We start from the raw sequence: 57,671 nt of genomic DNA, 5'->3' as shown, positions 1-57,671 counted from the left end.
GCCTCATCATACGAGCAATGTAACCCTTTTCACATTTTGTACATAATGAAAGAAACATTATTTGAACTTTCTAAAAAGATGTTGACTTTTCTTAATTTCCAACGAGAAATAGTAGACACCATAGTACTTCGCGACGTAAGATGGATATATAGTGAAACCTCCATCTATGGTGGTCTCACCCAGTCTAACCTCTTATTTCTGCATATTAAAAACGGAAATACAGATAGAAACAAAAAAATTATTATAAGAGGTGAAATTATGAACAAACAACATTTAATCGCATTAGACTTAGACGGCACTTTATTAACAGACAACAAAATAATTTCCACTCGAACGAAACATACAATTGCAAAAGCAAAGGAACAAGGACACGTTGTCGTTATTTCAACAGGACGTCCATTCCGCGCTAGTTATGATTACTATAAAGAACTAGGTCTGAATACACCTATCGTAAACTTTAACGGTGCGTACGTGCACCATCCTCTTGATTCAAACTGGGGTATACATCACTCTCCTCTTGAGCTAGCAACAGCGCAAGAAATTGTACGAGCTTGTTTTGATTTCGGCGTAAAAAATATATACGCTGAAGTTATGGATGATGTGTATGTTCGTGAAATTGATGAAGATAAAAAACACATTTTCGAATTCGGTTCTCCTAAGATTTTTACAGGAGACTTATTAAATATTTTAAATGACCATCCAACTTGCTTATTAATTGACGCACATGACGAGCATTCTACTGCAATTCGTCAACATTTAACTGATATGCATGCGGAAGTAATCGACCATAGAAAATGGGGTGCACCTTGGCCGATTATTGAAATTGTAAAAAGCGGATTAAATAAAGCGGTCGGATTACAAAAAATTTCTAGTCATTACAACATTCCACAAGAGCGAATTATCGCTTTCGGTGACGAAGATAATGATTTTGAAATGATTGAATTTGCTGGTCACGGCATCGCAATGGGTAATGCCATCCCTGAATTAAAATCACTCGCAAACCATACTACGTTAACGAACGAAGAAGATGGTATTGCTTTATATTTAGAAGAGGTTCTTGGGTTGTAATCTAAAAATTCCCTACTTATAGTTTCCTGCCAAATGCCCATACTATAAGTAGGCGCATAAGACATCGCGTCGATTGTTTTCAGCTAAATAAAGGGGGTTTTTCGAATGGGTAAAAAGAACAAATCAAAACGTTTTATCCAACAAGGAGCCGATGCTGTTATGAAGCATGATGCAAGATTCCCGTACAGAGGTACATTAGCTGAGGCAGAAAAGGCAAGAAGTAACTCTTCTTTTGGAGGGGTTTAAATGGGGAACTTACTATTCCAACAAGCTAGAGATGCTGTTGAAAATGCCGTATCTTGTTCAAGCGGTACTGAGCAACAAGATCTCGTATATAGAGCAAAAAATGCTTTGCAATCCGCTTACGCAAACTCTTCAACTGCTGAAAAAGTTCAGCTCCGTGAAATGCAAGAGCAATTGCAAAACATTACGAATGTACATTAAAAAAGAGGACCAACTTTGGTCCTCTTTAATCTTTCCGAAACAATCCGAACACCCCAACTGTTTGCAGTATATTTGTAAATGCACCTGGGTCCACTTGTTTAATAATCCTCTCCAATTCGTATAACTCGTAACGGGTAATAACCATCATTAACATTTCTTTATTTTCATTCGTATAAGCACCTGTTGCTGGTATCGTTGTAATTCCTCTTACTAATCGCGAGTGAATCGCCTTTCTTACGTCCGCCCCATTCTTCGTAACAATTAATGCTGTAATCTTTACATGACGAGTATGAATTGCATCAATAATTCTCGTTGATACATATAAAGTCACTAACGTATATAACGCTTTTTCCCATCCATATACATAGCCAGCAGCGATAATGATAATTGCATTAAAAAAGAAAAAGTATGTACCGACAGGCTTATCTTTTATTTTTGATAAAATCATGGCGATAATATCTAATCCACCTGTAGAAGCACCCCACTTTAAAGCAATCCCTACTCCAATTGCCGAAATAATCCCGCCAAAAATCGCATTTAATATAATATCATTCGAAACCGCTCTAACAGGGATGATTTCTAGAAACAGAGTCATAAATATAACACAAAGAAAACTAAAAAAGGTGAAGGCCTTTCCAACCTTTTTCCACGCTAAAATAACGACAGGAATATTAAATAAGCTAAACAATACTCCCGTAGATATGTGAATCGATAAAAAATCACCTAATATTTGTGATAATAATTGAGACAATCCAGCAAAGCCGCTCGCATACACTTTTGCTGGTGTTAAAAATAAATTCATCCCAATCGCGTTTAATAAACCTGCGATGATTACAACGATTAACTTCTTTATAAGTTCAGTATAATTCAACTTCAAATCCATTTCGAATCCACCTTTACCCTTCATAAATGCACCGCTATACATAGTCTTTACGAAAAAGGAAATGATAAACGTACAACGTTTAGGAATGGAGTTGATACATATGCCACATACGAGTGATAACGACAAAAAAGCACGCGATAATAACGCAAAACGCACACAAAAAAATGAGCAAGAGCAAAAAAATATTCAGCAAGGTAAACGTGCATACTCTAAAAAGACCGATCACCTTTGATTCCATCGTACATCAACAATTATGTTGATGTACTTTTTTACATTTTAAAGGAAAAAAACATTAAAAATTCACTTCATGTTCACTTCTATATTCTACAATAGCGATAACATATTCGGATGAGGTGTTGGCATGAGAGGGAAACATATTTTCATTATTACTGCACTAATAAGTATATTGATGCTATCTGCTTGCGAACAAAAAAATGGCTCAGCTACAGTCGCTACAGCAACAGACTCGACCATTACAAAGGATAACTTCGAAAAACAATTGAAAGATCGTTACGGAAAAGACATGCTATACGAAATGATGGCACAAGACGTCATCACAAAAAAATATAAAGTATCTGATGAAGAGGTAAATAAAGAAGTAGAAAAAGTAAAAAAACAATATGGAGATCAATTCAAAAAAGTATTAGAAAATAATGGTTTAAAAGATGAAGAGGATTTCAAAAATCAAATTAAGTTCAAACTTGCTATGAATGAAGCGATTAAGAAAAGCATTACAGAGAAAGACGTAAAAGACCACTATAAGCCAGAAATTAAAGCGAGTCACATTTTAGTAAGTGACGAAAATGAAGCGAAAGAAATAAAGAGTAAACTAGATGCTGGTGCTTCATTTGAAGAATTAGCAAAACAAGAATCACAAGATCTACTATCAAAAGATAAAGGCGGAGACCTTGGATACTTCAATTCAGGTACAATGGCTCCTGAATTTGAAACGGCTGCCTACAAACTAAATGTTGGACAAATTAGCAACCCCGTAAAATCATCAAACGGTTATCACGTTATTAAATTAACTGATAAAAAAGATTTAAAACCTTACGATGAAGTAAAAAAATCTATTCGCAAAAACTTAGAAGAAGAACGTATCGCTGACCCTATATTCAGCAAAAAATTGTTACAAGAGGAATTAAAAAAGGCAAATATTAAAATAAACGATAGTGATTTGAAAGATACATTTACTCTTGTTTCTCCACAAGGAAATTAAAAAAGCACAACCTTATTTTTTTAAAAATAAGGTTGTGCTTTTTAATCTTCTATCTTATTTCTTAAAGTAAGTCCAACCTTCTTCTTGGTAAACTTTTTCTTCTTTCATCAACTTACCAAGTGCGCGCTTAAATGCAGCTTTACTCATGTTAAAGCGTTCTTTAATATCTTCTGGATGGCTCTTATCCCAAAACGGCATTGCTCCTCCTCGTTCTTCCATATATGCATAAATTACTGCCGCATCGTCTTCCATTCCTTCTTCTTTACGAGGAAGAAGTGAAATGTTAATTGTACCATCATCTTTCACGTCAATAATACGGCCCGTTACACGCTCCCCGATGCGGACTTGTTCTTTTCTTTCTGTATGGTGTAAGAAAGCACGGAAATGCTCATCAGTTAGTACGAATGAACCAACTTGAAGAGAACGATATACACGTCCATTTACGTTTTTATTACGCATAGATGGCGTTGCATCTACGATAATTTCTTGCATATCACTGTCTCTTGCCGGAAGAGCAATTAAACGATCACGATTCGTTAATTTTAACGTACAATATAATTCGTCGCCTACTTCTGGCCATACCGGCATATAAATCGGGAACTCATCAGCTGGAATTAGTATATCTTTTGATACACCAATATCAACAAACACACCTAAACTAGGAATGACTTCTACAACCTTTACCCAGTTCCAATCATACGTTGTAATAATTGGCTCCTTCATTGTTGCTGAAATACGATTTTGGTGATCAAGGTATAAGAATACATCAATCGTATCGCCTTCTTCAATTTCTCCAGCTACTTCGTTTTTATGTAGGAAAATTTCTTCTTCTTCATTCCCAACCATATATCCAATTTCCGTTTCGCGTAAAACAGTTACCTGTTCAATCGATCCTATTTGCAAATACATATTTTTTAATTCCCTTCTATATATATAAAATTATCTTTTTTATCATTCCAAACAAAAGTTAATTATAACATGATTTTTCCTGTATTTGTCCAACTGCCCAAAATTCACTATAATAAAGTGAGGTTACATGAATATAAGTATGAAAACACTTAAGTCTAGACTCGTTTTCAGCTATACTTTAGTATGTACAGTACATAACAAGATTAGAAATTTATTTGGAGGTGCTAACTATGGCAAAAGATAGTTCTTTTGACATCGTTTCGAAAGTAGAATTACCTGAAGTAACAAACGCAATTAATATCGCATTAAAAGAAATCCAAAACCGATATGACTTTAAAGGAAGTAAAAGTGATATTAAATTAGAAAAAGAAGTACTAGTTTTAACTTCTGACGACGAGTTCAAATTAGACCAAGTAAAAGACGTTTTAATTTCTAAACTTGTAAAACGTAACGTTCCAATTAAGAACTTAGATTACGGAAAAGTTGAAGCTGCAACTGGCAACACTGTTCGCCAACGCGCAACACTTCAACAAGGTATCGATAAAGATAACGCTAAAAAAATTAACAACATCATTAAAGAAATGAAATTAAAAGTAAAAACACAAGTACAAGACGATCAAGTACGTGTTACAGCGAAAAGCCGTGATGACTTACAAGCAGTAATTGCAGCTGTTCGTAGCGCTGATTTACCAATCGACGTACAGTTCATTAACTACCGCTAAAAAGAAAACTCCTCTTAATTAGAGGAGTTTTCTTTTTAGTTTTGTAGAGACAATATTACAAGAACAAGCCATAGAAAAAAGGCATCTGCGGTGAAAATTGCTAAGTGAACAGAGTCTAACTATACGAATACTTCACAAGTGAATGCATGATTAAACTAGGCCTTATTGTAGAATTTGTTTCATACATGCATTTAGCAGACCTTATTGAAAATAAAAAAAAAGACAATTTAAGACGTTTCCCCTTCGATTTGAATTACTTTTCTTAGTAATTACATCCTAGGCCAAAGTCATCTTAAAAATCGCTGTAACTTATAATTTCTCTTCCCGCCAAAACGTAACAATTTATGAGTATAAGAATATTTCCCAACCTTTAATATAATGTAAAATTAATAAGGATCTTAAAAAATGTTAATTAAAAAAGAGTTAGAAGTGGTTATATGAAGAAATTAATATTATGGTTTTTATTGGCCACATTCTCCCTAAATACTGTAGGATGTTCTAATAATACGAATACACTAACGGATAAGTCTAACTGTATCAACAAAGCTTGGTACAAAAAAACTATGTCATGTAATCATTTAAAAAACATTAAATAGTTAATGATAAAAGTCATAAGAAAAGACACATCAAAGTGCCTTCCTCCGACTTGAACCATCTTAATTTTAATCATATTTGGATGGAGTTAAAAAGAAGCATAAATTGTTAATAAAGATGCAGACTTCAAAATAAAAAAGTACGTTAAGGACACTCTTATATTAAACACTAATATTTTAGAAGCAAGTTTATAAGTATAAAACCTACAGGGATTTCCCCTGTAGGTTTTATTATATTTCAAGTGATTTCCAAATGAATTATGAGTGGCTTTTTTCAGTTTGATTTTCAAAATATTTTTCTTTAACCATTTTTATCAGAGTTTCTTTTTCTGTTAGTTCAAATATAAATAATGCTTTTTTCATGTTATTTGCAATATCTTCTTCATTCTGTTGTTTAAATCTTAATAAATTCCATCCTTTTAAATAGTACAGTTCACCTAATAAGTATAAAGTATTTAGATTAATAGCTAATTTGATGCCCTTATCAATGTATTTTACCGCTTCTTCATATTGATAGGTCATACCTAAACATTTCGCTAAATTAAAAATGATTTTTAATTTAATCGCTTTATCTCTCGGAAAATCTAACTTATTAAAATTAGTTAAACATCTTCCTAATATAGTAATACTTTTATCATATTCTTTATTTTCCGCATAAAATATAGACATTGTCTGCATAATATCTATTTCTCTTTCTGATAAAAAATCAACATTGGTTAAAGTTAGTTTTAATGCATTATTTAAAAGTTTTAAAGCAGTTTTTATGGATCTGTTCACCTCAAATACAGCAATTGCTTCATGCCATAGGAGAAATTGTTTATCTTCTTTTGCTTGGAAATTTTTTTCATCTTTCTCTTTTTTCACTATTTCATAAAGTTCTTTATATTGTTTTTGCTTTAAGCAATCTTTTATTACGTATTTTACATTTTCTACATATTTAAATTTTTTGTTTTGAGTTAATGCAAATATATTATTCGGGTCAATACCAAGTCTTTCTGATAATTGATATAACAATATACTAGATGGATAAATCATACCTTTTTCTATTTTGCTAATTTGACTTTGCGAACATATTCCATGACATAATTCGGATTGTGATATATTTTTTTTAATTCTAAGCTCTTTAATGGTAATACCCAAATCGTAAAATTCCATTTTCCCACCTACTATTTAGCACTATATTAGTATAAGAGTATTCTCTAATTTTTAATGTAATATAAAATTAATATAGTTGCAATTATCGTTCGTTCCAAAGATCTTTCTCTATCCGTATTGACACAAAAACAGGCTAGGAAGAAGACTTTCTCCCTAACCTGGAACCCCCTCTCATTAGAGAAGTTTTCATTTTCGTATCGTTTCTCTTAAGAAATTTCATATCAACAGAATAAACACTATTGCCCCACCGAACAAACAAATACAATAAGAAGACGTGAACATAGAACGAGCAACTTCTCATCTACGTTTCCTTTTAACTGCAATTAAAAACGCAATAAATAATACATTCACACCAACGATTAAGGAGATAAATAACCAATTCACACCTGTTTCTCCGTTAAGTTTATACACGTTTGATTCTTCACGCTTTAAAACGAGATAAAATCCCCCATTTTCCTCTCTTATAATTTCATCCTCTAACAATCCTCTTAACTCTTGTTTTTCACCAATCGTACTTGCAGGTAAGGAGACTTTTTGTGTTTCTTTCGTATTATTAATTGCTACTAAAGTTACTTCATTTTTATATTTTCGTTTTAGTATGCTCATCCCGCTATTATCATACAATAGCTCAAACGTACCGCGTCGTAAAGACGGTCTCGCCTGTCTAAGTTCACCTAGTTTTGTTATGTGCTGCATAAATTTTTCGTCTGACTTAAAATCCATTAATCGTCTATTATCGGGTACACTTCCTCCATCTAATGCAATTTCAGTTCCGTAATAAAAATTCGGAATTCCAGGTGATGTTAACAGATATGTAAGCGCCAGTTTTAAACGTGATGGCGGATAATACATATTTTCTTTTGCAATACGCGCATATCTTTTTGTTTCTTGATCATCTAAGAACGTAACAAATTCTCCTTCTTTTTTACTCACATCGTATAACGATTTCACCGATACATCCGCTTTGGAAAACGATTCTACTATTTTTTCGTTGTATTCGCTATCCTCCTTTGTCATAATACGAAAATCTTTCTTTATCACTTGCATATCTTTTTGCGCGTTATCCCAAAAGGAACGCGGCTTTTTTTCACTATGTATAACATAACTTCCGTCTAAATCAACTTCTTTTATCCACCATTTCATTGCGTCAATTACCTGTTGTTCGTTTTCTCCAAGCGGAAATTGAAATACAACTTTCATTCCTTTTGCCTGAGCTTCTTTTACAAGTTCTTTCACATCATTTTCTGTCCCGAAATGTTCATTTACCTTTTTAAAATTTCGCACGTCTAATCCATCGTACTTTCCACTTTCAAAAAGTGGCGAAAGCATAACGGTAGTAAAACCCATTTCTTTTATGTAATCCAACCTTTTTATAATTCCTCTTATATCCCCGCCTTGATACCCTTCTAAATTACCAACTTCTAACTGTTTGTCATTTTTCGGTTCTCCATTATTGAAGCGATCAATCATAATGGAGTATATAACCTCATCTCGCCACTCTCTTTTTTCGTCTGCAAAAGTATGTATTGGTACAAACAAAACAACAGCTAAGCAAAAACAAATGAATAGTTTCCTAGTCCATATTTTTCCCACACGCATCCCCCAATTTTTTAATTGTAAGAATATTATACCAATTATCCAAGTGAAACGCATATGCCGATTTCAATCCTCACAAAATAATCTATGTTAGATTTTATGACATCACGTATATAATTTTCTGAATTTTTAGTTGATTTTTAGTTTTATTTCGAATATGATATGAAACATAACAAATAGATGTTATTTTTTCTAACATTCCAGGAGGAGAGATCATGAATATGGGAGATACGGTTTTTATGTTTGTGACGACAGTAATGGTCATGTTGATGACACCAGGATTGGCACTTTTTTATGGAGGTATGGTTCGTAGCAAAAACGTACTCAGTACAACGATGCATAGTTATAGTGCAATGGCTATCGTTTCGATTCAATGGATTGTTATCGGCTATTCTTTATCATTCGGGCCAGATTGGCACGGACTTATCGGTACACTTGATTGGTTCGGTCTAAACGGAGTTACCTACGCACCAAATCCAGACTACTCATCTACTATTCCTCACAATTTATTTATGATGTTTCAACTCATGTTCGCCATTTTAACTCCAGCTTTAATTTCAGGTGCATTCGCTGAAAGAATGCGATTTTCTGCCTTTCTTATTTTTATCCTTCTATGGACAACAATCGTTTACAATCCTGTCGCTCATTGGGTATGGGGCCTCGGTGGGTGGCTAAGGGAACTTGGTGCACTAGACTTCGCTGGCGGAAATGTCGTTCACATCACTTCCGGAGTTGCCGGTCTTGTATTAGCTATTTTCCTTGGAAAACGAAAAAACATAAATGGTTCTTCTCCTCACCATTTGCCATTTACAATGTTAGGCGCAGGCTTATTATGGTTTGGCTGGTTCGGTTTTAACGTTGGCAGCGCATTATCCTTAAACGACGTAGCTTTAACTGCATTTATTAATACAAATATAGCCGCTGCTGCCTCTGCTCTAACTTGGATGCTTTCTGAATGGTTCTTCCAATCAAAACCGACCGCGATGGGAGCTGCTTGCGGAGTTGTTTCTGGTCTAGTAGCTATTACACCAGCCTGCGGGTTCGTTACACCTTTCTCCGCCCTTCTTATCGGAGCAATTGGTGGTATAATATGCTTCGGCGCCGTTTTCTTCCTAAAAACAAAATTCGGGTATGACGATACACTTGATGCCTTTGGATGCCACGGCATCGGAGGAACTTGGGGCGGTATTGCAACAGGACTATTTGCAACTACTGCCGTAAACGGGGATGGCGCAAACGGATTATTTTACGGAAATGCCGCGTTACTGTTTAAACAACTTATAGCGATTGGCGCAACATATGCATTCACGATCATCATGACGTATGCCATTATTAAAGCGATCAACTTCTTCCTCCCCGTTCGCGTCGATGAACATGAAGAACACATGGGTCTTGATATTTCAATGCATGGCGAGAAGGCTTATGAACATGCAGAGCGAGCAAACTAAAAAAGAGATGCAATCTATTGATAGTAGATTGCATCTCTTTTTTGCGTACTAGGCAACATACCCCACCTAGTATAAATGTAAATATATCAACGGTTTTTTGGATATATCAACGATTTTTCAAATATATCGATTGTTTCTTTCAATATATCAACGGTCCGACACAACATATCGATTTACAAACAAATTCCGACATAATTTACAAGCAAAATACCCCACATAACGTTATACAAAAAAGACGACCGAAACCCGGTCGTCTTTTCCTATTTATTTTGGAGCATTTCCTACATATTGCGTAATATCAACATTTAACGCCTGCGCTAAACGCATACCGTATTCTTGATCTGCACGGAAGAAGTTACAAACAGCTAGTAATTTCGTGCGTTCATTTACGTCTTTCAAGTCATTTGTTAAGTTTGCAATTAAGTTATCTTGCTCTTCTTTAGAGAATGAACGGTAACGCTCACCTGCTTGTTTAAAGTCATTTGGTTTCTCGATTTTTTCACGAGATACATAGCCTTCTACTTTCATAGTCGAATCGCGGTAAGCTTTGTCTTCAACTGGATTCTCTGCATGACGGCTCGGTTCGTAGTTGATTGTAGATGGGTTTTGATTCATTTGCATCGCACCATCACGTTGTTGATTATGAACAGCTGCATATGGGCAGTTTACAGGAATTTGCAAGTAATTTGCACCAAGACGATAACGCTGTGTATCTGGGTAAGAGAATAAACGACCTTGTAATAATTTATCTTCCGATGGTTCAATACCATTTACAGTTGCACTTGGAGAGAACGCTACTTGTTCTACTTCTGCAAAGAAGTTTTTCGGATTACGATTTAACGTCATTGTCCCTACTTCAATTAACGGGAAGCGATCTTCTGGCCATACTTTCGTTGAATCTAGTGGATCAAAGTCTAAAGAATCCATTTCATCTAGTTGCATAACTTGTACGTGTAAATCCCATTTTGGATGATTTCCTTTTTCGATTGCGTCGAACAAATCACGAGTTGCATGATTGAAGTCTTTCCCCTGCACTTCTTGCACTTCTTTCGCATTTAAGTTACGTACACTTTGCTGCGGTTTCCAGTGGTATTTAATATAAACAATTTTACCTTCTTCATTAATCCATTTAAATGAATGGACACCGAAACCTTCCATTTCACGATAGCTTGCTGGTGTACCATAATCAGAAAATACCCATGTCATCATATGTGTAGACTCTGGAGTTAACGTCATGAAATCCCAATAACGATCTGGCGTTTGAATATTTGTATCCGGTGCTGGTTTTAAAGAATGAACCATGTCAGGGAATTTAATTGCATCACGAATGAAGAAAACTGGTAAATGATTACCTACGATATCGTAGTTTCCTTCTTCTGTATAAAATTTAACTGCGAAACCGCGTGGGTCACGAGCTGTTTCCGGAGAACCTTGACCATGAATAACCGTTGAAAAACGAACAAATACAGGTGTTTCAGTTCCTTCATTTTGTAAAAATGCTGCTTTCGTATATGGCTTCATGCTATTTTTCGTTACGAATACACCGTGAGCACCTGCACCACGTGCATGCACAACACGCTCCGGAATACGTTCACGATCAAAGTGTGCAAGTTTTTCTACTAAATGATAGTCTTCTAATAATACTGGTCCACGACGACCAGCTGTACGAGAATTTTGGTTGTCTCCAACTGGAGCACCTTGGTTTGTTGTTAAGCGATTATTTGGATTCATCTAGGGGGATCCTCCTCTTTCTTTCATGGTAATTATTATTAATTTAAAATTATTATAAATTAATTATTATTTAAAACTAAATCTTTGTCAACTATTTCCTTCACTTTTTTGGAAACAATTTCAGCCAAACAGTCGATAAATGCAGATTGTGCATTCGGCATATTTGGTCTAAAATATTTAGCATTTAATTCATCAGTTACAACTTTACATTCATAATCATTGTCATATAAAACTTCTAAATGCTCTGCCACAAAGCCAACTGGGCAATATATGAAAGATTCGTACCCATGCTCTTCATATAAATCTTTCGTTAAATCTTGCACATCTGGACCAATCCACGGATCTGGAGTATTCCCAGCACTTTGCCAACCCGTTGTATAGTTTTGAATATTGGCAGCCCCCGCAATTAAATCTGCTGTATGCTGCAATTGCTCCACATAAGGGTCCCCTGCTGCAATAATTGTTTCTGGCAAACTATGCGCCGAAAAAATTACAACTGTTTTCTCTTTATCTTCAATCTTTGTAAATGTTTCTTTTATTTGATCTGTCCAATACGAAATAAACTTCGGTTCATCGTACCATTGTTCAATTGGTTCAATCACAGGACCACCGATTTCTTTTGAAAGACGAATAGCACGGTCATTATACGCTTTAATGCTAAATGTAGAATAGTGCGGTGCTAATACGATACTAATCGCCTGCTCAATTCCATCTCGCTTCATTTCTTCTACAGCATCTTCTATAAATGGCGCAGTATGTTTTAAACCTAAGTAACAAGTAAATTCATACTCTGTAAATATGTTATTCATTGAATCTGTTAATTTATGCGCCTGCTCTTTCGTAATTTTTGCAAGCGGCGAAATTCCACCAATCGCTTTATAGCGCCCAATTAAATCTTCAAGCGCTTCTTCTGATGGCTTACGTCCGTGACGGATATGTGTATAATATGCCTCTACATCGTCTAATGATTCTGGTGTTCCATACGCCATTACGAGTAAACCTATTTTTTCCTTTGTCATCTATATAACACCTCAATTTTATAAATGAGAATCCTTTTCAGAACGTTTGTTTCAAATTATAACAAGTAATAATAAGTACGTCAAAATAATAATTCTAATTAAGTATTATTTATAAGGTGATTTTGAATTTTATATGACAATTTCTTTAATAAAAGCGACTTACATAATTGCAAGCCGCTTTTCTCCTATTCTTTAATATTTACCCCATACTCTTTAAACCAAACATGAATTTGTGCTAAATGAGCTAAAAGCTGTGGCCCAGTCATCAATTGACCAAACCACGGTGTTTGAAATGCACTGCCACCAGACTGAATCAATCCGCTCAACTGCTCTTTATCAAATAGTTCGTGTAAAATTGAACCTTTATCTGTTAATAGATTTTGAAGCCATACCGTTACTGCCTTTGTATAGTGTGGATTGTGCGTTTTCGGATAAGGACTCTTCTTCCTATATAAGATGTCATGTGGGAGTACATCTTCTAACGCTTTACGTAATAGACCTTTTTCGCGGTTTTTATACATTTTCATTTCCCAAGGAATATTCCACGCATATTCGACAAGACGATGATCTGCAAATGGAACGCGTACTTCTAAACTTGCCCCCATACTCATACGGTCTTTTCTGTCTAATAATGTTGTCATAAACCATACCATATTTAAATAAAATAATTGGCGTCTTTTTGCTTCTAGTGGACTTTCCCCCTCTAAAATAGGAACTTCTTGAATCGATTCCTCATAGCGCCTTTGTACATATTGTTGTAAATTTAGTTTATTTCTCCATTCTTTTTTTAGAAGTTGTTCACGTGCCTCTGTAGAAGGCATCCACGGAAATGCACTCGATTGTAAATCATCTTCTCTATAAAACCACGGATATCCACCAAATATTTCATCTGCACATTCTCCAGATAAGCCAACGACAAAATCTTGTTTAATTTCTCGGCAAAACCATAATAATGACGAATCGATATCTGCCATACCAGGCAAATCACGAACGAGTACCGCTTCAGTTAAATACTCTGCTAATTGTTCATTCGAAATGACGCAGCGATGATGGGTTGTTTGAAATGTCTCAGTCATTAAATTAATAAACGGAGCATCTGAATTTGGCTGAAACGCATTCGCTTTAAAGTATTTGTCATTATCTTCATAATCAACAGAATATGTGTGTAATTGCCCTTTTCCTGACCTTGCATATTCTTTCGCAGCAATTGCTGTTATAGCGCTCGAATCTACACCGCCTGATAGAAAAGTACATAGTGGTACATCAGAAACGAGCTGCCTTGTAATCGCATCTTGTAATAAAAAGCGTGTTTTCTCTACTGTTTCTTCAAAGGAGTCTTCATGTTTTTTACTTTCCACATTCCAATATCTCCATATACATAAACCGTTCTTTGAAAATGTCATCGCATGACCTGGACGTAATTCTTTTATACCAGCATAAATACCGTGGCCAGGTGTTCTTGACGGTCCGAGTCCGAATATTTCTGATAATCCTTCTAATGTTACTTCTGCCTTCACATCTGGATGCGACAATATCGCTTTTAACTCCGAACCAAATAATAAGCGTCCGCTATCATATTTATAAAAAAGTGGCTTTACACCTAATCGATCTCTCGCAATAAATACTTGTTCTTTCTGTTCGTCCCATACTGCAAACGCATATATACCGTTTAAATGATCGACACATTCTTCTTTCCATTCAATATAAGAAGCTAATAATACTTCTGTATCAGAATGACCTTTGAACGTATATCCTCTTCTTAATAATTCCTTTCGAATGTCTTCTGTGTTATAAAGTTCACCGTTATAACAAATGGCATAATTCGTTTCATCTTTTAAACAAGTCATCGGTTGTTTACCACCCTCAGGATCAACAACGATTAACCGTTTATGCCCAAATGCGACATTACCTTTAATCCAAACTTTATTATCATCTGGACCGCGTTTCGCTAACGTCTCAGCCATCTTCGTAACGACATCTCTTTCTCCTTCTAATGAGCGTTTATAATCCACCCATCCTGTAATCCCGCACATATAAATCATCCTTCCATCTTATTTCTTTTCTTGAACGTGCAGTAATCCCCACCCTGTGAGTGCGGATCAAAAAAATGACAAACTTGACGATAACCTACTATCCACATTTGGAATAGCATTCTCACTCAGTAAAACGTGTTTTATTGTATGCCCACCTATGTTTAGATGTGTCTAGTTATAAAGAATGCACGAACTGTCTATAACAGGAATAACTACTTTTCATAAAGGAGAAATCGTGTATGATACAACGTAAACATATTTTATATAACCAGCCCCGTGCTCATACAGTCGGTAATGTAGAATATATAAACAATGAATGGGTATTCTTTGATGATGAAAATGATGAAGCGTTTTTATTAGAAGATATTGCCGAAGATGGGTTTGAAGTTTTATATAATAACAATTGGCTACCAGCCCGTTTCTATGAACAAGATGTATTACAAATCGCCAACGAACAACACCATTTGCAAAATGGTGAAATGATACGTATTCGAAAAAAGTTACTTCTTAGTTATAATGAATGGCTCGAGGAATTACCTGACTCCGTCTTCACATTATTAACTGAATCATTGCAATCACTTCACTACTCTTTATATGATTGCATGTATTGTCATAATTATTTATCTTTCTTACCGAAAGAGGAGTCACGCGAAGGAGTAAATATTCTTTTGTTTGATAACGAAGAGATGATTTGTACACTGCAGCACCATTTCGTCCGTCACACTACATCCAATAAAAATATGTTCCGTTTTACGAAAGTAAATGGGGAAGAGTTGCATATCGATGCGACATAAAGTGAAACTTTAATCAGTGGGGCAGCCCCACTGATTATTAGCCTTCACCAATCGGGTGTTTACGAGCAGTTGATCTCCCGCCTAACTTCTTTGCTTAAGCTGAATTTTGAGGTGGGAGTTTTACTGCCAGTTAATACGGGATAACGTAAAAAACCACCTTATCTCCCAAGTCTTTGAGATTATAAGGTGGTTTTATTTTTTATTAGAATACTTTCCAGCCAATCGGTAATTTCAGTCCAAGGTAAAATACTGCTACTAGCGCAACAATAAATAAGCCCCAAACCGCCCCTGTTGGTTTGTTTTTGCTCATTTTCACAAGAACCATTTCCATTCCACCGATAACAAAAATACCAGTTAACATTTTTAAGCCATACCACATGTGCATGCTACCTGTTGCTGTCTTCACAATACTCATGTACAACATGAAGCCTGTCACAATAATGATGATATACATTAGGCGAAGCCCCATATGTACACCTTTACCTTTTCTTCCTGCTGAATAAAGTGAATACGCAACGAAGAATAAAATTAAACCTAACGCCCATGCTGTAATATGCATATGTACCATCGTATCCCTTACCTCCTCTTTTCACACTTTTTCACTCTATATGATAACATGTTCATTTATTTTCAGGAAATGTTTCGCTTTTTTACATTTAAATGATATAATATTTAGAGTATTTACAAACTTCTTGTAATAACAAAAGGGGGAACAATCATGATTCAAACTAAGGATATTATCGAACTTACAGACACATACGGAGCAAATAACTATCACCCACTTCCAATCGTTATTTCTAAAGCAGAAGGTGTTTGGGTAGAAGATCCTGAAGGAAACCGCTATATGGACTTATTAAGTGCATATTCTGCAGTAAACCAAGGTCATCGTCACCCGAAAATTATTAACGCTTTAATTGACCAAGCTAATCGTGTTACGTTAACTTCTCGTGCTTTCCATAGCGATCAATTAGGTCCTTGGTACGAAAAAGTTGCGAAACTAACTAATAAAGAAATGGTACTTCCAATGAACACAGGTGCTGAAGCTGTTGAAACTGCAATTAAAACAGTTCGCCGCTGGGCTTATGATGTGAAGAAAGTAGAAGCAAACCGTGCTGAAATCATCGTTTGTGAAGATAACTTCCACGGACGTACAATGGGTTCTGTTTCTATGTCTTCAAATGAAGAGTACAAGCGTGGATTCGGTCCAATGCTTCCTGGCATCGTTGTAATTCCTTACGGTGATTTAGAAGCATTAAAAGCCGCAATTACACCAAACACAGCAGCATTCATTTTAGAACCGATTCAAGGTGAAGCTGGAATTAACATCCCACCAGCTGGTTACTTAAAAGAAGCTCTTGAAGTATGTAAAAAAGAAAACGTTTTATTCGTAGCCGATGAAATCCAAACAGGCTTAGGCCGTACTGGTAAAGTATTCGCTTGTGACTGGGACGATGTAACTCCTGACATGTACATACTTGGTAAAGCACTTGGTGGCGGTGTGTTCCCGATCTCTTGCGTTGCAGCAAACCGCGACATTTTAGGTGTATTTGAGCCAGGTTCTCACGGTTCTACATTCGGCGGTAACCCACTTGCATGTGCTGTATCTATCGCAGCTCTTGAAGTGTTAGAAGAAGAAAAATTAACAGAGCGTTCTCTTCAATTAGGAGAAAAATTAGTTGGGCAATTAAAAGAAATTGATAACCCAATGATCACTGAAGTTCGCGGTAAAGGTTTATTCATTGGTATCGAATTAAACGAGCCAGCTCGTCCTTACTGTGAACAACTAAAAGCAGCTGGTCTACTATGTAAAGAAACACACGAAAACGTAATTCGTATCGCACCACCTCTAGTAATCTCTGAAGAAGATTTAGAGTGGGCATTCCAAAAAATTAAAGCTGTATTATCATAATAATAGAGAGGTTGTCCGGCATGTTGGGACAACCTCTTTCTTTTTATATTCATTTATATTAAGATAAAATCGTAATTTTCTGTATTTTAAAATCGTAAAGGAGGTGCGATATGCTATTAAGATACGGTAAACAGATTAACTATTTAGCTACATCTTTTATTTTAGTTACATTCTGTGGCTTCCTACTTTCCACAACATGGCTTACTCACTACTCAACTCCTACTACATTCACACTACTGAAAGCATCATTTTGGACTGCTGTTATTCTTACTATCATTGGTTTTGGACGAGAAAAAAGTGCACTTACGGTTATACTATTTGGCATTTGTACACTTGCATTCATTGGCCTTTACACTTTTTCCGTTATCGATTACCTCTATAACCCAAGGCCATAAAAAAGAGCTATCTTTTAACAAGATAGCTCTTTTCTTTATTTCACTACATTTCGCAAAATACCAATTCCTTCTACTGTAATGACCACTTCATCACCAGCATGTAAAAACTTCGGTGGTGTAAAACCTTTTCCGACACCAGCCGGGGTTCCTGTTGCGATAATATCACCTGGTTCTAAAGTCATTCCTTTGCTTATCGTTGAAATAATTTCTTCTATCGAAAAAATCATTTTATTTGTGTTGGAAGTTTGCCTTACTTCTCCATTTACTACCGTTTCAATGTGTAATGCATTCGGCGCATTAACCACCGATTTATGAATTAAATACGGTCCCATCGGGCAAAATGTATCGAAGCTTTTCCCAAGGAAAAACTGTTTATGTTTTCTTTGAATGTCTCGAGCTGTTACATCATTTATAATCGTATAACCAAAAACATGCTCAAGCGCTTTTTCTTTTTTAATTTGCTTCCCTCGCTTACCTATAATGACAGCTAGTTCTCCTTCATAATCTAGTTCGTCCGTTGCGTGAGGGTGACCATTAATTTGCTCATTTATGCCAATAACTGTTGTTGGTGCTTTCGTAAAGATCATTATATTTTCTGGAATAGACTCTACTCCGCCCATTTCTACCGCATGCTCACGATAGTTTTTTCCAACGCACAAAATATTCTTTCTTGGCCTTGGAATCGGTGCTAATATTTTCACCTCTGTTAACGGATAATACGCCGCTTCCCCGTTCTCTTTTGCCCAATTTACAATTTCACATACTTTCTCAAAGCACTTAGTCCCTCTTTCAATACACTCTAACATTGTAATAGGGATTGTAACCTTTTCCCCTTTTTGTCTTTGCGCTTCTCTTAAGTGTAATACCTTTTCTTCTTCTTCATCCACAATACCTACAAATACCTTTTCTTCTTTCTTCGCCGTTACAAAACGCAATATTTCCACTCTCCATCCTAAAACTCATACCCTTTAATTGTATTCGCATCCGCAAGAAAAAAACCTTCTCATGCACGCTAATTTTTACAATATTCTTCTCACATCCTATTCGTTACCCCTCTACATTTGGCATAAAATGTAGAATTTTTACTTTTTTTAGCGAAGGTATTTCTTTTTTATGGAGTTTTTGTATAATATGTACTACATATATACTAAAAATTTCATTTAGAGATGGAGCCGATTTCAATGTTTGAGCAAGCGATTGAAAAAAAACGTGAAAAAATGATTTATTTTGCTGAACGCTATGGAATGACTTCTCAAAAAACAGTGGATTGTAGCCAAGAACTGGACAGGCTCTTAAATGTAATTTGGCATGTACATACGGATTTTCACTCAAATCAAACACTCAACACACACACTCAATAATGTGTGTGTTTCTTTTATTTCAAAAAAACACACATTTTATCGGAAACGCCCATACAATAGTAGAAAAGAAAATTTTAAAAACGAAGGGTGTTTTGTATGCCAGCTATGGTCGGACATATTCGTATCGTCAATATTGGATCAAGTGGTATTTTTCATATTGGAGATGTATTTGCGATTAGGCCTATTAGTTACTCACGTGCTTTCGCCGGGGCCGGCTCTTTTAATGTTGGAGATAATGTTTCTGTCTACAATTATCAAAGTGCAACGACTGTTAATGATTCAGATGTCGTTGATCAAGCGATAATTGGTTCAACTTAAAGGGGGCGATTGTATTGAATTTTTACGTAAACCAAAGCATTATCATTAACAGCATTAAAATTGATAGCATTACAACCTCTTCTGTATTCCAAATTGGCACTGCCGGAAGTATTAAAGCCCTATCCAAATTTTCAAATACGGGCGGATTTACGGAGCCGCTTCGCCCATTACAGGCAAACGGACAAATTATTTCTATCAAACCATCAACTAGTTCTTCTTAAGACATCCTTGTCATAAATATATAGCAGGAATATTTTTACCCTCCCTATTGAAAAGGAGGTTTCACAAATGAATCAAGATATATATACTTACTTACACCAACTTCAACAAGCTCTTCAAACACAACAAGCAGCCATCCTCAATTTAGAAGATCAAGTGCGTCAACTCCAAGAAGAGCTTAACGAATTAAAAAATCGCCCCTCCTCTTCTGTAGGAAAAGTGGAATACAAATTCGATCAATTAAAAGTCGAAAATTTAAATGGCACTTTAAATATTGGCTTAAACCCATTTTCAGCAAAAGGACAACAAATTGAAGATTTTCAAGTGGATACAGAAACATTGAAGGTAAATCCTGAAACCGAAACAAACCCAGACTTTTATCAAGGTATCCTCCAAGAAATGCATCGATACTTAGATGAAGAAGCATATAATCGTATTCTCCATTTTGAACAAGAAGAGAGAACACCGCTTGATGAAATGTATCGACAAATGATGGTGGATGACATAAAAAAACAGATGGAGCATCGACTCCCTTATTATTTATCACAAGTTCAATCATATGAAGGTATTTCAACAGATCCAGATTATTTACGAGATATCATTATCCAGGCAATGAAACAAGATATTGACAAAGCCTTTCTCTCATTTATTCAGCACATACCGGGAAATTTCCGAAAGGAGTAAGTATGTATGAACCTTAACGTTGTAAACCGTGAGTTAAAAGTCGGACAGATTAAAATGAACGGTGTATCGTCGTCCGCACTCTTTTTAATTGGAGATGCAAATCTCCTCATTCTATCTTCTATTCTCGATACACCATTTGAAACAGTTACAGAGGGTCCATTTGTACCATTAGTAACAGATGTCCCTCCTACTCCAGGTTAAGGAGACTGAGAAATTATGTTGCATCATGTGTCCATTGTCCAAAATGTTTCTATTATTTCTTTAGGGATTACTGCCGTATTTCAAGTTGGAGATGCAAACCAAATGGAATTAAAAAGTAGAGCTCTTGCCGTCCACCGTGAAATTCCTTGTTATATAAGGGGAGAAGGTCGCTTTGATGCTTTTGAAATCTTTACAGATGAACACATTACAATTCCAAAACGAACGACAGATGTAAAATTAAATATTGTAAATGAATGCCCTTTTATTGAAGTTAATAATGTTGAATTGCGGACACTTTTAAATTCTGGTTGCTTTCAAATTGGAAATGTTGATTATGGTTTTAATAACTCTCGTATTATGCAAATCCGCCAATATATTACGGATGAACCTTCCGCACAATAATTCATATAGTAAGTAAAAAGCTTAGTAAAGTAGGTGGATGGTATGCCTTCGGTTGTAGGAAATCTCGTCGTTCAAAATAGTAACGGCTCTTTCAACTTAGGAGATTTTTATAACGTATCTCCGAAAGAAAACACGAAAGCTTATAACGGATCTGGGGCTTCCAATGTTGGATTTGTCGTAAATACGTTTAACGGTGTTAGTGCAACAAATACGTTTGATTCTGATGTGGCGGATCAAGATCAGATTGGAACAGCGTAAAAAAAGTAGGAGATATTCTCCTACTTTTTTCTTTTATCTAATTCAAAATTATTAAAATGAAATTTTAATAAGAAAGAGCTTTACTGTCCACAAATAGCAGTATAAACAAGTAAGTAGTAAAGAGGCACTATTTCATTTTATTTAAATGCTAACCCTCTCTCCTCCAAAGCCTTTCTAAGCTTCGGCATAGACGCAGGTCCCATACCATGCAGTTTTAAAATCTCTTTTTCACTATACTTGGATAGTTCTTCTATCGTGTGAATTCCATGGTGCTCTAGCGCATTTCGTGCTGGTGATGAAAGAAGTGAAAGAAATCCTGTTTTAGGTTTCTTTTCTTTCTCACAAGTCGGGCAAGTTGGGCAATCGCTACTTTTGTAGTATTCATGTCCTTTTTCACAAGTTCTTAACGTTTTTTCCGTTACCATTTTCAAGCCCCTCTATTCCTCAATATTTACAACATGATTCCCATCAAAGAAGTATAAACATTTCTCTTTCACAGGATGTTGTAAGCTTTTCTCCAGTGCTTTTGCATATAACGAAAGCTGTACTTTATATCGATCTTCTAAAATTGGTTTTGCTTGTTCGAATCCGCCTGGGAATTTCCCTTCAATCGTATCTGTTTTGAAGTCGATTAACGTAATGCCGTCTTCCTCTTCAATCATGCAGTCGATAACCCCTTGGACAAGAATCGTTTCTTCACTCTTCCCTTGCCAATCTTGATATGCTTCTTCTGCTGCAAGCATCATCGTAAATGGCACTTCACGCTCAACACTTTTCGCCGCTAGTACCCTTTTACCTAAATCACTGTCAAAGAATGAAATTACTTTTTCAATCGCTATTTCTTCCGCCTGCTCGAATGTTAATAATTCCTTATTTACCATTCCAGCAATTTGCTCTTGCAGAACTTCAACCGTAATCGGCTTCTTCAAATCAACATGCTGCATAACGGCATGGACTGCTGTTCCACGCTCTGCGTACGTTAATCCTTTTTTCTCCATAAAGCGCGGACGTGTTTTAATTGGCGTACGTAGTTTTTTAATAAAGGCATTATCGCTACCTTCTTCAGATTGATAATTTCTCTTTATTTCTGTAACAGATTGCTTCGCACGATAAGATGTTGCATCCTCATATCCGTACTTCCACATTAATCTGTCGTACACTTCTTCTTTCCGTTCACTTTGCAGGGGAACAGCCTTTTTCTCACGAAGCGCTTCTAACAATTCTTGTTTCTCTTCTTGAACTGGCTCTGGTGCAAGTAGCGTGTTACCGTCCACAACTTCTACTTTCCAGTTCGTGTCATACCCGTAAATTTCATCTGGAATACTTCCTTGTCCTAATTCAAGAAGCATTTCACTATCACGGTGTCTATATAATGAAGGTGCAATCCAGTCTAAATAACAAGACGCTCCGGCACGTATGTGATCCGGTAATAACCATTCACTATGTTCCCTCGCATCAAGCCATTTTTCCATCTCCTTATTTGCATCCTTAACTGTTCCGATTAAAATTAACTTCTCTTTCGCACGCGTCAACGCTACGTATAGTACGCGCATTTCTTCCGCAATTAATTCCATTTTCATTTTACGTTTAATCGCAAGCTGTGATAATGTCGTGTATTTAATTCGTTTACGCGGATCGATAAATTGCGAACCGAAACCGAAATCTTTATGGAGTAAGAAACGTTTCATTAAGTCTTGTGTATTAAAACGACGGCCGAGTCCAGCTACAAATACAACCGGGAACTCTAGCCCTTTACTTTTATGGATCGTCATGATGCGAACAACGTCTTCTTGTTCACCGAGGGCCCTCGCCGTCCCCATATCATCACCGCGTTCTAAAATACGTTCAATAAAACGTAAGAAGCGGAATAATCCTCTAAATGATGTTGCTTCATATTGTCTTGCACGGTCATATAGTACGCGTAAGTTTGCCTGCCTTTGCTTTCCAGCTGGTAAACCGCCAACGAAGTCGTAATAACCTGTCTCGCCGTACACTTTCCAAATTAAATCAGAAAGTGATTGTTGACGTGCAAATTCACGCCATCCTTGCAGTAAGTTATAAAACCACTCTAGTTTTTCATGAAGTTCTTGTTCCTCTTCAAGCGGTGCACCTTTTAAGAATGAGCTCATTACTTCATAAAACGAGCCTTTCTTTCCGTGAGCACGAAGCGTCGCAAGGTCTTCATCGTTTAATCCAACGATTGGGGAACGAAGTACAGCTGCAAGCGGGATATCTTGCATCGGATTATCAATAACGCGGAATACGTTCATCATAATATTTACTTCCGTTGCTTCAAAATAACCAGTCGCAAGGTCAGCATATACCGGAATTCCTTGCAATTTTAACTCTTCCATAATTTGCGGCGCCCACGGCATGGAGCGAAGTAAAATAACGAAGTCGCGGTATTGTACAGGACGCATACTATCCGTTTTACGGTCATACACTTCATAACCGGAATCAACCATCGCTTTAATGCGCTGCGCCATAAGGCGAGCTTCAAGCTGTGCTTTTTCGACTTCTGCACCTTCTTCACCGTCTATTACTTCTTCTTCCGTTTGCTGAATACAGAGTAATTCTGCCGCTACATCTTCACCTTCTGGATAGGTAGCACCTAGTTTTAATTCAGCGTCAGCATCGTAGTCAATCTCTCCAACTTCTTCGCCCATAATTTGTTTGAAAATGAAGTTCGTACCTGCTAGTACTTCATGACGACTACGGAAGTTTTTCGCTAAGTCAATCTTCATTCCGCCGCCCAATCCTTCTTGTGTGAAGCGTTTATACTTTCCTAGGAATAGTCCTGGTTCAGCTAGTCGGAAACGATAAATCGACTGCTTTACGTCACCAACCATGAACAAGTTTCCTTCACTCTCAGAATCTTTCGTTACGAATTTAATAATGGATTCCTGTACAAAGTTCGTATCTTGATATTCATCGACTAATACTTCAGTAAATTTATTACGATATTGGAGCGCCACTGCTGACGGATTCATTTCACCATTTTCACTTTGTTCACTTAAAATTTGTAAACAGAAATGCTCTAAATCTGTGAAATCGACCATTCCTTTATCTCGCTTCATCGCTTGGAAACGCTCTGTAAATACTTTTACAAGTTGAACAAGCTTTTCTAATACTGGGTGCATATCTTGAAAATCTCGTAAGAAACTTTCAGGTTTGCGGCTAAATAACTCTTCTTGTAATTTCTTTACTTCATCTTTCGCTTTATTACGAAGAGAGTCTACTTGTTTTACAACATCTTCATTGTAATCACTTTTCTTAATACGCTTTAACGTTTGCCACGATACGTTTTGCATCGCTTCATACACGCTTGTCCACGACTCACGAGCAGCTGATGATAACGTTCCAAGTAATGCTACATCTGCTTGCAGGGTTTCAACGCGAGGCGCTGGACCGTCAGGAAGCATTGCGAGTTCAGTTGCCTTACGAATATGCTGTTCCGCTGTTTCAAGCTGGAATTTCACATCTTCTAATAAATAAGAAGCATATACTAAATCTTCAATTGTCTTTCCTTCTACGTCATATGCTTCTACTAATTTATCAAGCCATTTTTCCGGATTTGGATGCGCTCTTGACTCTGTATGAAGCGCTAAAATCATACGTTGTAAGTCATCATCACTACGGTCACTCGTATAACGATCAACAAGTTCAAAGAAGATTGTATTATCTTCGATTCCGTACTCTTCTTCTAATATGTCATCTAGCACTTCTTCTTTTAACAATTCATTTTCTGTTTGATTCGCAATACGGAAACGAGGATCAACATCCAGCATGTAGTAATATCCTCTAATTACTTGTAAACAGAATGAGTGAATTGTTGAAATGGAAGCTTTATTTAATAGGCTCAGTTGCTTTCTTACATGCTGAGAGCCTGGTTCATCAATTAATACCTTTTCTAACGCTTCCCCAATTCGATTTTTCATCTCTTGCGCTGCTGCATTTGTAAATGTTACAACGAGCAGGCGGTCGACATCGACTGGATTCTCTTCATTAATAATCTTTTTAATAATACGTTCAACTAATACTGCTGTTTTACCTGATCCAGCTGCAGCCGCAACTAAAATATCACGTCCGTTCGCTACAACAGCTTTCCACTGGTCATCTGTCCATTGACTACCTTCTGGTTTTTTAGGCCAATTTTCTATCATTCTCCGCCAACCTCCTCTCTTATTTTCTCCATCGCTTCACTATCTTTCATATCTTTTAACGTACGGAATTGATTATCTTCAAGTGACTCATCAAATTGACAAACAGATTTGAAGTTACAGAACGTGCACGCTGCTTTATTTCCCATTTTATAAGGAGCAATATCGATAACACCTTCTGTAATATCTTTTCCGATATTTTCAAACGTATGGTGTACATATTTTTGCAGTACGTTAAACTCTTGCTCACTTGCAATACTTGAACGCGCACTAAAGCTACCGTCTTTTTTCAGGCCAGCAGAAATAATATCTGAACTTCCTGTTGAAAGTTTGTTATCCATTAAACGAACAACGTCCGCATCTCCTAATACGAGTCCTTTCATTTTAAATTTCTTTAAAATTTCTTTTTCAATTTCGGCTTCAGATGCGTCACCTTTCATTTCAACAATTGGATTATGGATATGAAAATACAATACACCCGCTGGTGATGCTGCTTGGCCTTTTTTCATCCACGTCTGTGCATTCGAAGTAACAACATCTAAATACGTTAACATTTGAAGTGCTAATCCGTAATACACTTCTGTTAAATCTAACGCTTTTGAACTTGATTTATAATCAATAATACGTAAGAACGTCCCGTTCTCATCTTCTGCCTTATCAACACGGTCAATACGGCCGACTACTTCCATCTTCACACCATTTGGTAGTGAGAATTCCATCGGCGGAAGTGATCCTGTACCGCCCATACCGAATGGCACTTCTAAATCAACTGGTACGAATCCGCTCGACTTCGCATGTTCACGAAGAATGATTGACGTACGGAAAATGATTTGTTGTAGTTTTTGTTTTAAATAGAAATGACGGTTTGAACTTAATAAAATTTGTCGTTGTAATAACGGTGCGATTTCTTCTATTACTAAGACAGAAAGATGCTCACACTCTTTTATAGATAAATCCGCCCAAGTGCGGTTTTCACGCAATAACTTATCCGCAATTTTCTTTAATGCCGCATGGAATAATTCACCGATGTCTGGTGCATCAAGCTTGAAAATATCACGCTCTCTAAGTGATAAACCGTGCTGTGCAAAATGAGCGTATGCACAACGATTAAATAGTTCCATACGAGAGACGCTTCCTTTAATTATATCTCCATATAAATCTCTACTTACTGCTGTACTTAGTTTCTTCGCACGATTTCGATAGAATAAACTTGATAAGACGCGGCTACTTTTTTGTTTCCATTCATCTGAAGTTACGTAGAAGTTGTATACGTCCCACCAAAAGTCTAAATTACCTTCAAATCCGTATCGCTTCCACGTTTGTAGTTGCTGCATAACGTAAGATAACGTTACTTCTGGCGTTGCCACGTATGAAATTTGTTCTGAACGTGATAAATCATTTACGTCATTCGTAATAAATGAATCTTTCACATTAGGGAACATTCTTTTTATTTTCTTAATAAAGCTAGACGCAAGTAACGTCTTTCCTTCTTCATCTGCAAGCGGGCATGAAATGTATAACCTCTCAGACGCTCTCGTTACCATTTGATACATAACGAACTGTTCTTCTAACAAAGTTTGTCTCGTCGTTGGCGCTAATTCAATCCCTGCCGCACCAAGAACTTCTCTTTCCTCATCAGAAAGCATACCTTCATCCATAGGTGCTGCTGGAATGACCCCCTCATTTACACCTATAATAAACGTTGCTTTCACGTCAGATAACCTGGAGTGATCAATATTAGCAATTAACACTTGGTCTAATGACGGCGGAATGTTAGCAAATTGAAGTGCCTCAAGACCTGTCGACATAACGTCCGTAAACATAGAAAGAGACATTTTCTCTTCACCAAGCATCTCTACAAATGTATCAAGAAGACTCATTACTTCTTCCCATACTTGTTCATGATCTGTCGCAAATAAGAAATCTCCACTTTCTTCTGCACGTATACGTAATTCTTCTAGCTTCTTCGGAACATCCAGTTCTTCTAAAAATAAGTAAACTGCTTCACACATTTGCATAACTGTTCCTGCACGCTTTAACCTTTTTTGCATGCGAATAACAGGTGTTCTTACAACGTCACGTAACCTATTTATTTTCTCTTCCATTTCACGTTCACTGTCTGTAATCATCCCGTTCGTATCATCAAGAGAACGATAACGGCGATACATCCATGGATCCTCTGAAGTCCACCTCTTTCCTTGTACACCGTACGCTAAACAGTAATTTTCAAATTCATCCATTTCTTCACGCATCGTTTCTTTTCTTACGTCTAATGGATATAAAAGCTCTGTTTTCACGCAGCGGAACACCGCATCATAACGCCAATTCCCACTAATAATCTCGAGTGCAGAACGAATACATTCTACTAATGGGTGGTGTGACATCGGACGCTTTTCATCGATGAAGTGCGGGATATTGTAATCTGTAAATAACGTGCGCATCACATCGTAATAACTTTCCCCATTACGAAGAAGCACTGCAATATCTCGGTAACGATATTTTTCATTCGCAACAAGTTTACGAATTTCACGAGCAACACCTTCTACCTCCGCTCGTAAATTCGCAGCTGTGCTAATCGTTACACTCGCTTCACCGTTAAATTTTTCATTTGGACGCGCTTCATAATGAGCTTCTAAATGCGCTAATGCTGGAGAATGAAAACGCGGCTGTTCCATAAGTGGAATTGTTTTTTCAATTTCTATTTTCTCTTCACGCGCTACTTGTTTGATTTTTTCATACGTTAACGTCGTTTCATAAAATAAATCGAGTTCATTTACTGGCTGTGCTAACGTTTTTTCATCTATCGTTAACGTGATCGTAACTCTCGCTCCGCAAATCATAAGCTGTCTTACAATCTCTAACTCTTGCGGGGAGAATGAATGAAATCCATCTATATAAATTTCCGCACCATTTACATATTCAGACTGCGGAAGCTTTTCCACTAGCAATTGCAGGTAGTCTTCTGAATCTAAATATTTTCCAATTAAAGCACGTTCAAAATCATCGTATAATAGCTGTAAATCATACACTTTATTCGCTAGTAACTTTTGTTCGGCACTGCTACTATGCGCATCCAATTGTTGCCACATTTCATATACGTTAGATGGCGTTACATTGTAACGTTTAAACTCTGCAATCATACTGCCAAGATGTTCAAAGAAACCGTTTTGCTCCGCTGCTTTTTGGAACACCGATAATCCATCTTTACGAGACTCTACAATTTTACGGAGTAACATATGTACACCCGCTTCATCAATATGAAGACGACTCGCTCCGCCAACTTCTTGTAGTACCTTCCACGCTAATCGTGAAAAACTAAAAACTTGTGCCCGAATAGAACCTCTTACATCCTCACTTCCAATTAACGCCTGCTGCGTCTGGAATGTCATCTGTTCTGGCACAAGATATAATATTGTTTTCCCTCTCGGGCGTTGTTTTAACTCTTCTTGCACTTCGCGTAAACAAAGTGTACTTTTTCCACTTCCCGCTCTACCAATCACAAATCGAAGTGACATGTAACCCCACCTTTCACTTACATAACGAACGTTAGTTTGCTACTATAATTGTATTATAGTACACGAAAAAAGACAAACTGAGTTGTTTGTCTTTTCTATACTTCTATCTATTATATCAACCTTTTGAAAAATTCGTTTGCACCTCTTGAATTGGCCAATATCGCAAATCAACTTTACCGACGACTGTATCAGCTTTTACAAAGCCAAAGTGTCTACTATCCCAGCTCCCGAGCCGGTTATCACCTACTACAAAAATAAACCCGGGTGGCACCAGCTTTTCTTTCGTTAACTCTTCTAATTTAAAGTCGCCTGTTAGTTGCCTTCCATTTATCTCTTTCTTATATTTCTCTAGATACGGCTCATCAATAAATTGTCCATTTATATATAACTTATCATGCTTATATTCAATATGATCTCCAGGTAAACCGATAATTCGCTTTACATAGTCCTCTTTTTTATTCGCATGAAACACCACAACGTCAAATCTGTTCAAGTCCCCAACTTGATAACTCACCTTATTTACAACGAGCATATTACCATCTTGCAATGTCGGCATCATTGACTTCCCCTCTACAACATACGTTGAGAAGAAAAACGTTCGAAAAAATACAGCTAATAATACACCAATTAAAATTGTTCGTATCCACTCTATGCCTTCTTTTTTCAAAGTTTTCTTCATCCGCTTCTCCCCTTATCCTTTAATACTGAAGCTTTCCTTTACAAAGAAGACTATTCTTAATGTAGTTCTAACTTTACTTCAATTTTCTTACCGACATACCATAAAATAAAAATACCAATCGCTACAATGACTGATTTCACCGGATTATGAATAAATGACATTAAATCATGACCGATATACGTTAAAATAAAAATCATCACAAGTTTTCCGAATGCTAACGCTAGCCCAAACTGTTTTACACTAATTCGTGATAAACCAGCGACAACATTTATTAGCGCTGACGGTGTAAACGGAAAACAAAATATAACAAAAATCGGTGCGAATCCTTTCCTTTCAATCCACCCCATTGCTTTTCTTACTCTCTCATGCTTATTTACAAACGAAAAGAAACGACTGCGACCAAAATGGCGGATGATGAAAAAGACAAGTAATGCACCCATTACTGATCCAAGCCATGAATAAAGAAAACCGAGCCAAAAGCCAAATGCAACAGCATTCGCCAGTACAAATACAATAAGCGGTAATGCTGGAATCAACGCCTCTATCATCGGTAAACCAATACCAAGAAGTGGTCCGAACGCTTTATAACTCTCAACAATATGATCCATATTTTCTGGTGAAAAATACTCTTTGATTGTCTGAAAATCCATTCTACACTTTACCCCTTTACTCTAAATACTATCCCTACTGTATCATTGCTTATATGAAAGAGGAAATGGTAGATACGACATATGGAGATGTATTTATTAAAGTTTCCATATCTTTCATAAGAATTCCTTCATTATTTAGCTATGATAATCTATCAATATTCGACAGGAAATGTCGTTCGTTTTGTTATTTAGGTGGTTTTCCGGTATTTTTATCGGTAAATGAAATTACAACTCGGTTTTTCTAACACATCTCTTTATCTATAAAGATTGATAAAATGAAACTTTAATCAACCCTCACCAATCCGGCTTTTACAGGCAGCAGGGCCCCCACCTAACTTCTTTGCTTTCGCTGAATTTTGATGTGTGCGTCTTACTGCCCGGTAAATAGCGGATAAACAAAAAAAGAATGGGGATGATTCCCCCATCCTTTCACACTTCGCCTTCCTTCACAAAATACACTCTCTCATAAGCAGGTCTTAATGTTGATTCCTCTTTTTTATCAATCTCTTTAAAACAAGGGCTCCCTTGTTTTTTCCTACGATCTTCATATTCAGTACGCAATTTCGCTGTACGATTTTGTTGATTTTCAAAACTAGTTTTTGATATTTCTAATTTCACAGCAAAGCCATTTATAAACCTAATAATAAGATTTCCATCTTTTAATTCTTTATTACCTTCAATATAAAAATGAGACAACCAAGCGCACTCTTTTCTAGAGTAAGAATAGGTAGGGAAAAAATAAAGTTGATCTGTAGGACTAATCGCAATCGGTGCTTTATGTGTAATATGAGTTAATTCTTTCGTTCCTTCTTTTCTGCCTAAGAAACTAGAACCATGCTTTCGGCAACTTCTTTCTATAATATCTAGTGGTTTTTGAAATACGAAAAAAGAATCATTCATTTCAACGACTCGCGTAACAATTTTCTTTTCACTTAGAATAACAGGAAGTAAGGCCATCGTATTTTTCGTTACAACATAATTTTCGACATAGCGTTCCACTTTACTTTCCATACTCTATTATCTCCTTTTTTCCATTTATATTAGCAGCTGCATATATAATTTTAGCACCTATGAAAAGAAAACGGATTGCACATTCTACTATTTTACATTAATTTATTATTTATCAAACATTCTTCAAATTTCAAAATAAATATATAAAAATAACAAGATGGCATTGTGCACAAAAAAGCATTTATACTGCTATAAATATTTGAAATCACTTCCTCATTTCACATCATTACAACAATTAACTTTGTTATAATTAAAATGTAAATCCAATATATGGAGGGCCACTATGGAAGAAAAAGAGATCCAACCATCGATTCAAATGAAAAATAGTAGCGTCATTATCGTGAAAAATTCAGCTAGTATTATATTCGGTTTATTTTTTATTCTGCTATTCTTTGCCAAACCGTTTCGTAAATCAAAATGTACAGAATGTAAAAAACGTGAGAAGAAAAACGTAGCGAAAAAAGAGTAAAAGGCCTTCCTTTTTGGAAAGCCTTTTTACATTTGTAGTATCATTTTATTTATTCTTCTTCACCCTTAGAAAAACAACTATATTTTCTTCCAAGGTTCTCTACATCTTTTTTGATTTGTAATATGATCCTTATATAAAACATGAGAAAGAGTATTTGTACTTGTTACCCGCTTTTAATTTTTACTAAAAAATTTAAATTTGTACATCTTTTTCCATCACTAACAATTCGTCAATTAATTAACTTTGTAATATAAGTTTTGTATATAATGTCATTCAAAAACACAATATATATAAGTAGCTATTTATAATTACATTGCTTTTTATCGAATTCTAAAAAGGAGTTGTATAAAAATCTATTAAGTCAGCAGGTTAATAGCATCCCCTCAGATGCTCTGAATACTCCTAGCAAGGAACAAGAACAACTGTTAGAAACATCATCTCAAAACGTACAAAATTCCAATAACAATACTAACAAAAAAGATGAGACTCAAGGTCTATCTGGAAAAGATTCCCCTATTTCAATAAAGAATACAAACTTATAGTTATTTACTATCATACGCAGCAAATGCTCTTGCTGAACTAATTCTTATACAGAAACTAATACGCATTCCCGATAATTTTTTACCAGTTGTAACATAGAAAAAGAGATTTAGATATAAAAACAGGCTCTGAAAAAATTTTCTGCACAACCTAAAAAAAAAAAAAAAAAAAAAAAAGGATGGCATTAGCCATCCTTTTTTCCATCATCAACTATAAAATTATAGTTTGATTACGTTTTTAGCTTGAGGTCCACGGTTACCGTCTTCGATTTCGAAGCTAACTTTTTGACCTTCTTCTAAAGATTTGAAACCGTCAGTTTCGATTGCTGAGAAGTGTACGAATACGTCGTTTTCGCCTGGAACTTCGATGAAACCGAAACCTTTTTCGTTGTTAAACCATTTTACTTGTCCTGTTACTGCCATAATTATTTCCTCCTAAGAAAATACAAATTTTAAATTTTTTAGTCTTCCTGTCTAAAAAAAGAATCCACACATTATCAAATACGAAACATAAACTAGTTCTCACATACTTTTTCTCGTTCGTTTTCAGCACTTGATAACATATGGATTGCTTAATTTAACTATTCAACTGACATCATCATAGCACATTAAAATAAAATGTACAATCTTTTTCTAAAATGGAATTTCTAATTTTTAGTATTTCTTATAAAATATAATTATCTCTATTCTAAATAAGGAGGAATTTATGAACAACAAAATTCCTAGAAAAACATTAAAAAGAATCGAAGAGGATATTGAAAATAATAATCTTGGAAAAGCAAGAGACAGATTGCACGGCCTCATCTTTACATACCCAAATGAATTACATCTTCGAAAACAACTCGGAGATATTTATTATAAATTACAATATCCAGAAATGGCTGGACGTTACTGGTATCTAGAGGAGCATAAAACAGATATTATGCATGAATCATGTTTATTATTTGAGAAATCAATGGGAAATAACCCTCATCATATTGCACGCGCTTTAAAGTTTAAAGGCGATTCTAACCATATAAAAGCTTTGTATAAAGATCAACCTTTATCTTCAGTGCAGAAGAAAGTAGCAGAGGAGTTAATTTATGAGTATAAAGAAACATGGCAAGATAAGCTAGTTCCTTTTGGCTGTCTAGCATTCCTTGCTTGCCTTCTCTTTTCTGCCATTGTTGGTCTATTCACTATTTGGAATTGGATTTTTTAATTATAGGGGGAATTTTTACATGTCAAACTACGATAACGAAGAAAAGCTAACAGGCGGAAACGTTTCGAACGTATATCGTTCTGAAAATACTGTTCGTCGAGAGTTAAAGCCAGATAGCGCAAAAATCCATAAGCTATTACAACACTTAGAAAACAAAGGATTTCATTATACTCCAAAGTTTTTAGGTGTAGATGAAGAAGATAGAGAGGTTTTATCCTTTATTGAAGGAGAAGCTGGGAATTATCCTTTAAAAGAATATATGCGATCTAATGATGTATTAAAAGGAATCGCAAAGATGCTCCGCCTTTACCATGATGCTGTAAGTGATTTTCCGTTATTAGATGATTGGAAACCGATGGATCACACGCCAAATAACATTGAGGTTTTATGCCACAATGATTTTGCCATATATAACATTATTTTTAATAATGAGAAGCCAGTAGGGATTATTGATTTCGATGTTGCTGCTCCTGGTCCAAGACTATGGGATATCGCTTATACACTTTATACTTGTGTGCCTTTAAGTAGAGTGTATTATACAGAATCTGGTGAAGCCATTCATTATGAATCATCGCAACATGCAGATCGTATTAAAGAGAGAGTGAAATTATTCGTTCAGTCCTATGGTAAAAATATGGATGAAGATTACTTAGGAATGGTGTTGCTACGATTAGAAGGGTTATGTACATATATGAAACGAAAAGCGCAAGAAGGCGACTTGAATTTCCAAAGAATGATTGATGAAGGACATCTAGAGCATTATGAGAAAGATATGAAGTTTATTCGTAATCATAGGGCTGAGTGGCGTTGATTTAGTAATAAAGAAAAGTTAGTATCGTTTTTTGCCGATAAATTGATATCTCTTTTCGAATCGTTCACAAAATAACAAGGGGCCCCCTTCAAACAGGTGCCCCTTCCTTTTATTTCGTAAACTGTGCTTCTTCTGTAGATCCTTTTAACGCTGTCGTTGATGAAGTTCCGCCTGTAATCACTTGTGCAACTTCATCAAAGTAACCTGTTCCTACTTCGCGTTGATGACGTGTTGCAGAGTAGCCGTTTTTTTCTGCTGCAAATTCAGCTTGTTGTAGTTCAGAGTATGCTGCCATGCCGCGCTCTTTATAGCCACGTGCTAGTTCAAACATACCGTAATTTAATGAATGGAATCCAGCAAGTGTTACGAATTGGAACTTATAACCGTAAGATGCGATTTCCTTTTGGAAGCTCGCAATTGTTTTTTCATCTAGTTTTTGTTTCCAGTTGAATGAAGGTGAACAGTTATATGCAAGTAACTTTCCTGGATGCTCCTTATGAATTGCGTCCGCAAATCGTTTTGCATCTTCTAAATTTGGTTCCGACGTTTCACACCAAACGAGGTCTGCATACGGTGCATACGCTAAACCGCGCGCAATCGCTTGATCAAGACCTGCATTCGTACGGTAAAATCCTTCTGGTGTTCTTTCTCCTGTAATAAATGCTTTATCAACAGGATCGATATCGCTCGTAATTAAATCAGCTGCATCTGCATCTGTTCTTGCAACGATAATTGTTGGCACTCCCATTACATCTGCTGCAAGACGTGCAGAAATTAAATTACGTACCGCTGTTTGCGTTGGTAGTAGTACTTTTCCACCTAAATGGCCACATTTTTTCTCTGAAGATAATTGATCTTCAAAATGCACACCTGATGCACCTGCTTCAATCATACCTTTCATCAGTTCGAATACGTTTAATTGTCCACCAAATCCAGCTTCTGCATCTGCTACAATCGGTACGAAATAGTCTGTATCATCGCTTCCTTCCATATGTTGAATTTGATCCGCACGTTGAAGTGTTTGATTAATTCGTTTCACTACAGCAGGTACGCTGTTCGCTGGATATAAACTTTGGTCTGGATACATATGTCCAGAAAGGTTTGCATCAGCTGCCACTTGCCAACCACTTAAGTAAATCGCTTTTAACCCAGCTTTTACTTGTTGCATCGCTTGATTTCCTGTTAATGCGCCAAGTGCGTTAATATAGTCTTCTGTATGAAGCGATGTCCAAAGCTTCTCAGCACCGCGGCGCGCTAATGTATGTTCAATATCAATTGATCCGCGCAGGCGAATTACATCTTCTGCCGAATATGGACGTGTGATCCCTTTCCAACGCTCATCTAATTCCCAGCTTTCTTGTAATTTCTCGATTCTTTCGTTTTTCATTTATTCCATCCCCTTTTCATTTTTTATAAAATTTCATAACCTGGTAATGTTAAAAATGGTACGAATTCATCATTTCGAACGAGATTTGTAAACAACATTGTCGCCTCTTGGAATCTCCCTTTCTTAAAGGCTTCCTTACCAATCTCTCTTTCTATTTTTGCTAATTCTTCTTCTTTTAGCTCTTCCATTAATTCAAGCGTAATATTACGACCATCATTTAGTTTTCCACCTTCATGACGAATCCATTGCCATACTTGTGCTCTTGAAATTTCAGCAGTTGCCGCATCTTCCATTAAGTTATAAATGGGTGCTGCTCCCCGTCCGCTTAACCAAGATGCAATATATTGAATACCTACGCTAATATTCATGCGAAGGCCCTCTTCTGTAATCGTTCCCACCGGTACCTCTAGTAAATCGTTTTCTGTTACACATATTTCTTCACGTTTTCTGAAAATTTGATTTGGTGTTTTCATAATGTGATTAAATACTTCCATTGCAACCGGTACAAGTCCAGGGTGAGCAACCCAAGTCCCGTCATGACCGTCTAAAGCTTCGCGCTCCTTATCAGCACGCACTTTTTCAAAAGCTGCTTCATTCGCTTCTGGATTATTTTTAATCGGAATTTGTGCCGCCATTCCTCCAATTGCTGGTGCATTACGGCGGTGACACGTTTGAATTACTTTCAAAGAATACGAACGCATAAATGGCGCTGTCATCGTGACTTGTGCTCTATCTGGTAGTAAGAATTTATTATGATTACGGAAACTCTTTAAAAAGCTAAAAATATAATCCCATCTTCCACAGTTTAAGCCAGCAGAATGATCTTTTAGCTCATACAAAATTTCATCCATTTCAAACGAAGCGTGAATCGTTTCCAGTAACACAGTTGCTTTAATCGTTCCATTTGGAATGCCGATATATTTTTGAGCAAATACGAATACATCATTCCATAATCTCGCTTCTAAATAACTTTCCATTTTCGGTAAGTAAAAGTATGGGCCGCTCCCTTTTGCTAAAAGAGCTTTCGCATTATGGAAAAAGTACAAGCCGAAATCTACTAAGCTACCTGACATATTTCCCCCATCAACTTGCATATGCTTTTCCTCTAAATGCCATCCTCTTGGACGTACAATGAGTACAGCTGTTTTCTCATTTAATCTATATTCTTTCCCTTTATCATTTTCATGTGAAATCGTTCCCTTTACTGCATCTCGTAAGTTGATTTGACCTTCCACTGCATTTTCCCAAGTTGGTGAATTCGAATCTTCAAAATCCGCCATAAAAAGATGCGCTCCTGAATTTAAAGCGTTAATGACCATCTTTCTATCTACCGGTCCAGTAATCTCTACGCGGCGATCCTCTAAGTCTTTTGGCAGCTTGGCAATTGTCCAATCCGCTTCACGTATGTGTTTTGTTTCTTCTAGAAACTTCGGAAACTCCCCTGCATCAATTCTCTTTTGTTTTTCTACACGTTTTTGTAAAAGTTCTATGCGGCGCTCATTAAAATTCTCATGTAGTTCCTTCAAAAAACTAAGCACCTCAGGTGTCAATATTTCGTTGTACGCTGGTAACATTTCTCCAACGAGTGTAACCCGTGAAGTTTGCGTCGACATATTAGCATCCCCTTCTTAAACTGTTTTATAACAGATTTGATTTCATGTTTTATATTATATAACAAATCTTCAGAAAAGGAAGTTTTTTTTGAAAATTCACTTCATTTTTTTCAAAACGCCATTCTTTCGCGCTTTATTTCATACAAAAAAAGGCCGCTGTTATACAACAACGACCTTTTTGTATTATTTTTAAATTTCACTTTGACTAGTTAAACTTTATTACTGCCCTTGTTCCATATCATGCAATATTGCTCTATGTAAAAACTGTGCGTATTGTTCTCTCGTTACCTTCATAGACGGACCAAATTTACCTTCTCCGATTCCCATTGTAATACCATTTGTTTGTACTGCACTAATTGCATTCGTTGCCCATGAATTTGCTGAAACATCATTAAAGTTATGAGATCCCTTTGCCTGTAAGTCAAAAGCATTCGTAAGAACTTGTGCCATTTCCGCACGCGTTAACGTCGCCTTCGGTCTAAAGTTTCCATTCTCGTCTCCCTGGAAAATTCCCATTTCCGTTAAAGCCAATATTTCCTCGATAAAGCTTGTTGAATTTTCATCGATATCTCCATATGGGTTTTCATATTCATCTTGTTCTTCCATATCAAACACACGGTAAATTAAAGCTGCAACTTGCTCACGTGTTACATTATCCCCAAAACCGAATATTCCATCGCCATATCCCAAAATAATTTCTTGTTCCGCTAAATCATGAATCGCCTCATATGCCCAATGCCCTTTTGGTACATCTTTAAATACAATTGTATTTGTTTTTTGCAACGGTGCACTTTCCGCTTTTACATTGTTACTCTCTGCTGAGAATAACACCCCACCCATAATTGTTAATGCTGTAGCTGTTTTTAATAATTTTTTGCTCATTACATTTCCTCCCCAATATGTATATGTTTTTTCAAATATACATAACAAATAGTATAGTAACAATATATTTTCCGACACATTTCGTGACGGTTTTGTGAATCATATTACACATCATGTCTTTTTTATGGGGTTGATTATAAAGCTTATGTATAACATTAAAAATACATAAAAACGAATAATAATTCTTTTTTAAACAAACAAAAAAGCACAAATATTTCTATTTGTGCTTTCATATTTCACTCTATCTCCAATCCTCTTTCAAATGATAATTAATAATCGCATTATTAATAAATTGAGCATATTGTTCTCTAGGTACAGGGCGATTTAATTCATACATGCCATTCCCAGTTCCTCTTACAACATTATTAGATTGTAGCGCACTAATTGCATCTTCTGCCCAGTGGCCTTTTGGAATATCTTTAAATGTATGTTTTTGCTTCGTTTCAAAAGTAAATGCTCGTTTTAAAATGACAGCCATTTCCGCTCTAGAGACTGGTGCTTTCGGCCTAAAGTTCCCTTGCCCATCCCCTGTAAAAACACCACGTTTTGTTAACGCCAAAATTTCCTTTTTAAAAGTTGTTGTACTATCAGAAATATCTTTATACGGATTCGCTACTGATCCTTCTTCTTTCATTTCAAGTGTTCTGTAAATAATACCAGCTACTTGTTCACGTGTTGTAAGATCACCAACACCATACTTCCCGTTTCCATACCCTAATATAATTTTATGATATGCTAAATCCATAATAGCGTCATATGCCCAAAACCCGTATGGAACATCTTCAAACACAATCATTTGTGGATACTCTTCCGCTTTTACAGGCGTCACATTCGTCCCTGCAAATATCCCTCCTGCCATTGTCGCAATCATCATTACACCCAATATTTTTTTCTTCATCGTCCTCTCTCCCTATTTCATTCAAATAAAATGAACTTCATTGTTTCAGGAGTACTATTTTTTGGTGAATGTAAGATAAAATGCAAATCTTCTAGAAGAAATATTTCCACTACCTTTCTGCTTTATGCCTCCTTCTTCCTTTTTCAAAAAGGAAGTTGTCACATCTAAGGTGTTATATACTAAAACATTCTACAATCTCTTTATAAACTCCTTTTCACTTTACAACTTCCCTTTATTGGCGCGTAAAGGAGATGCCTAATGAAGGTTACTATATTCATGATTTATATTTCAGAGGTAGCATTCCTCTCCACTGATAACTCGCCTTCTCTTCCCTTGCGAAAAGTTAGCGCCATCCCTACAAATATAAGGATAATCCCTACTACTTGCATACTAGTTGGTCTAAATCCGGTAAAAACAGTATCTAATAATATTGCAACAGCAGGATCTAAAAACACTAATACAGAAATAATTCTCGTCGATAAATGTCTTAAACTGTCAAAAAATAAGTAATATACAAATCTAGTATGTACAGATCATCACCTTGAAAATGCTCGAAATCTAAGAATAGTAGTAATAAAAAAAGCATCCTTTTTTCTTAAAAGAGGATGCTTTTTTATATTTATTAACACTCAAATATGCTACTACTTTTGAAGAGTAAATTGGCCAACTATTTGTTTTAATTTTCCTGCTGCGTTATGCATATGTTCAATTGAAACCGAAATCTCTTGAACAGATTTTTCTTGCTGTTGAATAGACTCTTTTACCCTATCAGTTCGGTCAGATGATCTTTGGGAAATTTGAGCCATGTCTTCTGCAGAAGCCGAGATTTCCTCACTACTCGCTGCAATTTCATCTGTAGACATAGATACCGTTTGAATTTGCTCAGATACTTGCTGTACTTTTTCTGTAATTGTTCCAAATACTTTTTCTGTGTGCATTACTACTTGTGTACCTGCCTGTACCTCATTATCTACTTTCCCCATCATATGTACCGTATGGTTCGTTGTTCCCATAACTTGAGTAATAAGATTCTCAATTTGTTTTGCAGAATCACTAGATTGTTCTGCTAATTTCCGCACTTCATCTGCCACAATTGCAAATCCTCTACCACTTTCACCAGCACGTGCAGCCTCAATTGCGGCGTTTAATGCTAATAAGTTAATCTGAGAGGTAATACCTTGCATAACATCAATGATTTTAACAATTTCTTCTGATTGTTCTTTCATAGTCTCTACTTGTTTCACACCGCTATGTACCGAATTTTGGATTGTATCCATCTGTTGAATCATTTGTTTCATTAATTTGTTACCATTCTCTGCATCTAATGCTGATTGAGCAGACAATTCATTTACAGAGGACGATGTATTGACTATACTCTGCATTCCTTGTGTCAATTCTTCCATCGCACCCGCAGTTTGTTCCATTGCTTGCATTTGACTCTCTGCACCATTTGCAACTTCTTCAATATCCATAGTGATTTTCTTCGCTGCACTACTAGATACTTCTGATGCAGATGCTACTCCGTCTGCATGTTGGAATAAAAGCTGAATATTATTCTCTACTTCTTGCATATTTGTTCTTAGCCCTGCAATCATCTCGTTAAAATTACTTACTAATACACCTAATTCATCCTTAGCATTATAATCACCATGTACAGTTAAATCTCCTTCTTTCGCTCTTTCCATCATACGACTAACCGTTTGTAACGGAGCAACTATAAGCCTACTAATAATATAACTTACTATACATATAACGATTGTAGTAACTACTACAAGAATGATAAAGGTAATAACGGATCGATCAATCATTTTTTGAGAATCTTTAAACACTTGATCAGCTAAGTTTGAAACATACGATTCTAGATCCACTGCATAACCAGCTAACTCTATTCCCTTCGGTTTTAATTCCTTCTGAAATTCATTTACCATTTGTGACTCATTTGTTGCCTTCGCCTTTTCAAATAATTTTTTATATGTATCTTTATAACTTGGCAAAGATTTCTTCATCTTCTGAAACAGTTCATCCTCTTGCTTACTTAAATTAAAACCATCATCATATTCTTTTAATAAAGAATCATATTTTTTAAGATCCTTTTCAATATTATCAATTATCCCCTCTTTATTTGCCACTTCATTTTGTGATGCAGTAATTAATTCTAATAAGTTATATTCTAGTGAATTTTGTGTGCGAAGCATTCCTTCTAATAAAATTGCAGAATATTGATAATCATCTACTACAACCTCTGTATCGTGCTTAATCTTATTAATGGAATTAATTGCTACACTGCTCATAATTACCATACCTAAAACTGCTAATGAAATAAGCGATAATAATTTATATTTCACTTTTAAATTTTGTAAAAAATACATTTTTCCACCTTTATTCCTTTATATATAGATTTTTAGAATTTTATAGCTTATTATTTACAAAATCTCAATAAAAAGCAATGATAAATATTCCCAATATCAAACTTATATCTCTATAAAAAAAGAAGTAGCTATCATGCTACTCCTTTTTGCTTTGTTTCTCATATTGTTCAAACGTGTGAATTCTTTCAAAAATTGGTGGGTGGGTGTATAAGAAAAACTTCACTAACGCAGGCGGATTTACTTGGCTTAAACTTGTTTTTGATAAATATTGAAAAGTTTTCACACCAGATTTCCCGTCCTTCGTCATATTTAAAGCATATTGATCTGCCGCTCTTTCTTCTATACGTGAAACGTAGTTTGTTGCTGGTTGTGCTGCAAAAGAGAGTATAGAAGAAATTAAGAAAAATAAAGGTAAAATGGAGAAACATGCCACTTTTGAAATTTGCAATGTATCTCCCCATTTGCGAATACACATATTTATAATACGACTAATTAAAAACATACCTATAAACGATAGCAATACATAACTTGCAACGCCAAAGTATATATGCTTCATAACATAATGTCCCATTTCATGAGCCATGATAAATAATATCTCTTTATCTTTTAACTGCTTAAGCGTTGTATCCCACATTACAATACGGGCGTTAGGACCAATTCCTGTTACGTAAGCATTTAATGCATTCGTTTTTTCTGACATATTTACTTCATATACGTGTTTAGCAGGAATGTCAGCTTTGTCTGCTATCGCTAAAATTTTCGTTTCTAATTCTTTATTTTTCAGCGTTGAGAAGTCGTTATAAAGCGGATCAATAACGACAGGCTGTATGAATGTTAAAAAGATTGTAAATGGAACAGAGAGCGCCCACCCTGCTAGCCACCACCTCTTCGGAAATTTACGGATAAGCCATAATAGAACGGTAACTACGATTAACATAGTCGCATAACTTTCCCAAAAACCGATAACATGATCTTTTATCCAGCTTTGTGTACTTTGTGTTGAAATGCCGTAATCAACGGATACTTTCCGGCCAATCCATTGCATCGGTAAGGCAAGCACTGTTGTCAGTAATGATAAATAAAAGAGATAAATCGCAACTTGCAAGACACTTATTTTAGTCGTTTCCTTCGACCATTTCTCAAACTTTCTTGAAATACCTAGCACAAGTACAAATAATAAAATAATCCATTCAAGAGGCGTCGCTAAAAAGTATAGTAAATTTTTCACGCGCGAATAATCTTGGCTTAGCGTAAGCTCTCTAGCACTCATAAACGTTTCTGGATCTGCACTTGTTCCTTTATACATGTCCGGAATAAGTTCATGATTCCATCCAAATAAATACCAATATATAAGTAACGCAAATCCAACGTACAAAAAAAGCGACCAACCAATAACCTTCCTCACGCTATTCCCTCCTCTATGCTGCCTGTCTATTATTATTGTAAGTTCGTACACGCTAAATTAGAACAAGCTTATTATGTGAATTGCTCTGGATCTTTTTATTTACATAAAAAAACTCTTCTACATAAGAAGAGTTTTACCTATCTTTAAACACTTTCTTCGGTTCATAATCCGGAAGCACTTACAAACCAACGCCTTTTACATATCAAATATACTCATAGTCTTGAAAGAATAGCGTCGTTATAATAAAGCGAAACTTTAATCAGTGGGGTCTTACTGCCCGACAAATAGCGGGATAATCTTAAAAAATCCGATTAAAACTAGTACGTACCCTACTTGCTTTTTAGATAACATAAAGAGCCTCTTTAAGGAAGTACATCTATTAATAAACTAAAATCTTGTAAAGAGAAGGAACTATATTTCATAATACCCTGTACAGCTAAAAGTAAAATAAGACCGATCACACACATATAGTTAACGCTTTCTTCACTCTTTTTTTCAGTAACGACTCCACCACTTATACATAAAATCCCCAACAAATGGAGCGCTAAATACATGAAAAAGTAAGCTTCCTCCCAGCGCAAAATAACATTCACTGTCGTTATTAACACTAGACTAAGTAAAATCAAATAAAAAAACTTATTTGATGATATCGTTTCATTCATATAATTTTATACATCCCTTTCAAATTTAGAATTAATGATGTTTCAAAGCTATAAAGTAAATGATTGTTTTCATACTATAAAACAAAAGGAAAGCCACTATTACTTTCTCGAATACTTTATGAACCCACATATACTTCTCTCCATTTTTTCTGAAGATGCGCTTCATCATTTCTTCTACAATTAGACCAAATATTAGTACAACTCCTAATACAATAAGAAGAGAAATAATATTTTCTTTTAAATGATTACTAGAAAACAAATACTACAGGTTGAATCCAATTACAAAAGCTTTTATCACACATATCTGCAATAGACGTAGCATCTATAATTTCTTTTAATATTTTTTCAACCGTCTTCTTCATCTTATTTACTCCCGACTACATCTGAAAAGCTCTTTTCCTGCTCTGCATATATAACTGGCACTTCTTTACTCCAATACTTGCGATTAACAAATAAAAAGATAAGTACTAAGTTTAATCCCGTTATAAATATAATAAGTCCAGGAAAGAATGTCGTATAATTTGAGAAGTCTGCAAAACTCATAATTTTTTCTCTACTTATTAAAAAAGACGCGCCCATTACAAATGCATTGTTTAACATATGTATTGCAATTGGCATGAGTAAACTTTCCGTACGAATATATACGATCGACAATACGATGCTGAATATGGCTGCACCGAGGAAATCAACATGTAACAATGCAAACAATATTGCTACAACGATGGTCGCTATGCTCGTTCCCCATTTTGTTGCAAAGCGTTGAAGTAAAAATCCGCGAAAAACAAACTCCCCGATAATTGGTGCGATGAATACAACCCTAATGACTTGATATACATATCCCCCAGTACTATCTATAATCGGTTCATGCAATGCATTCATAATAAAGTCTGGTGTGATCCATGCAAAACTATACATATACAAAATAAGATACCCGTAACTAAATATGCATAACATAACCGTAATGTATAAAACTTGCACCAAGTTAAATGTTTCATTTTTATTAACAAACAATGAAAATGAAATGCGATGCTTTTTATACTCATAAAAAATCCATACCATCGGAAGGATATAGAATATAAGGATATTTATAAAAGAAGAATTTTGTATATGAAATATACTTGTTAGCAAATCGCCACTACTTCTCGCTATTAAAATTAATAGTGCAAATACAATTAAAAAATATCTAGCTCGCATCACTTGAAACGGATTCACACTCATCTCCTCCCCTATGTTACTTTTATCATATCATTTGATTCTTAATTTTTTGCGAAAGAAAACCTTAAAATTTCCTTAAAAATTCCATAAGTTACAAAAGGATGATATGATATTCGAGAAAATTAGGAGGGATTTTTATGTACCAAGCAAATATTTTACTCGTTGATGATGAAACAGCAATTTTACAATTACTAACTACCATTCTTGAAAAAGAAGGTTTTTCTCATATTACAACTGCAACATCAGCTGAAATAGCTTTATCTCTAACTAAGGAAAACAATTACGATTTAATTATTTTAGATGTAATGCTTCCTGGACAATCTGGTTTTGATATTTGTCCAATCATTCGCCAACAAACAGATTGTCCCATTTTCTTCCTATCAGCAAAAGCATCTGATTTAGATAAAATATCTGGATTTTCATACGGTGCGGATGATTATATTACGAAGCCCTTTAATCCATTAGAAGTAGTAGCACGCATGAAAGCACAGCTTCGGAGACATATGAAACAAGCAGTACCGCACGAACAAAAATCACACTCGATTTCATTTGGAAGATTTGAAATTGATCAACACTCTGCAGAACTGACAGTGGATGGTCACATTGTCGAATGTTCCGCTCAACTCTTTCAACTACTACTCTTCTTTTGCGAGAATCCGAACTACGTATTTTCGAAAGAGGAAATATACGAAAAAGTTTGGGGAGCACCTGCCTATAATGGCGATGACAACACTGTTATGGTCCACATTCGAAAACTACGTGAAAAAATTGAACACGATCCAAGTAAACCAGAATATATAAAAACTGTTCGCGGCCTTGGTTATAAGTTCGTTACAAAGTAGGGTGAAGATATGAATTTTAATAAACGACTTATTATTCAATTTATCATGCAACACGTTTTTGTTTTAGTTACATTACTTATCGCTGTAGTTGCTGCTTTTACTTATTTAATTTTTCTTCTTACTAGTACTTTATATGAACCTAACATTCCAGATTCTGATAGTTTTACGATTTCAAGATACATCTCTTCAGAAGATGGGCATATTTCATTACAATCTGAAGTGCAAGATTTAATAAAGGAGAAAAATGATTGGCTCCAAGTTGTAGATGAAAACGGAAAAATCCTCTACCACTTTAATACACCAAATGATGTTCCGAATGCTTATACGAAGACATCTTTAGTCGCATATATACAACATCATATCGAAAGTAATTATAAATTTACATATTGGGAAATTGAATTAGAAGAAAAGAAAGTACTTGTTATTTATGGTGGTATGTTAAAAAGCAATGCTTTACTAACAGCAATTCAAAAGGAGCATTCCTCTTTAACAATGGATTCGTTCACATTAACAGATCAAGAAAAACAGTTACTGTCTAAAGAAAAAGCAGCACTTCAAATATTTAATCAAAATGGCGAAGAGGTTTTTTCTTATACAACCGGAAAGAAAAAAACATTTTCAGCAATACAAATCGCCCTTAATGAAAAAGAACCTTGGAATCATAAAGAAAACACCTCTAGCTTTTACGATGCAAATAGTGGCAACCTTCTCGTTGTAACTGCAAAAAATGATCACTACTACCCAGATGACGAAATTGAAGATGTATTTACTAAGAAGTTTCTCATTGGATGCGGATTAATCCTTCTTATCGTATTTGTTTATTTAGTCATTCTTTCTATTTGGTATGGTAATAAATTCGGGAAACCGTTATTACATGCGATGCGCTGGCTTAAAAATATCGCTGGTGGAAAGTATGAAGAACCTATTAGTAAAAAAGGAAAGCCTGTCAGGTTCCGGCGATCTGGTAAAGAAAAATGGTCATTCCGTTTGTTTAGAGATGTGACAAGTTCACTAGAACACCTTTCTATTACACTCAAGAAAAATGATGCGATGAGGCAAGTACTTCAGCAAACACGAGAAGAATGGATTACCGGTCTAACGCATGATTTAAAAACACCACTTAGCTCTATATATGGCTACGCATTATTACTAGAATCGAATCAATACAACTGGACCGATCGTGATATTCAACAATTTGGTAGTGTTATGAAAGAGAAATCTCAATATATGACGACATTAATTGATGATTTAAGCTTAACGTATCAATTAAAAAATAATAGCCTTCCTGCACAGCACGTAAACGTTGAAATCAATCAGTTCGTCCAAAAAGTATTATTGCAATTTATTAATAATCCAACACTTCAAAATCAAAATATTGAATTCGTACCGAGCTCAAATAAAATTCAATATTTCATTGAAGAAAAATGGTTCCAGCGTATTATCGAAAACTTACTCGTAAATGCTGTAAAACATAATAACGAAACAACTACTGTCATCGTAAAACTATCACAAAACGCCAATTCCTTTATACTCTCCATTTCGGATGACGGAAAAGGAATGGATGAAAAAACGAAAGAACTTCTATTTGAACGATATTACCGCGGAACAAACACAGAAGAAAGCAACATCGGAACTGGACTTGGCCTAGCCATTACAAAACAGCTCGTTCATGCTCATAACGGGACAATTTCCGTTGATAGTGCACTCGGAAAAGGAACGACGATTATTCTTGTGTTTCCGTTTCGTTCGTAGGAAAGACGCTATGTGGCGTCTTTTCTTATGGGGAAGTTTGATGGTACATGAAATTATGTTACTCGCCTTTTATTCTAGCTTATTGCGATAGTTCGGCGGTATATGAAGTTATATCAGCGATTTTTAAGATATATCGAATTGCCAACAAAAACCAACAATACCAGTCTACTTCCCCTACTATACAAAGTAAAAATAAAACTATTAACAAATACATTTCTAAACTGTTATACTATAAATAGAAGTATAAACTAAATAAGTTTTGCATAAAATGAAGTAGACGAGGTGCTTCCAACACCCCGTCACTGCAACTAATTACCGCGAGGTGGAAGGTTGCAACTAAAGCTTATTTGCGCTTAGAAGACTTCCCACGCTTCGCAGGCAGACGGGTGGTCTTCTTTTTGCGCTTTTTTGCCGTTAATTTCTTAAATCCCAAAACTATACCTTCTCTAGCTATAGTTTTTGTGATTTCCAACAAAATTTGCAAAAGAAATTCCATACGATTACACCTCCTTACTCCATTAAATGAAGAAAGGGCATAACCTTCCACCCGCAATATTTAATTGCTATTTTATTTTACCATTTTCATATGTATTACAGATGAGGCAATACAAATTTAACAATCTACTCGTAAAAATAACCTTTCACAACTCACTATGAAAGGTCATCTCCATATTTTAGCTATTTCCCTACTAACACAAACACATTCTCATCAGGTGCTTCCATTACTGCAACATGTCCTGATTCCGTTGGAAATGTTTCGCGAATCCATTTTACATCTTTATTATCTTTTAAACTTTCATACGTTTGTTGTACATCTTCTACTAATACTTCCACTTCCGTAAAATTAATATCCGGATGATTGCTTATTACTAACTCCGAACTTTTCTCATCTGGAAATTTCAATCCTATTAACGTCCAAATAGCTCCTTCTTCTATTTCTCTTTCTATCATCCAGTTTTGCTTCATTCCCATTTCTTTATAGAAAGAAACTGATTTTTCTATATTTTTCGTATGTATAGATACACATTCTAGTTTTTTGAACATTTTCCTATTTCCCCCTTCATGAAAAAGCGAACCATCTCCCAATGATTCGCTCTTACCCTATTATTTTTTCTTCACCGGTATCCAAAGCTCTACTTGTGCAAACTCACTCTTATCTTCGTGGCAACGCTCATCGTACAGTTCAAACTCTGTAACTCCGCAATGTTCATATCCTGAATGCGGGAACCATTCTGAGAATACTGCATTCCAAGTTTGGTGAATAGACGATACCATTTCTTCATGAGGAACTTTCGGCGTTGTAAATACTGCATATGTTGCTGCCGGGAAAGTACGCTTTGCAATTTCATTTGGTACATTTTCAAAATCTGTAACTTCCATTCCGATAATATAAGTGAAGTCTCCTGTTTCTAAATTAAAATCAGTACATAATCCAAGCTCTACCCATTGGCTCGTATCTTTACGATTCGGAATCGTTGTCCCAAGATCTTTTTGTAAATATTCTTGCCAAAATACTGGAATGTCTTGATGGTTTTTCCCTTCTTTACTTGTCGTCTTCAATTCATAACCCGCCACTAAAAATTCTGGTTTATTTACAATACGATATTCCATTTGTATGCCCCCTAAATACGGATTTAATTTTCTTTGCTTTACATTCACTCTGTAATACATCGGTGTTTCGATTTCTTGTTTTCGATATTCACTCGGTGTCATTTGAAATAATTTTTTAAAGGCTCTCGTGAACGTTTCGTGAGATTGAAAGCCATGTTCAAACGCGATATCAATAACTTTTTCATCCGTATGAGAAAGTTGATAAGCTGCCCGGGCTAACCTCCTCTTTCGAACATACTCCATTACTGTATCCCCTACTAACGCCTGAAATACACGATGAAAATGCGACTCAGAAAAACCTGCAACCCGCGCTAAATTACGCAGCGTTTGTTTTTCCATTACATCTTCCTCGATATAATCAATTGACCTTTGAATTTGTGTTTCATAGCTTTCCATCTCTATTCACCCGCCTTATATGTATTATGATAAAAGAGAATCCTATCCAATTCTTGACGTTTTTTACTATAATTCCATAAAAAATTGCAACTTTTTTATATGTATTTCGTTGTTATGTATGAAGGGAGGGAAATGTAGTGAAACGTAAACAATATTTACTCAGAACATATGCAAGATTTATTTCGCTATCTTCTCTCCCTAACCGGAGATTCCCCCTATGCGGAAGATCTCATGCAAGAAACATTTTACCGAATGCTCGTCCATATTGACTATTATAAAGGGGAAGAAATTAGGCCGTGGTTATTTACAATTGCCTACAACGCCTTTATCGATTGGTATCGTAAAGAAAAGAAATATAAAACAACAGCACTTGCAGAATTCCATTTACCAAACGTACCAAGTACAGAACATGCATATTTCGTAAAACATGAGATTGCTAGTTGGTTAGAGAATTTAGCTGCGCTTCCGCTCGAAAGACGAAATGCCCTGCTACTACGAGATTACTATGGATTCTCCTATAAAGAAATAGCAGAAATGACCGGTCTCTCATTAGCAAAAGTAAAAATTGAATTACACCGCGGACGAAAAGACACGAAAAGCATAAAGGAGTGATACAGATGGGTTGTGCAGAATTCAAAAAACTATGGGAGAAGTACGAAAACGGAACATTCACGCATGATGAACAAGAACTGTTAGAAAGTCATATTGAGTCATGTGAAAAGTGTGAAGCTTACTTAGATGAGCTGTTAACAAAGACAGAACCAATTAAGAAAAAGTTACCTCCAAAAGATTTTAAAGTTCCTTTTTGGAGGATTAAGTGGAAACATCGTTTACAAACGTTTGGTTTTATATTATCAATTTGCATCGTTATCTATATAATCGGCGGGGTATTATCAGCCTTTTATTTTCAAGCTAATAATGATAAAAGGCTAGAAGAAATTAGAGAGGTTCCTTCGCTTACACTTGAAGCAACGATCCCAAATAGCCGTGTTATGGGAGGCGGAACAAGTGTAGAAGCTTTTTTCCGTACGAATAGCCAATTTGATTTAGTACGAACCGTGGGTAAAAAAGAAATACCCCTCGGTACAATAGAAACAAAAAGCTTCTTATCATCTGTAGATGTTACGAAGCGAACTTGGATGAATCCGTTCTATCAACCAAAACTCTTCTTTGTTCATCCAAAAACAGAGCAGGGTGATTATTTAAAGGATTCATCAAAAAAAGTATGGGATACACTTGCAAAAGTACATGATGGAACCGTTGCAGAAGTAGCAATTTCTTTTGATAAAGCTTACACTTTAAAAGAATTAGAACCGCTTTTATATAGCATATTTGAAGCACAAGAACTCCCTCCAACTCCTGTATGGTACGCTTTAGATACAGGACAAGAAAGAAAAAATGTAGATGACTATATCCTACATGGCGGAGAAGCTATAGGGTTTCCAGAACATGTAAGATTCCTCGATAATGAAACTGACGGGCGGAAAACGCAAGAAGACAAAGTAACCGAAATGATGCGCGTCCTTTCTATCCATAAAAAAACGGTAAGCAAAATAGCAGCGCTTTCTGAGAAAGAACTAAACTTAGATAAACGTTATCAATATGTAAAGGATAACGGTGTAAAAGTATACGGAATTGTTATTACTGGCCCATCGAAAGAGTTATTAAAATTACAAAACTCCCCGCACGTACGTTATGCGACTCTTGGAGATATTGAGATTTGGAATTGGTTTGATAATTAATAAAAAAATCGCTAAGAAATTAGTAACATCCTACTTTCTTAGCGACTCTTTCAATATAGTACAATCTGCATATATATTTTATATTTCACTAACCGAATCCGTAAATAAAGCATGGAATACGTTAACTTCTCCCATACGTAAACATTCCGTTTCTATATCAGGTATTGCCGTTCTAGCAATCTCACGCTCTACTCTTACAAAACCTTTTGTATTCATTCGTGTTTCAAATTCACAAATGGTATCCATTTCTACATCGATTGTTTCAAAAGTCCATTCCCTTACCTCTTCATCATATGTTGTTTTTAATACGTAGTAATAATAATATTTATCAAGTAAACTAACAAAAACCCCTAAATCAAGACGCTCACCTCTTGATTTTTGTATCCACTCAATATCATCATTTAACATCGGTTCTCTTCCATTTAACAACACGTTATATTCTAGACAATTATATAGGTTTAAATCTGTACAATCTAATACATGCTCATCGCAAAATGTTGACTCGATTAAAGACAAAACTTCCTGTTGAGAGCTTTCGTTTTCTATAAACGTTTCTTTTAGCTCTATAAATCGTTTATGTTCTTTAGATTCTTCGTACAATTCTTCTTCTTTCATAATATTTTTTGGAAAGAATTTGTAAACTATTTCTTTTAATTCATTCATCATTTCAGGCTTTGCCGTTTTAACCATTTTGTAAATCCCCCTATATAAAAAAGAATTCTCACCTCAATAAAGAATCATACCCCAAATATGTTATTAATTAACAATTAAATTATATTAAAATAAACAATATGATTCAATTCTGGTTTTTTAAAATTTTTATGTTATAATAGCTAACTCCGAACATTATATGTATCATAATATAAGAATCACAACAAAAAACGACAAAATTCTTTAAATTACCTTAAAAAATATAAAAATCTATATATAAAGACCGAAAGATTCTAAAGCATCCATTAAAAATATTTATTATTTTTTACACATTAAAAATTAGTACTTTTTTCACAAATTATTATCAATGGAAAACTTTACAATTTTTATTTTTTACCATAAAAGGTATCTTTATGATAAAATGAAATAGTATCGTAAAAATGTAACACATTTCCATACAAACAACCCTTTTTCTTTTAAATCAATTTCACATATATCCCTCTCACCGCTTTTTCATAAGCAATATCATTCATCTGTCTTATGCTTTCTGACACAACAGACGAGTGAATAACTTCATCTTCACAAAGTAACGGAGGATCAATAAGACGGACTTTATTTTTCTGATACAAATCGTAATCGTCTCTATCTTCTTTTACTTTTACATTGGGATGAACTTTTCTTAATAAAGCATGGACTTCTGAATCATTACATTGCTGCAATTTCGAAATAAGCTCAGCATCTTCAAGAAGGAAATCATCTGCATGAATAACCTTTTTATGAAGAGCTAACTTTAACGTTTTCACTAACATATCATTTCCGTAAATATTCATTGGTTTCATAAAGAAATCGATTACTTCTTTGTAATACGTTTCTGTAAACCATTCTGCTACTTCGATACTTTGAAGAACCATCTTCCCTTCTACTGCGATGACATCCTCTAAAAAACTGTGAACTTCTTCTAAAGAAACATACCCATATGTATACATATCTCGTAATGTATAATCCACTCTGTCTGCGCATAATTCTGGTGCTGACCTTTCGAGTAACGTCCATTTCGAATCATCTAACAAAATATCTTCATAGTTATAACCATACTTCGCAAGAATCGCTGGAATTTCTGAGTTTTTCACGACAGAACTAAATATCTCTTCATGATAACTTTCACCCTCATTATGAAAAACGTAATCAATCACGTGGGAAAAAGCAGTATGCGATACGTCATGCAGTAAACCAGCAATCTGTTCTTCTACTGAACCACCTAGTTTTTTCACTAATAACATAACACCCACTGAATGCTCAAAGCGAGTTACATTCCATTTCTCGTTCATTAAGTAACTTGCGCCTGCTTGATGAATTCCCTTTAGTCTTTGCATAGACTTACTTGAAATTAATTCTTCTACTACTTGATCCACTTCAAATTCTCCGTATAGTACATCTGATATGATCACTTACAATCCCCCTTTATTTTGATCGAGTCTTATAATCGTATCTCTTTTATGAAATTAGCACCAACATAAATATTTATTGTTATTTGTTTTTATTTTAAAAAATAGAGAGCCATCAGCTCTCTATTTCATAACCCCTATTCAAATGTAACTTCTACCTGCACAATCTCCGACCTACTTCCAAGTCGAAGCGGCGGTCCCCAGAATCCGAAACCAGAAGAAACAATCGCGTGGAATGCACCTTTTTGTGCGTATCCCCAGTCTAATTCGTACATTCTTCTCGTTACAATATGGTTCGGTGCCATTTGTCCGCGGTGCGTGTGGCCGGATAATAGTAAATCGACGCCAGCATCCGCTGCTTGTTTCAACTCAAATGGTTGATGATCCATTGCGATAACTGGCATCGATTTATCTACCGTACTCATTAATTGTTCAAAGCTTTGGCGATCTCGCTCTGTTTTATCTCTTCTTCCAACGAGATAAAAGTCACCTTCAATTGTAATTACTTCATCTAAAAGAATACGAATATCAATCTTATCCATCTCTTGTAAAAACTCTGGAACCGCTCTACCGTAGTATTCATGGTTTCCTAAAACACCATATACGCCTAATGGTGCTTTCATTTGTTTCATGATTGGTCCCATATTCTTTTGAATGAACACACCTGGATGATCATCGATAATATCACCTGGCAGTAAAATAATATCAGGTTCCATCTCATTTACATGACGAACAAGTCTTTTTAAATGCGAAACGCCAGACAGTTTACCGAAATGCATATCAGAAGCCATCGCAATGCGTAAACTTTTACGCCCCTCTACCTTTTTCGGTATGTGCACCTCGTACTTTCTTACTACCGGACTATACGCATTAAATACTCCATACGCAAAGATAAAGATAAATGCAGCTATCACAGCCGTTCCTGTCCAAATAATTGCCGCTTCTTTCTCCACTGAAAACTGTAAAAGAAAGACCATAATATTAGCTAATGGCAACAACATAAGCGCATATTGTATGACCGCAAACCAAATCGAACCTATCGTTCGCAGAAATGGCAAAAACTTAAACACTTGCACGAGAATGTACGCATATGAAATAAATGCGACTATGAAAGCATAATATCCCCAAGATTCCCAGCCAAATACCGCATGAAGCCAAACCCATCCGTTCCAGCCGATGTAAAACATAAGTAGTGTGTATATAATTAATATGGTAAATATATTGAGATAACGAAGATTCTTCACAGCCAGCCTCCTTATTGATTTCTTCTATTATAACTTGTTATGCACTTATAACGTAAATATTAAGCACTTCGCTCATCATAGTAAAAACCTATAGTTGTTAGACTTGTATCTAACAACTATAGGCACCATTTATATCAACATTGTTTTTACAAATGCTCTTTATAAAAACTTGTTAATTTTTCAACTGCAATTCTTACTGGTTCTGGTTGGTCGTATAAATCGTAATGACTCGCACCTTCCACAACAAGTAAATCTTTTTTCTCTGAAGCTGCTTTCTCATACAGCTCATGACCATCTTTATAAGAACCGAATGCGCCTTGCTTACTGCCGACAATAATTTGCAGCGGCTGCGTTAATAACGTATCTGCTAAATGGAACGCATCAAAACCGATTACGGATCCCATACTCGTAAAGTTTAACTTATTTGGCGAGTTCACACTTTGACCTCGCGGCGTTGTGTAATACTCAACTGCTTCTACAATATCTATATCCGTCATACCCGCTGCTACTAACTCTTCCTGATTTTTAGGAATCCAATTTGTAATCAGTTCCTCTGCTCCGCGTGCTTCAGCAGTACGTTGTTTACCAATCGCCTCTAACACCCCAATTGGATCAGCTTCACGATTTAATCGGCCAATATTTGCACCAACAACTGTGCCAACCGCTTTAATGCGGCGCTCTGTCATCGCAGCATTTACTGCATAACCACCGCCTGCACACACGCCTAACACACCGATACGTTCTTCATCTATATAAGGAAGGGTAGTTACATAATCTACTGCTGAGCGAATATCCTCAACTCGCGCAGCTGGCTCTTCAATATACCTCGGCGCACCTTCACTTTCACCTTGATATGATGCATCAAACGCAAGCGTTACATATCCTTGTTCCGCTAACTTCTCGGCATACAATCCTGCTGTTTGATCTTTACAGCTACTACCTGGATGCACACAAACAATCGCTGCATTTTGTTTCTTTTCCTCAGCACCTTCAGGAATGTTCAAAATACCTGCAACTTGTAAATCTCTTGCATAAAATCTTACATTTTTCTTCGTAACTGCCATATATAAAACCACCCTTATCTTATTTTTAATTTTACACTTGTGAGAGTTATTACTCACGTGTATATTTATAATAAAGCGAGCAACCACTTGTTTCAATGACCACATTTACGCATTTGGGTGATAATACACACGTAACGAAATATGTGTATCAACAACGGAGGAACACCATATGGAGAAAATCGATAGAAGAATTATAAAATCACAAAAAGCCATTCAATCCACATTTATAGAGATGTTAATTACAGATGGTTTTGACGAAATTACAGTAAAAAACATTACAGAAAAAGCAAACATCGGGCGAAAAACTTTTTACTTACACTATCTAGATAAGTACAATTTATTAGATAAAATTGTGGATGATCATTTAGACCAACTAAAAGAAATATGCTATGAGAAACAAAACAAAGGTTATATAGAAGGAACTGTTATATGGTTTGAATACTTCAAAGAGCACAAACCATTTTTCGCGGCACTATTTAGAAGTAACAGTACATTATCATTTCAAAAAAAATTACTAACTTTCATCATGGGTGAAATAGAAAAAAAATTAAACACAAACACATCAGTAAATAAAAACATCGATAAACATATCGTCTTAAAATTTTTAGGAACAGCTGTAATGGGCATTTTGGAATCGTACGTATTGGATGAAATTGATAGTGATGTTGCGTTTGTTGCGACGCAAGTTGGGGAGTTGATGAGGAGGAATATATAAACAATACAGCGGCGATTCCCTTGAGAAGGATTCATAAAATTTCACTATCCAAAACTCACCTATGCAATTATGCATAACTATCCCTTCCGTTTTATTTTCATGTTACGATATAAATGTAATACGACATATATCGACAAAGATACAAGGAAGTGATTGTATGAAACGTTCTAAAACATACTTAAAATGTTTAGCATTATCCGCTGTTTTTGCTAGTAGCGCTGTAACTCTTTCAACACCTGCTGCTTACGCTCAAACGACGTCACAAGTTGTAACAGATATCGGGCAAAATGCAAAAACACATACGAGCTATAATACATTTAATAATGATCAAGCTGATAATATAACAATGTCTTTAAAGGTAACTTTTATCGATGACCCTAGCGCTGATAAACAGATTGCCGTTATTAATACAACTGGTAGTTTTCTAAAAGCAAATCCTACTATAAGTGATGCACCTATTGATAACTACCCAATCCCTGGCGCTAGTGCAACATTACGTTATCCTTCACAATATGATGTTGCATTTAACCTTCAAGATAACAGCGCTCGTTTCTTTAACGTAGCACCTACAAATGCTGTAGAAGAAACGACTGTAACATCTAGCGTATCTTATCAACTTGGTGGCTCTGTTAAAGCTTCTGTAACGCCTAATGGCCCTAGCGCTGAAGCGGGTGCAACTGGTCAAGTCACTTGGTCGGACTCTGTAAGCTATAAACAAACTAGTTATAAAACAAATTTAATTGACCAAACAAACAAAAACGTAAAATGGAACGTATTCTTTAACGGATATAACAATCAAAACTGGGGTATTTACACACGTGATTCCTACCATTCTTTATACGGAAACCAACTGTTCATGTACTCTCGCACATACTTATATGAATCTGATGCAAAAGGTAATTTAATACCGATGGATCAACTTCCAGCATTAACAAATAGCGGTTTCTCTCCTGGTATGATTGCTGTTGTTATCTCTGAAAAAAATACAGATCAATCTAACTTACAAGTCGCTTATACAAAACACGCCGACGACTACCAACTTCGTCCAGGCTTCACATTCGGAACTGCAAACTGGGTTGGAAACAACGTAAAAGACGTTGATCAAAAAACATTTAATAAATTGTTCACACTAGATTGGAAGAATAAAAAGTTAGTAGAGAAAAAATAAGTAAAAAAACGAAGGGACTATTTAGACTCTTCGTTTTTTTACTTATTCATAATAAGATCCCGCGAGTAATACCGTCGCTATGAAATTCCATGATATATTTTTAGGCATCTCTTCACCTTTATTTTGAAAAGCATCCATTAAAATATCAATGCTTTCGTCACTTATAATCAATTTATCCCCTTTTATTTCCTTTTTATAAAAAGACATATTTCCT

General features: G+C 35.7%; 59 protein-coding genes and 3 pseudogenes. 27 read left to right on the top strand and 35 right to left on the bottom strand.

Annotated elements, in window-relative coordinates:
* Positions 1-258: 258 nt before the first annotated feature.
* The 3 genes from NZ044_RS06145 (at position 259) to NZ044_RS06135 (ending at position 1,512) form a co-directional block, all read left to right on the top strand.
* On the top strand, positions 259-1,068 hold the full coding sequence (locus tag NZ044_RS06145) for a Cof-type HAD-IIB family hydrolase (protein WP_001041241.1): 810 nt from the start codon (positions 259-261) through the stop codon (positions 1,066-1,068).
* Positions 1,069-1,173: 105 nt separating this feature from the next.
* Positions 1,174-1,314, top strand: coding sequence for a hypothetical protein (locus tag NZ044_RS06140; RefSeq protein ID WP_000516816.1), 141 nt, complete (start codon positions 1,174-1,176; stop codon positions 1,312-1,314).
* A complete protein-coding gene (locus NZ044_RS06135; protein WP_000527408.1) occupies positions 1,315-1,512 on the top strand; it encodes a DUF3813 domain-containing protein in 198 nt (65 codons plus the stop codon).
* Positions 1,513-1,537: 25 nt separating this feature from the next.
* Here the strand turns inward: NZ044_RS06135 and NZ044_RS06130 are convergent, their stop codons facing one another.
* A complete protein-coding gene (locus tag NZ044_RS06130) occupies positions 1,538-2,395 on the bottom strand; it encodes a YitT family protein (RefSeq protein WP_000364431.1) in 858 nt (285 codons plus the stop codon).
* Between the two features lie 100 nt (positions 2,396-2,495).
* Here NZ044_RS06130 and NZ044_RS06125 point away from each other — a divergent pair, with 100 nt between their 5' ends.
* Positions 2,496-2,627 (top strand): DUF3941 domain-containing protein, encoded by a 132-nt coding sequence (locus tag NZ044_RS06125; RefSeq protein WP_001120851.1) that lies wholly within the window; start codon positions 2,496-2,498, stop codon positions 2,625-2,627.
* Positions 2,628-2,756: 129 nt separating this feature from the next.
* A complete protein-coding gene (gene prsA, locus NZ044_RS06120) occupies positions 2,757-3,614 on the top strand; it encodes a peptidylprolyl isomerase PrsA (RefSeq protein WP_001214205.1) in 858 nt (285 codons plus the stop codon).
* Positions 3,615-3,668: 54 nt separating this feature from the next.
* Here prsA and NZ044_RS06115 read toward each other — a convergent pair whose 3' ends face one another.
* Positions 3,669-4,523 carry a CvfB family protein gene (locus NZ044_RS06115; RefSeq protein WP_000281261.1) on the bottom strand — a complete coding sequence of 285 codons (855 nt, stop codon included), beginning with the start codon at positions 4,521-4,523 and terminating at the stop codon, positions 3,669-3,671.
* 230 nt (positions 4,524-4,753) lie between these two features.
* Here NZ044_RS06115 and NZ044_RS06110 point away from each other — a divergent pair, with 230 nt between their 5' ends.
* Positions 4,754-5,245 (top strand): YajQ family cyclic di-GMP-binding protein, encoded by a 492-nt coding sequence (locus NZ044_RS06110; protein ID WP_001040146.1) that lies wholly within the window; start codon positions 4,754-4,756, stop codon positions 5,243-5,245.
* Between the two features lie 851 nt (positions 5,246-6,096).
* Here the strand turns inward: NZ044_RS06110 and NZ044_RS06105 are convergent.
* Complete coding sequence (locus NZ044_RS06105) at positions 6,097-6,993, bottom strand: helix-turn-helix domain-containing protein (protein WP_000397873.1); 897 nt, start codon at positions 6,991-6,993, stop codon at positions 6,097-6,099.
* A gap of 297 nt (positions 6,994-7,290) precedes the next feature.
* A complete protein-coding gene (locus NZ044_RS06100; RefSeq protein ID WP_002162891.1) occupies positions 7,291-8,646 on the bottom strand; it encodes an alpha-amylase family glycosyl hydrolase in 1,356 nt (451 codons plus the stop codon).
* A gap of 158 nt (positions 8,647-8,804) precedes the next feature.
* Between NZ044_RS06100 and NZ044_RS06095 the strand changes: the two genes are divergently transcribed.
* Positions 8,805-10,037 (top strand): ammonium transporter, encoded by a 1,233-nt coding sequence (locus NZ044_RS06095; RefSeq protein ID WP_118961637.1) that lies wholly within the window; start codon positions 8,805-8,807, stop codon positions 10,035-10,037.
* Between the two features lie 264 nt (positions 10,038-10,301).
* Here NZ044_RS06095 and katB read toward each other — a convergent pair whose 3' ends face one another.
* From katB to asnB, 3 genes are all read right to left on the bottom strand, one after another.
* Positions 10,302-11,768 carry a catalase KatB gene (gene katB / locus NZ044_RS06090; RefSeq protein WP_086389837.1) on the bottom strand — a complete coding sequence of 489 codons (1,467 nt, stop codon included), beginning with the start codon at positions 11,766-11,768 and terminating at the stop codon, positions 10,302-10,304.
* Positions 11,769-11,827: 59 nt separating this feature from the next.
* Positions 11,828-12,787, bottom strand: a complete 960-nt coding sequence (gene hemH, locus NZ044_RS06085; protein WP_000159538.1) for a ferrochelatase — start codon at positions 12,785-12,787, stop codon at positions 11,828-11,830.
* 185 nt (positions 12,788-12,972) lie between these two features.
* Complete coding sequence (gene asnB, locus NZ044_RS06080; protein ID WP_340949622.1) at positions 12,973-14,820, bottom strand: asparagine synthase (glutamine-hydrolyzing); 1,848 nt, start codon at positions 14,818-14,820, stop codon at positions 12,973-12,975.
* 239 nt (positions 14,821-15,059) lie between these two features.
* Between asnB and NZ044_RS06075 the strand changes: the two genes are divergently transcribed.
* A complete protein-coding gene (locus NZ044_RS06075) occupies positions 15,060-15,614 on the top strand; it encodes a DUF2777 domain-containing protein (protein WP_000616051.1) in 555 nt (184 codons plus the stop codon).
* 202 nt (positions 15,615-15,816) lie between these two features.
* Here NZ044_RS06075 and NZ044_RS06070 read toward each other — a convergent pair whose 3' ends face one another.
* Entirely contained in the window at positions 15,817-16,182 is a 366-nt protein-coding gene (locus NZ044_RS06070) for a YisL family protein (protein ID WP_098505573.1), read from the bottom strand.
* A gap of 150 nt (positions 16,183-16,332) precedes the next feature.
* Here NZ044_RS06070 and rocD point away from each other — a divergent pair, with 150 nt between their 5' ends.
* Both rocD and NZ044_RS06060 read left to right on the top strand, forming a co-directional pair.
* Positions 16,333-17,523 carry an ornithine aminotransferase gene (rocD, locus tag NZ044_RS06065; RefSeq protein ID WP_000616660.1) on the top strand — a complete coding sequence of 397 codons (1,191 nt, stop codon included), beginning with the start codon at positions 16,333-16,335 and terminating at the stop codon, positions 17,521-17,523.
* A gap of 110 nt (positions 17,524-17,633) precedes the next feature.
* The gene (locus tag NZ044_RS06060; protein ID WP_000926870.1) at positions 17,634-17,918 is read left to right on the top strand and encodes a hypothetical protein; all 285 of its coding nucleotides are present in this window, start codon (positions 17,634-17,636) and stop codon (positions 17,916-17,918) included.
* A 35-nt stretch (positions 17,919-17,953) separates the two neighbouring features.
* Here the strand turns inward: NZ044_RS06060 and NZ044_RS06055 are convergent, their stop codons facing one another.
* Positions 17,954-18,853, bottom strand: a complete 900-nt coding sequence (locus NZ044_RS06055) for a fumarylacetoacetate hydrolase family protein (RefSeq protein ID WP_172583206.1) — start codon at positions 18,851-18,853, stop codon at positions 17,954-17,956.
* A 246-nt stretch (positions 18,854-19,099) separates the two neighbouring features.
* Here NZ044_RS06055 and NZ044_RS06050 point away from each other — a divergent pair, with 246 nt between their 5' ends.
* From NZ044_RS06050 to gerPF, 7 genes are all read left to right on the top strand, one after another.
* The gene (locus tag NZ044_RS06050; protein ID WP_000462848.1) at positions 19,100-19,279 is read left to right on the top strand and encodes an aspartyl-phosphate phosphatase Spo0E family protein; all 180 of its coding nucleotides are present in this window, start codon (positions 19,100-19,102) and stop codon (positions 19,277-19,279) included.
* Positions 19,280-19,375: 96 nt separating this feature from the next.
* Entirely contained in the window at positions 19,376-19,597 is a 222-nt protein-coding gene (gerPA, locus tag NZ044_RS06045; RefSeq protein ID WP_001111188.1) for a spore germination protein GerPA, read from the top strand.
* A 14-nt stretch (positions 19,598-19,611) separates the two neighbouring features.
* The gene (gene gerPB, locus NZ044_RS06040) at positions 19,612-19,818 is read left to right on the top strand and encodes a spore germination protein GerPB (RefSeq protein WP_001012509.1); all 207 of its coding nucleotides are present in this window, start codon (positions 19,612-19,614) and stop codon (positions 19,816-19,818) included.
* A 67-nt stretch (positions 19,819-19,885) separates the two neighbouring features.
* The gene (gene gerPC, locus NZ044_RS06035) at positions 19,886-20,500 is read left to right on the top strand and encodes a spore germination protein GerPC (protein WP_001070761.1); all 615 of its coding nucleotides are present in this window, start codon (positions 19,886-19,888) and stop codon (positions 20,498-20,500) included.
* A gap of 6 nt (positions 20,501-20,506) precedes the next feature.
* The gene (gerPD, locus tag NZ044_RS06030) at positions 20,507-20,701 is read left to right on the top strand and encodes a spore germination protein GerPD (RefSeq protein ID WP_001052807.1); all 195 of its coding nucleotides are present in this window, start codon (positions 20,507-20,509) and stop codon (positions 20,699-20,701) included.
* Positions 20,702-20,716: 15 nt separating this feature from the next.
* Complete coding sequence (locus NZ044_RS06025) at positions 20,717-21,103, top strand: spore germination protein GerPE (RefSeq protein WP_000902327.1); 387 nt, start codon at positions 20,717-20,719, stop codon at positions 21,101-21,103.
* Between the two features lie 42 nt (positions 21,104-21,145).
* Positions 21,146-21,361, top strand: coding sequence for a spore germination protein GerPF (gerPF, locus tag NZ044_RS06020; protein WP_001141566.1), 216 nt, complete (start codon positions 21,146-21,148; stop codon positions 21,359-21,361).
* 137 nt (positions 21,362-21,498) lie between these two features.
* Here the strand turns inward: gerPF and NZ044_RS06015 are convergent, their stop codons facing one another.
* The 6 genes from NZ044_RS06015 to NZ044_RS05990 all read right to left on the bottom strand — a co-directional run bounded on the left by NZ044_RS06015 (position 21,499) and on the right by NZ044_RS05990 (position 31,376).
* Positions 21,499-21,786 (bottom strand): RNA polymerase alpha subunit C-terminal domain-containing protein, encoded by a 288-nt coding sequence (locus NZ044_RS06015; RefSeq protein ID WP_098505571.1) that lies wholly within the window; start codon positions 21,784-21,786, stop codon positions 21,499-21,501.
* A gap of 12 nt (positions 21,787-21,798) precedes the next feature.
* Positions 21,799-25,524: a helicase-exonuclease AddAB subunit AddA gene (addA, locus tag NZ044_RS06010; RefSeq protein WP_000572304.1), complete on the bottom strand. Its 3,726-nt coding sequence runs from the start codon at positions 25,522-25,524 to the stop codon at positions 21,799-21,801.
* Positions 25,521-29,036 carry a helicase-exonuclease AddAB subunit AddB gene (gene addB / locus NZ044_RS06005; RefSeq protein WP_063675092.1) on the bottom strand — a complete coding sequence of 1,172 codons (3,516 nt, stop codon included), beginning with the start codon at positions 29,034-29,036 and terminating at the stop codon, positions 25,521-25,523. The genes addA and addB overlap by 4 nt, the downstream gene beginning before the upstream one ends.
* Before the next feature lie 115 nt (positions 29,037-29,151).
* Complete coding sequence (gene lepB, locus NZ044_RS06000; protein WP_000751896.1) at positions 29,152-29,715, bottom strand: signal peptidase I; 564 nt, start codon at positions 29,713-29,715, stop codon at positions 29,152-29,154.
* Between the two features lie 56 nt (positions 29,716-29,771).
* The gene (locus tag NZ044_RS05995) at positions 29,772-30,365 is read right to left on the bottom strand and encodes a TVP38/TMEM64 family protein (RefSeq protein WP_000347517.1); all 594 of its coding nucleotides are present in this window, start codon (positions 30,363-30,365) and stop codon (positions 29,772-29,774) included.
* A gap of 429 nt (positions 30,366-30,794) precedes the next feature.
* Positions 30,795-31,376 carry a competence protein ComK gene (locus NZ044_RS05990; protein ID WP_000444446.1) on the bottom strand — a complete coding sequence of 194 codons (582 nt, stop codon included), beginning with the start codon at positions 31,374-31,376 and terminating at the stop codon, positions 30,795-30,797.
* Positions 31,377-31,659: 283 nt separating this feature from the next.
* Between NZ044_RS05990 and NZ044_RS05985 the strand changes: the two genes are divergently transcribed.
* Both NZ044_RS05985 and NZ044_RS05980 read left to right on the top strand, forming a co-directional pair.
* Positions 31,660-31,845 carry a hypothetical protein gene (locus NZ044_RS05985; RefSeq protein WP_000391375.1) on the top strand — a complete coding sequence of 62 codons (186 nt, stop codon included), beginning with the start codon at positions 31,660-31,662 and terminating at the stop codon, positions 31,843-31,845.
* Positions 31,846-32,186: 341 nt separating this feature from the next.
* Positions 32,187-32,387 carry a hypothetical protein gene (locus NZ044_RS05980; protein ID WP_098505570.1) on the top strand — a complete coding sequence of 67 codons (201 nt, stop codon included), beginning with the start codon at positions 32,187-32,189 and terminating at the stop codon, positions 32,385-32,387.
* Between the two features lie 216 nt (positions 32,388-32,603).
* On the opposite strand, the gene cspA is transcribed toward NZ044_RS05980, so the two are convergent.
* Complete coding sequence (gene cspA, locus NZ044_RS05975) at positions 32,604-32,807, bottom strand: RNA chaperone/antiterminator CspA (RefSeq protein ID WP_000301518.1); 204 nt, start codon at positions 32,805-32,807, stop codon at positions 32,604-32,606.
* Between the two features lie 283 nt (positions 32,808-33,090).
* Between cspA and NZ044_RS05970 the strand changes: the two genes are divergently transcribed.
* Positions 33,091-33,585, top strand: coding sequence for a DUF6584 family protein (locus NZ044_RS05970; RefSeq protein ID WP_001060337.1), 495 nt, complete (start codon positions 33,091-33,093; stop codon positions 33,583-33,585).
* 19 nt (positions 33,586-33,604) lie between these two features.
* Entirely contained in the window at positions 33,605-34,396 is a 792-nt protein-coding gene (locus NZ044_RS05965) for a phosphotransferase (RefSeq protein WP_000073811.1), read from the top strand.
* A 109-nt stretch (positions 34,397-34,505) separates the two neighbouring features.
* Here NZ044_RS05965 and aceA read toward each other — a convergent pair whose 3' ends face one another.
* The 11 genes and pseudogenes from aceA to NZ044_RS05915 all read right to left on the bottom strand — a co-directional run bounded on the left by aceA (position 34,506) and on the right by NZ044_RS05915 (position 44,824).
* A complete protein-coding gene (gene aceA, locus NZ044_RS05960; RefSeq protein WP_098506807.1) occupies positions 34,506-35,783 on the bottom strand; it encodes an isocitrate lyase in 1,278 nt (425 codons plus the stop codon).
* Between the two features lie 23 nt (positions 35,784-35,806).
* The gene (aceB, locus tag NZ044_RS05955; protein WP_000107343.1) at positions 35,807-37,396 is read right to left on the bottom strand and encodes a malate synthase A; all 1,590 of its coding nucleotides are present in this window, start codon (positions 37,394-37,396) and stop codon (positions 35,807-35,809) included.
* A gap of 219 nt (positions 37,397-37,615) precedes the next feature.
* Entirely contained in the window at positions 37,616-38,278 is a 663-nt protein-coding gene (locus NZ044_RS05950) for an S-layer homology domain-containing protein (protein WP_012614769.1), read from the bottom strand.
* Between the two features lie 241 nt (positions 38,279-38,519).
* Complete coding sequence (locus NZ044_RS05945) at positions 38,520-39,176, bottom strand: S-layer homology domain-containing protein (RefSeq protein ID WP_000727105.1); 657 nt, start codon at positions 39,174-39,176, stop codon at positions 38,520-38,522.
* A gap of 281 nt (positions 39,177-39,457) precedes the next feature.
* A pseudogene (locus NZ044_RS05940) lies at positions 39,458-39,759 on the bottom strand (EamA family transporter); the annotation flags it as partial.
* Positions 39,760-39,817: 58 nt separating this feature from the next.
* A complete protein-coding gene (locus NZ044_RS30825; RefSeq protein ID WP_407091010.1) occupies positions 39,818-40,609 on the bottom strand; it encodes a methyl-accepting chemotaxis protein in 792 nt (263 codons plus the stop codon).
* 156 nt (positions 40,610-40,765) lie between these two features.
* Positions 40,766-41,545, bottom strand: a pseudogene (locus NZ044_RS30820) (MCP four helix bundle domain-containing protein); the annotation flags it as partial.
* 136 nt (positions 41,546-41,681) lie between these two features.
* On the bottom strand, positions 41,682-42,950 hold the full coding sequence (locus NZ044_RS05930; RefSeq protein ID WP_118961636.1) for a M48 family metallopeptidase: 1,269 nt from the start codon (positions 42,948-42,950) through the stop codon (positions 41,682-41,684).
* 362 nt (positions 42,951-43,312) lie between these two features.
* Positions 43,313-43,612 (bottom strand): DUF2101 family protein, encoded by a 300-nt coding sequence (locus NZ044_RS05925; RefSeq protein WP_001006051.1) that lies wholly within the window; start codon positions 43,610-43,612, stop codon positions 43,313-43,315.
* A 31-nt stretch (positions 43,613-43,643) separates the two neighbouring features.
* A pseudogene (locus tag NZ044_RS05920) lies at positions 43,644-43,974 on the bottom strand (hypothetical protein).
* Position 43,975: 1 nt separating this feature from the next.
* Entirely contained in the window at positions 43,976-44,824 is an 849-nt protein-coding gene (locus NZ044_RS05915) for a CPBP family intramembrane glutamic endopeptidase (RefSeq protein ID WP_001067982.1), read from the bottom strand.
* Positions 44,825-44,964: 140 nt separating this feature from the next.
* Here NZ044_RS05915 and NZ044_RS05910 point away from each other — a divergent pair, with 140 nt between their 5' ends.
* Both NZ044_RS05910 and NZ044_RS05905 read left to right on the top strand, forming a co-directional pair.
* A complete protein-coding gene (locus NZ044_RS05910; RefSeq protein ID WP_000283858.1) occupies positions 44,965-45,669 on the top strand; it encodes a response regulator transcription factor in 705 nt (234 codons plus the stop codon).
* A 9-nt stretch (positions 45,670-45,678) separates the two neighbouring features.
* On the top strand, positions 45,679-47,421 hold the full coding sequence (locus NZ044_RS05905) for a sensor histidine kinase (RefSeq protein WP_001010455.1): 1,743 nt from the start codon (positions 45,679-45,681) through the stop codon (positions 47,419-47,421).
* Between the two features lie 343 nt (positions 47,422-47,764).
* On the opposite strand, the gene NZ044_RS05900 is transcribed toward NZ044_RS05905, so the two are convergent.
* From NZ044_RS05900 to NZ044_RS05890, 3 genes are all read right to left on the bottom strand, one after another.
* Positions 47,765-47,917 carry a hypothetical protein gene (locus tag NZ044_RS05900; RefSeq protein ID WP_000394945.1) on the bottom strand — a complete coding sequence of 51 codons (153 nt, stop codon included), beginning with the start codon at positions 47,915-47,917 and terminating at the stop codon, positions 47,765-47,767.
* 182 nt (positions 47,918-48,099) lie between these two features.
* Positions 48,100-48,465, bottom strand: a complete 366-nt coding sequence (locus tag NZ044_RS05895; protein ID WP_118961635.1) for a VOC family protein — start codon at positions 48,463-48,465, stop codon at positions 48,100-48,102.
* Positions 48,466-48,525: 60 nt separating this feature from the next.
* Positions 48,526-49,428, bottom strand: coding sequence for an AraC family transcriptional regulator (locus tag NZ044_RS05890; protein ID WP_000446857.1), 903 nt, complete (start codon positions 49,426-49,428; stop codon positions 48,526-48,528).
* Between the two features lie 168 nt (positions 49,429-49,596).
* On the opposite strand from NZ044_RS05890, the gene NZ044_RS05885 reads away from it, so the two are divergent.
* Both NZ044_RS05885 and NZ044_RS05880 read left to right on the top strand, forming a co-directional pair.
* Positions 49,597-50,040, top strand: a complete 444-nt coding sequence (locus NZ044_RS05885; RefSeq protein WP_002083051.1) for an RNA polymerase sigma factor — start codon at positions 49,597-49,599, stop codon at positions 50,038-50,040.
* Positions 50,041-50,045: 5 nt separating this feature from the next.
* On the top strand, positions 50,046-51,170 hold the full coding sequence (locus NZ044_RS05880) for an anti-sigma factor (protein ID WP_098506805.1): 1,125 nt from the start codon (positions 50,046-50,048) through the stop codon (positions 51,168-51,170).
* A gap of 78 nt (positions 51,171-51,248) precedes the next feature.
* Here the strand turns inward: NZ044_RS05880 and NZ044_RS05875 are convergent, their stop codons facing one another.
* The 4 genes from NZ044_RS05875 to NZ044_RS05860 all read right to left on the bottom strand — a co-directional run bounded on the left by NZ044_RS05875 (position 51,249) and on the right by NZ044_RS05860 (position 55,574).
* Positions 51,249-51,860 carry a hypothetical protein gene (locus NZ044_RS05875; RefSeq protein ID WP_098506804.1) on the bottom strand — a complete coding sequence of 204 codons (612 nt, stop codon included), beginning with the start codon at positions 51,858-51,860 and terminating at the stop codon, positions 51,249-51,251.
* Between the two features lie 437 nt (positions 51,861-52,297).
* On the bottom strand, positions 52,298-53,269 hold the full coding sequence (locus tag NZ044_RS05870) for an HD domain-containing protein (RefSeq protein WP_016097884.1): 972 nt from the start codon (positions 53,267-53,269) through the stop codon (positions 52,298-52,300).
* A gap of 134 nt (positions 53,270-53,403) precedes the next feature.
* Entirely contained in the window at positions 53,404-54,510 is a 1,107-nt protein-coding gene (locus NZ044_RS05865; RefSeq protein ID WP_016097883.1) for a metallophosphoesterase, read from the bottom strand.
* Positions 54,511-54,656: 146 nt separating this feature from the next.
* Entirely contained in the window at positions 54,657-55,574 is a 918-nt protein-coding gene (locus NZ044_RS05860; RefSeq protein ID WP_340949618.1) for an alpha/beta hydrolase, read from the bottom strand.
* Between the two features lie 169 nt (positions 55,575-55,743).
* Here NZ044_RS05860 and NZ044_RS05855 point away from each other — a divergent pair, with 169 nt between their 5' ends.
* Together NZ044_RS05855 and cytK2 are read left to right on the top strand one after the other, a co-directional pair.
* Positions 55,744-56,289 carry a TetR/AcrR family transcriptional regulator C-terminal domain-containing protein gene (locus NZ044_RS05855; RefSeq protein WP_086398432.1) on the top strand — a complete coding sequence of 182 codons (546 nt, stop codon included), beginning with the start codon at positions 55,744-55,746 and terminating at the stop codon, positions 56,287-56,289.
* A gap of 157 nt (positions 56,290-56,446) precedes the next feature.
* Positions 56,447-57,457, top strand: a complete 1,011-nt coding sequence (gene cytK2, locus NZ044_RS05850; protein ID WP_118961634.1) for a beta-channel forming cytolysin CytK2 — start codon at positions 56,447-56,449, stop codon at positions 57,455-57,457.
* 42 nt (positions 57,458-57,499) lie between these two features.
* Here cytK2 and NZ044_RS05845 read toward each other — a convergent pair whose 3' ends face one another.
* Positions 57,500-57,664 carry a hypothetical protein gene (locus tag NZ044_RS05845; RefSeq protein ID WP_000011711.1) on the bottom strand — a complete coding sequence of 55 codons (165 nt, stop codon included), beginning with the start codon at positions 57,662-57,664 and terminating at the stop codon, positions 57,500-57,502.
* Between the last annotated feature and the right edge of the window lie 7 nt (positions 57,665-57,671).

The organism is Bacillus sp. FSL K6-1338, assembly GCF_038006965.1.
In the GTDB taxonomy this organism is placed as follows: domain Bacteria; phylum Bacillota; class Bacilli; order Bacillales; family Bacillaceae_G; genus Bacillus_A; species Bacillus_A thuringiensis_S.
Note: the sequence above shows the minus strand (reverse complement) of the source record. Positions and strands in the feature narration are given on the sequence as shown.

Excerpts from the sequence above, each read along its gene's own strand:
- NZ044_RS06145 (WP_001041241.1), top strand. The coding sequence starts at position 259 with ATGAACAAACAACATTTAATCGCATTAGACTTAGACGGCACTTTATTA.
- NZ044_RS06140 (WP_000516816.1), top strand. The coding sequence starts at position 1,174 with ATGGGTAAAAAGAACAAATCAAAACGTTTTATCCAACAAGGAGCCGAT.
- NZ044_RS06135 (WP_000527408.1), top strand. The coding sequence starts at position 1,315 with ATGGGGAACTTACTATTCCAACAAGCTAGAGATGCTGTTGAAAATGCC.
- NZ044_RS06130 (WP_000364431.1), bottom strand. The coding sequence starts at position 2,395 with ATGGATTTGAAGTTGAATTATACTGAACTTATAAAGAAGTTAATCGTT.
- NZ044_RS06125 (WP_001120851.1), top strand. The coding sequence starts at position 2,496 with ATGCCACATACGAGTGATAACGACAAAAAAGCACGCGATAATAACGCA.
- prsA (WP_001214205.1), top strand. The coding sequence starts at position 2,757 with ATGAGAGGGAAACATATTTTCATTATTACTGCACTAATAAGTATATTG.
- NZ044_RS06115 (WP_000281261.1), bottom strand. The coding sequence starts at position 4,523 with ATGTATTTGCAAATAGGATCGATTGAACAGGTAACTGTTTTACGCGAA.
- NZ044_RS06110 (WP_001040146.1), top strand. The coding sequence starts at position 4,754 with ATGGCAAAAGATAGTTCTTTTGACATCGTTTCGAAAGTAGAATTACCT.
- NZ044_RS06105 (WP_000397873.1), bottom strand. The coding sequence starts at position 6,993 with ATGGAATTTTACGATTTGGGTATTACCATTAAAGAGCTTAGAATTAAA.
- NZ044_RS06100 (WP_002162891.1), bottom strand. The coding sequence starts at position 8,646 with ATGCGTTTCACTTGGATAATTGGTATAATATTCTTACAATTAAAAAAT.
- NZ044_RS06095 (WP_118961637.1), top strand. The coding sequence starts at position 8,805 with ATGAATATGGGAGATACGGTTTTTATGTTTGTGACGACAGTAATGGTC.
- katB (WP_086389837.1), bottom strand. The coding sequence starts at position 11,768 with ATGAATCCAAATAATCGCTTAACAACAAACCAAGGTGCTCCAGTTGGA.
- hemH (WP_000159538.1), bottom strand. The coding sequence starts at position 12,787 with ATGACAAAGGAAAAAATAGGTTTACTCGTAATGGCGTATGGAACACCA.
- asnB (WP_340949622.1), bottom strand. The coding sequence starts at position 14,820 with ATGTGCGGGATTACAGGATGGGTGGATTATAAACGCTCATTAGAAGGA.
- NZ044_RS06075 (WP_000616051.1), top strand. The coding sequence starts at position 15,060 with ATGATACAACGTAAACATATTTTATATAACCAGCCCCGTGCTCATACA.
- NZ044_RS06070 (WP_098505573.1), bottom strand. The coding sequence starts at position 16,182 with ATGGTACATATGCATATTACAGCATGGGCGTTAGGTTTAATTTTATTC.
- rocD (WP_000616660.1), top strand. The coding sequence starts at position 16,333 with ATGATTCAAACTAAGGATATTATCGAACTTACAGACACATACGGAGCA.
- NZ044_RS06060 (WP_000926870.1), top strand. The coding sequence starts at position 17,634 with ATGCTATTAAGATACGGTAAACAGATTAACTATTTAGCTACATCTTTT.
- NZ044_RS06050 (WP_000462848.1), top strand. The coding sequence starts at position 19,100 with ATGTTTGAGCAAGCGATTGAAAAAAAACGTGAAAAAATGATTTATTTT.
- gerPA (WP_001111188.1), top strand. The coding sequence starts at position 19,376 with ATGCCAGCTATGGTCGGACATATTCGTATCGTCAATATTGGATCAAGT.
- gerPC (WP_001070761.1), top strand. The coding sequence starts at position 19,886 with ATGAATCAAGATATATATACTTACTTACACCAACTTCAACAAGCTCTT.
- gerPD (WP_001052807.1), top strand. The coding sequence starts at position 20,507 with ATGAACCTTAACGTTGTAAACCGTGAGTTAAAAGTCGGACAGATTAAA.
- NZ044_RS06025 (WP_000902327.1), top strand. The coding sequence starts at position 20,717 with ATGTTGCATCATGTGTCCATTGTCCAAAATGTTTCTATTATTTCTTTA.
- gerPF (WP_001141566.1), top strand. The coding sequence starts at position 21,146 with ATGCCTTCGGTTGTAGGAAATCTCGTCGTTCAAAATAGTAACGGCTCT.
- NZ044_RS06015 (WP_098505571.1), bottom strand. The coding sequence starts at position 21,786 with ATGGTAACGGAAAAAACGTTAAGAACTTGTGAAAAAGGACATGAATAC.
- addA (WP_000572304.1), bottom strand. The coding sequence starts at position 25,524 with ATGATAGAAAATTGGCCTAAAAAACCAGAAGGTAGTCAATGGACAGAT.
- addB (WP_063675092.1), bottom strand. The coding sequence starts at position 29,036 with ATGTCACTTCGATTTGTGATTGGTAGAGCGGGAAGTGGAAAAAGTACA.
- lepB (WP_000751896.1), bottom strand. The coding sequence starts at position 29,715 with ATGAAGAAAACTTTGAAAAAAGAAGGCATAGAGTGGATACGAACAATT.
- NZ044_RS05995 (WP_000347517.1), bottom strand. The coding sequence starts at position 30,365 with ATGGATTTTCAGACAATCAAAGAGTATTTTTCACCAGAAAATATGGAT.
- NZ044_RS05990 (WP_000444446.1), bottom strand. The coding sequence starts at position 31,376 with ATGGAAAGTAAAGTGGAACGCTATGTCGAAAATTATGTTGTAACGAAA.
- NZ044_RS05985 (WP_000391375.1), top strand. The coding sequence starts at position 31,660 with ATGGAAGAAAAAGAGATCCAACCATCGATTCAAATGAAAAATAGTAGC.
- cspA (WP_000301518.1), bottom strand. The coding sequence starts at position 32,807 with ATGGCAGTAACAGGACAAGTAAAATGGTTTAACAACGAAAAAGGTTTC.
- NZ044_RS05970 (WP_001060337.1), top strand. The coding sequence starts at position 33,091 with ATGAACAACAAAATTCCTAGAAAAACATTAAAAAGAATCGAAGAGGAT.
- NZ044_RS05965 (WP_000073811.1), top strand. The coding sequence starts at position 33,605 with ATGTCAAACTACGATAACGAAGAAAAGCTAACAGGCGGAAACGTTTCG.
- aceA (WP_098506807.1), bottom strand. The coding sequence starts at position 35,783 with ATGAAAAACGAAAGAATCGAGAAATTACAAGAAAGCTGGGAATTAGAT.
- aceB (WP_000107343.1), bottom strand. The coding sequence starts at position 37,396 with ATGTCGACGCAAACTTCACGGGTTACACTCGTTGGAGAAATGTTACCA.
- NZ044_RS05950 (WP_012614769.1), bottom strand. The coding sequence starts at position 38,278 with ATGAGCAAAAAATTATTAAAAACAGCTACAGCATTAACAATTATGGGT.
- NZ044_RS05945 (WP_000727105.1), bottom strand. The coding sequence starts at position 39,176 with ATGAAGAAAAAAATATTGGGTGTAATGATGATTGCGACAATGGCAGGA.
- NZ044_RS30825 (WP_407091010.1), bottom strand. The coding sequence starts at position 40,609 with ATGCAAGCAATGGAACAAACTGCGGGTGCGATGGAAGAATTGACACAA.
- NZ044_RS05925 (WP_001006051.1), bottom strand. The coding sequence starts at position 43,612 with ATGAATGAAACGATATCATCAAATAAGTTTTTTTATTTGATTTTACTT.
- NZ044_RS05910 (WP_000283858.1), top strand. The coding sequence starts at position 44,965 with ATGTACCAAGCAAATATTTTACTCGTTGATGATGAAACAGCAATTTTA.
- NZ044_RS05905 (WP_001010455.1), top strand. The coding sequence starts at position 45,679 with ATGAATTTTAATAAACGACTTATTATTCAATTTATCATGCAACACGTT.
- NZ044_RS05900 (WP_000394945.1), bottom strand. The coding sequence starts at position 47,917 with ATGGAATTTCTTTTGCAAATTTTGTTGGAAATCACAAAAACTATAGCT.
- NZ044_RS05895 (WP_118961635.1), bottom strand. The coding sequence starts at position 48,465 with ATGTTCAAAAAACTAGAATGTGTATCTATACATACGAAAAATATAGAA.
- NZ044_RS05890 (WP_000446857.1), bottom strand. The coding sequence starts at position 49,428 with ATGGAAAGCTATGAAACACAAATTCAAAGGTCAATTGATTATATCGAG.
- NZ044_RS05885 (WP_002083051.1), top strand. The coding sequence starts at position 49,597 with ATGCAAGATTTATTTCGCTATCTTCTCTCCCTAACCGGAGATTCCCCC.
- NZ044_RS05880 (WP_098506805.1), top strand. The coding sequence starts at position 50,046 with ATGGGTTGTGCAGAATTCAAAAAACTATGGGAGAAGTACGAAAACGGA.
- NZ044_RS05875 (WP_098506804.1), bottom strand. The coding sequence starts at position 51,860 with ATGGTTAAAACGGCAAAGCCTGAAATGATGAATGAATTAAAAGAAATA.
- NZ044_RS05860 (WP_340949618.1), bottom strand. The coding sequence starts at position 55,574 with ATGGCAGTTACGAAGAAAAATGTAAGATTTTATGCAAGAGATTTACAA.
- NZ044_RS05855 (WP_086398432.1), top strand. The coding sequence starts at position 55,744 with ATGGAGAAAATCGATAGAAGAATTATAAAATCACAAAAAGCCATTCAA.
- cytK2 (WP_118961634.1), top strand. The coding sequence starts at position 56,447 with ATGAAACGTTCTAAAACATACTTAAAATGTTTAGCATTATCCGCTGTT.
- NZ044_RS05845 (WP_000011711.1), bottom strand. The coding sequence starts at position 57,664 with ATGTCTTTTTATAAAAAGGAAATAAAAGGGGATAAATTGATTATAAGT.